Genomic DNA, 55661 nt, shown 5'->3' on the forward strand with positions numbered 1-55661 from the left:
GCCCACCTGGCCGGCGAGATCGAGAAGCGCGGGATCAAGGTCATCCTTGGCTGCCAGCACGAGAAGATCGAAAAGACCGCCACCGGCCTGGTCAACCATCTCGAGAACGGGATGAAGCTGGAGACGGACGTGGTCATGTTCGCCACCGGCCGCATCCCCCACGTCAAGGGCCTGGGCCTGGAGGCGGCCGGGGTCGAGTTGAACGATGAAGGCGCGATCAAGGTCGATCCCTATTCCAAGACTACGGCCGACAATATCTGGGCTATCGGCGACGTCACCGACCGTATGAACCTGACGCCCGTCGCCATCCGCGAGGCCGTCGCCTTCCACCAGACCGTCTATCGCGACAATCCCCAGCATTTCGACTACGAGGCCGTCGCCACCGCCGTCTTCAGCCAGCCGCCCGTGGGCATCGTCGGCTTGACGGAATCCGAGGCGCGTCGGTCGTGTTCCGCCGGGGTCGATGTCTATGTGACCCGTTTCCGGCCGATGAAATACGCCTTTACCGGCTCGGAGGAGCGCGTCCTGATGAAACTGGTGGTCGACGCCGAAAGCCAAAGGGTGGTCGGCGTCCATATCGTCGGCCCGGACAGCCCGGAAATGATTCAGCTCGCCGCTATCGCCGTGAAGGCCGGCCTGACCAAGGCCCAGTGGGACGCCACCTGCGCGGTCCACCCGACCATGGCCGAGGAACTGGTCACGATGAGAGAAAAACAGTCGGGCGCGACCTCGGCGGGGTAAAAGGCGTCTTTAACCTGCTTCGTTCTGCCTAATGCCGCATTTTTACAGTGTCTTGCGTCGGTTTGCTGACAATGTGAGGCCGCTCGCGGAACAGTTCGATCAGGTCCAGGCGCGCGCCGTCTGGAACCGGCGTGGCGCTGGGGCCGTCATTTCGGAACAGCATCAACTGGGTGTCGCCGACCCCGGCCATCGGCCAGTCCGGCCGCCCCACTCCATTGGGGTCGCCGGACCGGGAGAAGGCGGTCCAGTAACCCATCATCGCCGCCGAGGCCGCGACATCAGCCTCGCGGACCGGATAGGGCAGAAGCGGCAAGGTTCCGAACACATAGGGGCGCTCGATGGCGTGGGTCGCTCCGCCGTGCGGTTCGGGATTGTCTGGCGACGAGATGTCGAACCGGTACAGATAGGCCGGGTGTCCCGCCGCCGTGTGCAGCCGCGCCAGCCGCCGCGCCGGCTCCGAGAAGACGGCGTCGGTGATGAAGCCCCGGTCAAAACCCGCCTCCCCGCCATAGGCCGCCGTGATGGTCGCGCGCTCTAGCCAGGTCAGGTCGTCGTCGATCATGCCATAGCCGTTGCGATCCGACGGCTTCATCCACCAGAACTCGGCGCTGTTGGTCCCGATGACCATCGGCACGGGCGCCTGCCGCCCGGCCCGGAACACCGCCTCGACGGTTCCGGTCACGATCCGACCGTCGATCAGGGTCAGGTCGCCATTGGCGAAGACCGGCGCCGGGGTCAGCAGCAGTTCGACCGGGGCGGCGCGCAGATCCGCCGCCGTCACCAGATTGTGGCCATGCGCCCAGACCTCGCCCCGTTCGCGCGCCGACGGCAGGTCATAGGCGCCGCGCCGGTCCAGCGGGGTCTGCAACTCGCGCCCCAGCCCCGACTGCACGATGGCGCGGTCGAACAGGCCCCGCGCGGGCGGTGCGATCATCATCCGCGTGACGATGGCCCCGCCCGCCGACTCGCCGAAGATCGTCACATTGGCCGGATCGCCGCCGAAGGCCGCGATGTTCGCCCTGACCCACTGCAGGGCCGCGATGACGTCCATCAGACCATAGTTGCCCGCCGCATCGTCCGCCGGCCGTTCCGCCGCCAAGGCCGGGTGGTCGAAGAAGCCCAGCCGTCCCAGCCGATAGTTCAGCGTCACCACAACCATGCCCTGCCGGGCCAGGTGGGATCCGTCGTACAGGGCCGCTGTGCCCGATCCATTGACCAGGCCGCCGCCGTGAATCCACACCATGACCGGGGCCGGCGACGCGACGTCGGTCGGCCGCCAGACGTTGAGGTTCAGGCAGTCCTCGCTCATCGGCAAGGGGCCCACGCCGGGGTCGCCCTGCGGCGTGGCCTGGATGCAGATCGGCCCATAGGTCGAGGCGTCGCGCTGCCCTTCCCAGGTCGGCGCCGCGCCGGGCGGTCGCCAGCGCTGTTCCGCCACCGGCGGGGCCGCATAGGGGATGTTCTTGAACGCGGCGACCGTGTCGTCGGCGCGCCCGGCCAGAGCGCCCTGCGCCAACTGGACGACCGGCTGTGCGGCGGGCGGCTGATCTGTCGGTTGAGCCATCATGAGGGAGAGGGTGGCCAAGGCGCCGGCAAATGTCATGTGCCGTCCTTAGCAAATTCTCCCGACACGCCAATGACGATCAGGTGAAAGGCGAATTCTGGGTACGGTGGCGAACTCTTTGCCGCTTCGGGCGTTCGGCACCGGTTGAGCTGGGGTGTAGATTGACAGTACAGATGAAACCGGGCGCTTCCGTAGTCGACTTGGCGACAGCCTTTGAGGCGTCGCCAAATCCCTATCTGCTGCTCACGCCGGATCTGCGTATCGCTGAGGTCAATCAGGCCTATGTCGAGGTCACAGGCGCTCGCCGCGACGACATCCTGGGCCGCCCCTTGTTCACGACCTTCGACGCGGGCCCCGGTGAAGATGCGCCCGAAAACGTGCGTCAGGTCCGGGCGTCCCTGGAGAAGGCGCGCGACACCCGCCAGCGCGATCACCTCGCCGTCGTGCGATACGCCATGCCGCGTAGATTGTCTGACGGCCAGGAGGTGTTCGAGGAACGAATCTGGAGCGCAACCCACACGCCCTTGCTGAATGCTGAAGGCGATGTCGTGCTGCTTCTTCAACACACGATGGACATCACCGATCTGTCGCCGGCCATCCGGCCCGATGAACCGACAACGGCCCTGGACGCCCTGATCGGCGGGTCGGTCCTGCGGCGAGCCCAATCGGTTCAGGAGGACAATCGTCGCCTGGAGAGCGAGCGCAACCGCCTGGTCGAAATGTTCATGCAGGCGCCGGGGTTCGTGGCCATCCTGACCGGTCGCGACCACTGTTTCCAGATGCACAATGACGCCTACAGCCAGTTGATCGGCCATCGCGACATCGCGGGCAAACCGGTGCGCGAGGCCCTGCCGGAATTGGCTGGTCAGGGCTATTACGAGTTTCTGGATACGGTCTTCGAGACGGGCGAACCCTATGAGGGTCGCGAAAGTCTGGCGAAACTACAACGGACCCCCGGGGGAGCGCTGGAAACCCTCTATCTCAACTTCATCTATCAGCCGATCCGTGACGAGGCTGGCGCCGTGGTCGGCATCTTCGTTCAAGGTCATGACGTCACGGACAATGTCTTGGCGACCCAGCGCCAGAAGCTGATGATCGATGAGTTGAACCATAGGGTGAAGAACACCCTCGCCACGGTCCAGTCGATCGCCATCCAGACCGCGCGTTCCCACGTCGACCCCGCCACCTTCGCCGCTACCTTCCAGTCGCGGATTCTGGCCCTGTCCCACACCCACGACCTGTTGACGCGAACCCACTGGGAAGGCGCGGATCTGCGGGCGATCCTGGAACACGAGACCGAAGCCTTTGGTCCGACCCGGATCAATCTCAACGGCCCGGCGACCGCTTTGCCCCCCGCCACAGCCCTGTCCCTGGGCATGATTTTCCACGAGCTTGCGACGAACGCCGCCAAGTACGGCGCCCTCTCCACGCCGGATGGGCGTGTTCTGATCGACTGGAGTTTGGCGGATCAGCGCGACCGCAAGCTGAAGCTGATCTGGCGCGAAATGGATGGGCCGAAAGTTACGCAACCGGACAGAAGAGGCTTCGGTAGCCGATTGATTGAACGAAACATTCGTCACGATCTGGCGGGGGAGATCGATCTGGTCTACGCCAGCGGTGGATTGATTGCGGAACTGACGGTTCCACTCGACAGGACGCCCGCCCCATGACCCAACCCCTTAACGGCCGCCGCGTACTGGTGGTGGAAGACGAATCCCTGGTCGCCATGCTGCTCGAGACCATCCTCGAGGACATGGAGTGTATTCTCGTCGGCCCCGCGTCCAATATCGACGACGGCGAGGCCATGGCCCGCGACACCGTCGATCTCGACGCCGCCCTGCTGGACGTCAATGTCGCCGGGCGTCAGGTCTTTCCGGTCGCCGAGGCGCTGAAGGCGCGCGGCGTGCCCTTCGTCTTCTCCACAGGATACGGCGAAGGCGGATTGCCGGAGGAATGGCGCGGCGCCACCACCATTCAGAAGCCCTTCACCGAGGCCGCCGTTCGAGACGCCTTGATGAAGGTCATGGGCGTCGCTCAGGTTTAGGCGGCCAGGTCGGCAGTAAAGCTCCTCTAGGCCCTTACGCCGTTTTTCCAGCGGCCGTGCAGCATGGGCTTGCCCAACCAATAGGCCAGTTCGGCGGGACGCTGGATATCCCAGGCCGCCAGGTCGGCGGCCTTGCCGACCGCCAGGGTTCCGATCTGATCTTGCAGGCCGAGGGCCCAAGCGGCCTCACGCGTCGCGCCCGCCAGGGCTTCTTCCGGCGTCAGGCGAAACTGAACACAGGCCAGGTTGAGAGCGTCGGTCATCGAGGCGACGGGAGAGGTGCCGGGGTTGCAGTCGGTCGCGACGGCCATGCGAACGCCATGGCCGCGCAACAGAGCGACCGGGGGCGCCTGGGTTTCGCGCAGCATCAGAAAGGCGCCGGGCAGCAGAACCGCCGTCACTCCCGCCCGCGCCATGGCTTTGATCCCGTCTTCCGTCGCGTGCTCTATATGGTCGGCCGACAGGGCGCCGTAACGCGCAGCCAAGGCCGCGCCGCCTCCGTTCGACAACTGATCGGCGTGCAGCTTGACCGGCAGGCCCAGGGCGTGGGCCTTGTCGAACAGACGCGCCACCTCCTCGATCGAGAAGGCGATAGGCTCGCAATAGGCGTCCACGGCGTCCACCAGCCCCTCGGCCTGGGCGGCGGGCAGAATGTGATCGACGGCCAGATCGACATAGGCGGCGCGGTTGGCCCGGTGCTCGGGCGGTACGGCGTGCAGACCCAGATAGCTGGTGCGCACACGAACCCCGCCTTCGCGGCCGATGCGCCGTGCGACCCGCAGCATCTTCAATTCGCTGTCCTGATCCAGCCCATAGCCCGACTTGATCTCGACCGTGGTGACGCCCGTGGCCTTCAGCCCCTCCAGCCGGTCCATGGCGGAGACGAACAGTTCGTCTTCCGACGCCGCGCGCGTGGCCTTGACCGATGAGATGATCCCGCCGCCAGCGCGAGCGATGTCCTCGTATGTGGCTCCGCCCAGCCTCTGTTCGAATTCGCCTGAGCGGTCGCCGCCGAAGACCAGATGCGTGTGGCAATCGATCAGTCCCGGCGTGAGCCAGCGCCCCTCAAGACGCTCGGTCGCGACCGCTTCCACGGAGGGCAAGTCCCCGCGGGGTCCGATCCAGGCGATGCGGCCGTCGGTGATGACCACGGCGGCGTCGCGGATGGCGCCATAGGCGGCCCCGCCCGGGACCATGGTGGCGGCGTGACAGTCGATCAGCAGGCGGTCGGCCTTCATCGGCTCTGGTCCTTGGCATGGGCGGATGAGAACAGGGCCACCAGATCATAGCGATCCCCTGGAAACACCTGACGCACCCGCGTGACGCCCTGGCCGTCGCGCCAGGTCCGTCTTTCGACGGACAGACAGGCTGCGCCGGGCTTGATCTGCAACAGACGCGCCGTCGCGACGTCGGCCTCCATGGCGCCGATCCGGTTCTCGGCCTGGGTCCAGGGTTCATAGTCCAGAAGCCAGGTTCCAGGCGGAGTGGATTGAAAATCCACTCTTATCGCTTGGGGCGCAACGGCCAGGGCGATCAGTCGACGCTCCAGAGCCAGCGGAATTGAATCCGCACTATGCAGGCAGGTCAAGGCCAGCAGCGGACCGCCGGCGGCGAGTTCAAATTCGGCGGCGCCGTCTGGACCACGTTCCACCTGGTCCAGCAGCCTGTAGCCATAGGCCTGGCCCCGCTCCATCACCTCGGCTCGCAGGTCAGGGATGGCCAGAAAGGCGGCATGGGCCTTGGGCTGGGCCACGAAGCTGCCCGCACGCCGCCGCCGCGTGACCAACCCCCTGCCCGCCAGTTCCGACAGCGCCTTCGAGACTGTGGCGCGCGAACAGCCGTACTGGGCGGTCAACTCGTGTTCGAAGGGAATGCGGGCGCCCGGCGAAAGCTCGCCCGAAAGTATGCGGCCTTCGAGATCTACATAGATTTGGCGGTGCAGGGGCTCCGGCGTCATCCCAGCACCCTGTCCAAGGCCTTGCGGTATCGTGCCTGGATGGCGGCGCGCGCCACATGCCGCCCATCGCGCACCACCTGCCGTCCCGCCCGCCAGACCGATGCGACGGCGCCGGCCGGCGCGCCGAAAATCCAGCTATCCAGCAGGGCGTCGCCCGTACGGCCATGGAAGCCGACGCCGCGCGTGTCCAGGCAAACAAGATCAGCCGGGGCGCCGATGACCAGTTCCTGCGGCGCGCCGCCGGCCTGGCGTCCGCCCGTCAGAGCGCGTTCGAACAGGGTGCGGCCAGTGGAGCGCTCCGCATCCGCCATGACCGAACGGCCCTTTAGGGCCAGCCGCTGGCTGTATTCCAGCATCCGCAGTTCCTCGGCCACACCGATCTGCACATTGGAGTCCGTCCCGATGCCGAACCGCCCGCCCGCCCGCGCATAGGCGGCGGCCGGAAAGACGCCGTCGCCCAGATTGGCCTCCGTGATCGGGCACAGGCCGACGACCGCGCCCCGTTCGATCACGCCCCGCCACTCCGCCTCGGTCACATGGGTCGAGTGGATCAGGCACCAGCGCGGATCGACCGTGGCGTTGGCGAGCAGCCATTCCACCGGTCGGGCGCCGGACCAGGCCAGGCAGTCTTCGACCTCCTTGGTCTGTTCGGCCACATGGATATGGATGGGCCCGTCGCCCGCCAGACCCGGCATGGCGGCCAGTTCAACCGGGCTGACAGCCCGCAGACTGTGCGGCGCGACCCCCACCACAGCGTCCGCCATGTCGGCGGTCAGGACGCGGCAGCGGTCGGTCAGATCCGCGAACCCGTCCAGATCGGTAATGAACCGTCTCTGTCCCTGGGACGGCGCCAGGCCGCCAAAGCCGGCGTGGGCGTAGAAGACCGGCAGCAGGGTCAGGGCGATGCCGGTCGTCTGGGCCGCTGCGACGATCCGCGCCGCGATCTCTCCTCTGTCGGCATAGGGCGCGCCGGACGGGGCGTTGTGAAGATAGTGGAACTCGGCCACGCGGGTGAAACCGCCCTCCAGCATTTCGGTGAAGGACAGGGCGGTGATGGCTTCGATCTCATCCGGCCCGCCCCGATCAAGGAAGCGGTACATCAGGTCGCGCCAGGTCCAGAAATCGTCGTCGCCGTGCTGGCCCTGGGGACCCCGCGCCTCGGTCAGACCGGCCATGGCGCGCTGGAAGGCGTGGCTGTGGACATTGACGACGCCGGGCAAGGCCACGCCCTGGCCTTCGTCGGTCGGCGCGCGGGATACGCCGGTTTCGAGGCTTGAAATCCGACCCTTCACCATGCCGATCCGCACATCCCGCGCCCAGCCGTCTGGCAAGAGGGCGGCCTCGAACCAGAGGGTGCGATCCACAGGCTGCGGCTCAAGGCTCACTGGACAGGTCCGTCTTGTTGCGATCAATATGTCTAGACATACCACGACGGATCGATTTGGCGAGGGAGGCCGAGATGACGCGTGACTGGCTGACCGTTAAGGAGGGGACGACGCCCCTGGTGATCGGCCTGCCGCACACGGGGACCGAAATCCCGGACGCTCTGATGGCGCGGTTTCGATCCCCCTGGCTGGCACGCAAGGACGCCGACTGGTGGGTGGATCAACTCTATGATTTCGCCTCTGACTTGGGCGCGACCCTGGTTCGCACCTCAATTTCGCGCAGCGTCATCGACGTGAACCGGGACCCGTCGGGCGTATCCCTCTATCCCGGCATGACCACCACGGGGCTTTGCCCGGTCGAGACCTTCGACGGCGAGCCCCTGTATCGGGCCGGAGAAGCGCCCGATGCGGCCGAGATCGCAGAGCGTTGCGCAACCTGGTTTGATCCCTATCATGCCCAGCTGAAAGCCCAGATCGACCGGCTGCGCCTGCATGGCCCCGTTGTCCTCTATGACGCTCATTCGATCCGTTCTGTCGTCCCGCGGCTGTTCGCCGGCGAGCTGCCGCAGTTCAATATCGGCGACAACGACGGGACCACCTGCGCCCCCGAACTGACCCAGGCCGTCGAGGCCGCCTGCGCGATCAGCGGCTCCAGCCTGATCGTCAACGGCCGGTTCAAGGGCGGCTGGACCACCCGTCACTACGGCCGGCCCGAGGCCGGGGTTCACGCCATCCAGATGGAGTTGGCGGACCGGGGATATATGCGCGATCCGGCGCGCCCTGTGTCGCCTGACAACTGGCCCAGTCCCTATGAGCCGGAGCGGGCCGAGCCGATGCGTCGAAACCTGCACCGCGTCCTGACCGCCTGTATCGCCTTCGCCGAGAGCCAGACATGAACCAGCCGAACGCTCGCATCATCCGAAGCCCGCGCGGCCCGGAAAAGACGGCCAAGACCTGGGCGGCCGAGGCGGCCATGCGGATGTTGATGAACAATCTTGATCCAGAAGTGGCTGAACGCCCTCAGGATCTTGTCGTTTATGGCGGTATCGGCAAGGCGGCGCGCGATTGGGCCGCCTTCGACAAGATCGTGGAGACCCTGAAAACGCTGGAGGCGGATGAGACGCTTCTGGTCCAGTCGGGCAAGCCGGTCGGGGTGTTCAGGACCCATGCCGACGCCCCGCGCGTCCTGATCGCCAACTCCAACCTGGTGCCCAAATGGGCGACCTGGGAGCATTTCTCAGAACTCGATCGCAAGGGCCTGATGATGTACGGCCAGATGACGGCCGGCTCCTGGATCTACATCGGCACCCAGGGCATCGTCCAAGGCACCTATGAGACCTTCATGGAGGCGGGCCGCCAGCATTACGGCGGGGACTGGTCCGGAAAATGGATCCTGACCGCAGGTCTGGGCGGCATGGGCGGCGCTCAGACTCTGGCGGCGACCATGGCGGGCGCGTCCTGCCTGGCTGTGGAATGCCAGCAAAGCCGGATCGAGATGCGGCTGAAGACACGCTACCTCGATGTGATGGTCCAGACGCTGGACGAAGCCCTGGCCCTGATCGAAGACGCCAACCGGACCGGAAAACCCATATCCATCGGCCTGTTAGGAAACGCTGCCGATGTCTTGCCTGAGATGGTCAGGCGCGGCGTTCGGCCGGACTTGGCGACCGACCAGACCAGCGCCCATGATTTGGTCAACGGCTATCTGCCGGCCGGTTGGACCGTCGCCGAGTGGGAAGACAAGCGGGTCAGCAATCCAGCCTCGGTCACGGCGGCCGCCCGATCCTCCATCGCCGCGCATGTCGGCGCCATGCTGGACTTCCAGTCGGCAGGTGTTCCTGTCGTCGACTACGGCAACAATATCCGTCAGGTCGCCTTTGACGAAGGTGTGACGAACGCCTTCAACTTTCCCGGATTCGTGCCCGCCTATATCCGCCCCCTGTTCTGCCGTGGGATCGGACCATTCCGATGGGCGGCCCTGACCGGCGATCCCGACGACATCCGCAAGACCGATGCCGCGATGAAGCGGCTGTTCCCGGACAACGCAGGTCTGCATCGCTGGCTCGACATGGCCGGTGAACGTATCGCTTTCCAAGGACTTCCAGCCAGAATCTGCTGGATCGGATTGGGAGAGCGTCACCGCGCGGGCCTGATGTTCAACGACATGGTGGCGGCCGGGGAACTGTCGGGCCCCATCGTGATCGGCCGGGACCATCTGGACTCCGGCTCGGTCGCCAGTCCGAACCGTGAGACCGAGGCCATGATGGACGGATCGGACGCTATTTCGGACTGGCCCCTTCTCAACGCGCTTCTGAACACAGCCTCGGGCGCCAGCTGGGTGTCGCTGCACCACGGCGGCGGGGTCGGCATGGGTTATTCTCAGCACTCGGGCGTCGTGATCGTCGCCGACGGCACGCCGGAAGCGGCGCAGAGGCTGGAGCGCGTGCTTTGGAATGATCCGGCGACGGGCGTCATGCGCCATGCCGACGCCGGTTACGACATCGCCCGCGCGGCGGCCCGCGAACACGGCCTGAACCTCCCCAGCCTGAAGGCCTGACCTCCATGACGACTCTGACCCTCGGCCGCTCGCCCATGACCCTGGCCCAATTGCGCGGCGTTCTGGACGGCCCCGTGACGGTCGCCGTCGCCCCTGAAGCCTGGACCGATGTGGACAAGGGCGCCGCGACCATCGCCGCCATCGTGGCCGAAGGGCGCACCGTCTATGGGGTCAACACCGGGTTCGGCCTGCTGGCCAACACCTCCATCGCGCCCGCCGACCTGGAGACCTTGCAGCGGAACCTGGTGCTCAGCCATGCTTGCGGGGTCGGCCCCCTGCTGCCGGACAGCGTGACGCGGCTGCTGATGGTGCTGAAGATCGCCTCCCTGTCACGCGGCGCTTCAGGTGTTCGGCGCGAGACGCTCGAAGCCCTGATCGCCCTCGTCAACGCCGATATCCTGCCCTGTATTCCATCCAAGGGCTCGGTCGGGGCCTCGGGCGACCTTGCCCCTCTGGCCCATATGAGCTGCGTTCTGATCGGGGTCGGCGAGGCCCGGCGCAAGGGCGAGACTTTGGAAGCCGGGGCCGCGCTTGAGAGGGCTGGGCTCAAGCCTCTGGTCCTGGGACCGAAAGAGGGGCTGGCGCTGTTGAACGGGACGCAGTGTTCCACCGCCCTGGCCCTGGCGGGTCTGTTCGCGGCCGAAGCGGTCTTCGCCGCCGGCGTGGCGGCGGGCGCACTGTCGGTCGACGCCCTGAAGGGATCGGACGCGCCGTTCGACGCCCGCATCCACGCGCTGCGGGGGCAACCCGGTCAGATCGCCGTGGCCGCACGCCTCAGAGCCCTGATGGCGGGTTCGGCTATCCGCGACAGCCACCGGGACGACTGCGCCAAGGTGCAGGACCCCTATTCGCTGCGCTGTCAGCCTCAGGTCATGGGGGCGGTGCTGGACGTTCTGGCGACGGCGGCCGCGACGCTGGAACGCGAGGCCAACGCCGTAACAGACAATCCCCTGGTCTTCATCGAGGACGGCGATGTCATATCCGGTGGAAACTTCCATGCTGAACCCGTTGCTTTTGCTGCTGATCAGATCGCCATGGCCCTATGCGAAATCGGCAATATCTCCGAACGCCGGACCGCCATCCTGGTCGATCCGAAGATGAGCGAACTGCCGGCCTTCCTGGTCAAGGAAAGCGGCCTGAACTCGGGATTCATGATCGCCCAGGTCACGGCTGCGGCCCTGGTGGCCGAGAACCGTATGGTGGCCCATCCGTGCAGCGTGGACACGGTTCCCACCAGCGCCAATCAGGAAGATCATGTTTCCATGGCCACCCACGGCGCGCGGCGGCTGCTGGACATGGCCGAGAATACGGCGACCGTGGTCGGAATCGAACTGTTGGCGGCGGCCCAGGGGCTGGAATTCCATCGTCCCCTGACCAGTTCGCCCCTGCTGGAACAGGTCTTCGCCGTCGTGCGTGAAGCGGCCGCGCCCTACGCCAGCGACCATTATTTCGCGCCGGATATCGCGAGGGCGACGGACGGGGTGCGAGCTGGACTTTATCGCCGGTTCGCGGAGGACCTGCTGCCCTCCGCCTGACGGGTTCAGAGGGCCAGAATGCCCAGATGCTCCAGCAGGATCATCGTGCCCAGACTGATCAGGGCGACGCCGCCGATCAGTTCCGCCGCCTTGCCGAACTTCAGGCCAACGGCCTTGCCGATCAGCATGCCGATGGTCGTGGAGACGAAGGTGGTGAAGCCGATCGAGGCGGCGATGACCCAGATATTGGCGCCCAGGAAGGCCAGGCCCACGCCCACGGCCGCCGCGTCGATGCTGGTGCCGACGGCGGTGGCGATCAAGGCCCAGGGTCCGGACTTGCGAGGGGTCTCGTTTTCTTCGGCTTCGCGCGGTTTGGCGCCTTCCCAGATCATCTTGCCGCCGACGACCGCCAGCAGGACGAAGGCGATCCAGTGGTCGATCCGCTCCACCAGACCGGCGGCGACCAGACCGAGACTCCAACCGATCAGAGGCGTGATGGCCTCGATGACGCCGAACACCAGGCCTGCCTTCACGGCCTGAGGCACGGAGGGGCGATGCGAGGCGCCACGACCAACGGCGGCCGCGAAGGCGTCCGTGGACATGCTGAGCGACAGAATGGCGATGGTCCCTGGGGTCATGACGAAATCAATCCACCGGACGCAAGACAGCGGCTCCACGCCGGCCGGTGCGGCGGTGGAACGCGCTGGTCTCGCTAGGCGGTGTTTCCGCTGGTCGGACCACGCGTCGAAACGCGAGTGTGTTGACCCGACCCCGGCGAACTGACGCCGGAAGCTACTCCCCAACAGGAAGCGGTCCCGTACACGCCAACGCGGTCGATTGGCAACCGCGTCAGATCGCCGATGACGCGACAACGGATCGCTGGGCGCGCAACGGCGCGACCGGACGATCAGTCGAAAGGTTGAAGCGGTGCGCGACGAAGCTGAGCCAGGTTCGCGGAATTGGTGCAGAAACAGACGGTGCGGAGCTGTCGGATCATGGTCTGAAAATGCTCGACCACGGCGTCGGTGGACACCGTCGCGGCCTTCAGCACTCCGGAGGCCTGTCCGACGATGTCGGCCCCCAATCGAATAGCGCGGGCGACGTCCACCCCATCCCTTACCCCGCCTGATCCGATCACCACAGCGTCCGGGCAGGCGCGGCGCACATCGACGATGGCCTGGGGCGTGGTCACCCCCCAGTCGGCGAAGGCGGCGGCGTGGATCCGGTCTTGTGAATCGGTCGCCCGCTCTCCCTCGATCAGCGCCCAGTTTGATCCGCCCGCGCCGGCGACATCCACGGCGGCGGCGCCCATGTCGATCAGGAGGCGCGCAGTTCGGCCCGACAGGCCGGCCCCGGTTTCCTTGACCACCACCGGCGTCTCGATCTTGCGGATCAGCGCCTCCAAGGCGGCGCCGACGCCCCACCAGTCGCGATCACCTTCGGGCTGGCAGGCTTCCTGAAGCGGGTTCAGGTGCACGACTAGGGCGTCCGCACCGATCATCTCGACCGCCCGCCGCGCCTCGTCCAGACCGAAACCCCGCGTCAATTGCGCCGCGCCGATATTGGACAGGATGGGGGTGTCGGGCGCCCGATGACGCAGGCTCCTATCCAGGCCGCCGCTGGCCCCCTCTTCCAGGGCCGTGCGTTGCGACCCGACCGCCAGGGCGATTCCCAAGTGCTGGGCCGCCTCGGCCAGACGGGCGTTCACGGCCTCGGCCCGCGCCGGGCCGCCGGTCATGGCGCTGATCAGCAGGGGCGCCTTTAGCCGACGGCCCAGGAAATCGGCGCCCAGGTCGATCTTGTCATGATCCAGATCCGGCAGGGCCTCATGCACGAACCGGATCGCGTCGAACCCGGCGTCGCGGGCGTGGCGGCCGCGCCCGGACAGCACCACGTCGAGGTGCTGATCCTTGCGGCCAGGGGCGCCGGGCGAAATAGCGTCGGTCATTCGGCTCGCCTAGGACCGGATCGTGGCCCGGATGGGGCCATCAGGGCTGGCGTTCGACGGTCAGGGCATAGGCCCCCGTCTCATTCGGCCCCAACGACCGGGCGCGGACGACGAACCAGCCGTCTTCCGGCGCGGTCCAGTCCAGCTTGGCATGGGTGTCCGAAAGACTGTCGTCGTCCGTCGCCAAACTGGTGAAGTCCTCGCCATCCTCGCCCAGGTCGATGAAGGCGTCGAAGGCGTTGGAGACCAGGGTGATCCGCAGCTTCTCGTCCTTCTTCGCCTGGAACCGATAGGCGTCGTAATAGGCGCCTTCATCGATCAGGGCGTCGGAAAGGCTCAGGGTTCCGCGCGCCGTCGCGCCGACCAGAATACTGCCGGGCTTGGGCTCGGGGCCGCGATCAATCAATTCCAGCGAATAGAGCCCCTTCTCCTCGTTCGACAGGGGTGAGGCCCGCAGGATGTAGTCGCCGGAAGACGGCAGGGTGAAGTTCAGACGGGAATCCGTGCCCTCGCCCAGTCCGTCGTCATCGCTCGACAGGGCGGAGAACTCCTCTTCAGCGGCGCTGATCTCAAGATAGGCGTCGAAATCGCCGGATCGCAGAACGGCCTGGACGCGCTGGCCCTCCTGGCCGGTGAAGACATAGGCGTCATAGTGTTTGCCTTCGTCGCTCTGGGGCTTTTCGGGCGTGATCTCGCCTTCCACGGTCTGGCCGAAGGTGATCGCAGACGGCGCAGGGGGCGGGGCGACTTCGCTGATCTTGAGGGTGAAACGGCCTTCGCCGTCATCGCTCAGGGCGCGCGCCTCGATCACATAGTCGCCGGCCGTCTCCAGCGTCTGGACGATGCGTGAGTCCGTGCCCGAGCCGGCGCCGTCGTCGTCCTGGTTCAGGACCGAATTGTCCGACGCCTTGCGCAGCGTCAGATAGGTGTCGAAATCCTTCGACGACATCTCGATGGCGACGCGCTGGCCCGCCTCCGCCGTGAACCGATAGAATTCGGCGCGCTGGCCGTCGTCATTCAGTCCCGTCTCGTCGTTCAGGCTTGCATCCAGGCTATCGCCGATGGCGATGGGCTTGGCCGGCGGCGCAGGCGGCGCTTCCGCCAGACCTAGAGTGTAGGCGCCCTCCCCGTCCCTCAGCGCGGTGGCGCGAATCACATAATCCCCAGCGGTCGGCGCGCTGAAGATCAGGCGCGAGTTCAGTCCGTCGTCGGGGCCGTCGTCGTTCTGAGCCAGTTCTACGAAACCGGGCCCGTTCATCCGGCCGACGCGAACCAATGGATCGAAGGCTTCGGATTCCAGGGTGACGATCACCCTCTGACCTGTAGAGGCGCGGAAGCTGTAGGCGTCGTAACGGCCGCCGTCTTCCTGCTCCGGGTCGCGGTCGGTCAGTTCCCCGGCCCGCTCGTCGCCTATACGCACGCCGACAGGACGCGGCGCGCGCGGGGGCGCGGGGCGTTCGCGCAGGGACAGGCTGTAGTCCCCGCCTTCCAGCCCGGCCAGGGTGCGGGCGCGCAGGACATAGGTTCCGCTCGATTCCGGCGTGAAGCGCAGTCGGGCGTCCGTGTCTTGGCCCAGCCCATCATCGTCTTCGGCCAGAGGTTCGTCCCCGCCTTCGGCATAGACGGCCAGATAGGCGTCGAAAGAGTCGGACCGCAGCACGGCCTCCAGCCTCTGGCCCGCGCGCGCCTCGAATCGGTAGGCGTCATAGCGATAGGCGTCGTCGCCGGTCGTCGCCGCATCCGCCTCGGTCAATGCGCCGTCCACCGCCGCCCCGATACGCAGGCCTTGAACGTCCTGAGCCAAGGCGGGCGAGACGGCCCAGACGAGGGCCAGGGCGCTGGCGGCGGCGGCGAGGGACGAACGCTTCATCAAGAACACTCCGGAGTTTGTCGTGGATCATAGACGCCGAACCATGACGGCTGTAAATCGCCGCATCCTCATCCCCCGGAGTCTTCCCCATGTCGGCCGAGCCCACACGCGCGACCCTGATCGACGGCAAGGCCTATTCGGTCGATCTGGTGGACCGCGCCGCCGCCGCCGCCGCCCGCCTGGAAGCCAGCCAGGGCGTCAAGCCGGGCCTGGCCGTCGTCATCGTCGGCGAGGATCCCGCCAGCCAGATCTATGTCCGCAACAAGGGCGAGACGACCCTGCGCGCCGGCATGCGATCCGACACCCACCGCCTGGACGAGACCACGACCCAGGACGAACTTCTGGCCATGATCGCCCGGTTGAACGCCGATGCCGGCATCCACGGCATCCTGGTTCAGCTGCCCCTGCCGAAACACATCGACTCCTCGGTCGTCCTCGACGCCATCGATCCCGACAAGGATGTGGACGGTTTCCACGTCGTCAACGCCGGGCGCCTGGCCGTCGGCCTGCCGGGTCTCGTTCCCTGCACCCCCCTGGGCAGTTTGATGCTGCTGAAGGATCAGCTGGGCGATCTGACAGGCCTGAACGCCGTCATCGTCGGCCGGTCAAACATCGTCGGCAAGCCGATGGCGCAGCTGTTGCTGGGCGAAAGCTGCACCGTCACCATCGCTCATTCCAGGACCCGCGACCTGCCTGCCCTCTGCCGCACCGCCGACATCCTGGTCGCCGCCGTCGGCCGGCCGGAGATGATCAAGGGCGACTGGATCAAGCCGGGCGCGACCGTGATCGACGTCGGCATCAACCGCGTGCCCTCCGCCGATCCGGTCAAGGCGGCCGAGGGCAAGACCCGCGTCGTCGGCGACGTCGCCTTCAAGGAAGCGGTCGATGTGGCCGGGCGGATCACGCCGGTGCCGGGCGGGGTCGGGCCGATGACCATCGCCTGCCTGCTGGCCAACACCTATTCAGCGGCCTGTCGGTCCATCGGCGTGGAACCGGAGCCATTGGACGCTTGAAGCGTTGCGGTCCTGAGACGATAGTCGTCGCACCGGCGCAATCGCCGACAGGGGAAAATCCATGGCTCGTCCAACCGCTCGCGCTCTGGCTCTGACCGCCGCTCTCGTCGTGGCACCCGCCGTCACCGGCTGCGGCTACAACACCATCCCGACCAAGCAGGAACGGGCGGAAGCCGCCTGGGCCGATGTGCAGAGCCAGTATCAAAGGCGCGCCGACCTGGTGCCCAATCTGGTCGCCACCGTCCAGGGCGCGGCGATCCAGGAACGCACAACGCTGACGGACGTGATCAACGCCCGCGCCCGCGCCACCTCGGTCAATGTTTCGGCTGAGGACCTCAGCAATCCGCAAGCCTTCCAGCAATATCAGCAGGCTCAGGGCCAGCTGTCCGGCGCCCTCTCGCGCCTGCTGGTGTCGGTCGAGGCCTACCCTCAACTTCAGGCCAATCAGAACTTCCTGACCCTGCAGTCGCAGTTGGAAGGCACCGAGAACCGGATCACAATCGCCCGCCGCGACTACAATGAGGCCGTGCGCGACTACAACACCACCCTGCGTACCTTCCCGAACGTGATCTGGGCCAAGACGGTGCATAGCGGGTCGCAGCCGATGCAGTTGTTCACCGCCACGGCGGAGGCCCAGTCGGCGCCCCAGGTGAGCTTCAATCTGAACGGCGCTCCGGCCGCCGCTCCGGGCGGAACAGCGGCCCCGGTCGCCCCGGGTTCGACCCCGCCGGCCCAGTGACCGCCCTCCCCGTTCGGACACGGCGTCCAGCGGGCGTCGTGACGGCTCTGTTCGGCCTGATGGCCGTTCTGCTGTTCGCCCTTCCGGCCACGGCGCAGACCAAGCTTGATTTTCCACCCCTGTCCGGGCGGGTGGTTGATCAGGCCGATCTGCTGGACGCCGCGACCGAACAGGCGCTGACGGAGAAGCTTGCGGCGCTCGAAGCCAAATCCAGCGATCAGCTGGTCGTGGTCACGGTCCGCAGCCTGCAAGACCAGGAGATCGAGGACTACGGCTATCAGCTGGGCCGCGCCTGGGGCATCGGGCAGAAGGAGGGCGACAACGGCGCCCTGCTGATCGTCGCCCCGACCGAACGCAAGGTGCGGATCGAAGTCGGGTACGGGCTGGAGCCGATCCTGACCGACGCCTTCTCGTCCATGGTCATCCGCGACGACATCCTGCCGGCCTTCCGCGACGGCGACTATCAGGCTGGAATCGTGAAGGGGGTGGACGCCCTGATCGTTCAGTTGGTGCTCGATCCAGCCGAAGCCCAGGCGCGAGCGGCGGCCGCAGCGACCGAGCCAGAGGGCGGCGCCGCCGCGCCGATCCTGCCGATCATCATCATCGGTTTTATCTTCGTCATCTTTCTGGTCGGCGCCATCGGGTCGGGCGGACGCGGGCGTCGCCATCGTCGCGACGGCGTCACCCCCATCCTGATCTGGGCGGCTTCCGAGGCTTTGAGAAACGCCGGTCGCGGCGGCGGTGGCGGCTTCGGCGGGGGCGGAGGAGGATTTGGGGGCGGCGGCGGAAGCTTCGGCGGTGGCGGGGCTTCGGGAGGATGGTGATGCGATTTACCAAGGACGACCGGGCGCGGGTCGCCGGCGCCATCGCCTCGGCCGAGCGCGGCACCTCGGGCGAAATCTTCTGCGTCGTCGCGCGCGGGGTCTCATCCTATCTGGACGTCAGCCTGGCCTGGGCGGCCGGGGCCGCTCTTTTGGCGCCGACCGCGCTCATCCCTTTGGGCTTCAATCTGTCATGGCCGCTCGGCGACGGTTGGGAGGCCGCCCACGTCTCAGCCCAGGCCGCCGGCGTCGGTCAGGCCCTGGCCTTCTACGCTTTGGTCCAGGCGGTGATCTTCGTCGGGGTCTTCCTGCTGACCCGTATCCCGCCGGTCCTGCGTTGGGTCACGCCGCGCGGTCTGCGTCGGGCCCGTGTGCGCAAGGCGGCCCTGCAACAGTTCCTGGCGCACGGCGTCCACGTCACGCGCGAGCGCACCGGCGTGCTGATCTTCGCCGCTCTGAAGGAGCATCAGGTCGAACTGATCGCCGACGAATTGATCCACCAGAAGGTCGATGAGGGGGTCTGGGCCGACGCCGTCGCCGCCCTGACCCGCGAACTGAAGGCCGGCCGACCGGTCGCCGGTTTCGAGGCGGCCATTGACCAGTGCGGCCGTGTCCTGGCGGCCCATTTCCCGCCGCGCGCCGATAATCCCAATGAGTTGCCGGATCATCTGATCCTGCTTTGATCGTCGTACCGGGGTCGCAATCGACGGCCAAAAGGCTTAGCCGTCCGCAGGTTTCGGACACGTCCTTGGGAAATCATGCCCCGCCTTCTGACCTATAACGTCCATCGCTGCGTCGGGACGGACAAGCGCCTGGACGTGGACCGCATCGTCGCCGTGATCGGCGAGCACGAGGCGGACATCGTCTGTCTTCAGGAACTCGACGTCGGCCGCGCCCGGACGGGCAAGGTCGATCAGGCCGAAGCCATCGCCGAGGGTCTGGCCATGACCTCGCGGTTCCATCCGGCCATGCGGGTCGAGGCCGAACTGTATGGCGACGCCATCCTGACGCCGCACCCGGAGACGCTGATCCGCGCCGACGCCCTGCCGACGGTGCGCGGCATCCCCGGTCTGGAGCCGCGCGGCGCCATCTGGTCCGAGATTCAGATCGGCGGCGTCGGCGTCAATGTGCTGACCACCCATCTGGGCCTAGTCCCGCGCGAACAACGCTTGCAGGCGGCGGCCTTGGCGGGGACCGGCTGGTTGGCCGGTTGCACCGGCCCCACCCTGCTGGCAGGCGATTTCAACGCCACCTCGATCACTCGCCCCTACCAGACGCTGGCGCGCCGATTGGGCGATTGTCAGCGCCTGTTGAACCTGAAGCCCTCGGTCAAGACCTTCCCCTCGGGCTTCCCCGCGATCCGCATCGACCATTGTTTCGTCAGCCCGGAAATCCGCATCACCGGCGTCAAGGCGGACTTCTCGCCCCTGGCTCGGGTCGCCTCGGATCACCTGCCGCTGATCATCGACTTCGAGATCGTTCAGCCGGTCAGCTAGTTAGCCGGGGGCCTGACCGCCTTCGGACGCCGGGCGCGTGCGGTGCGAACGGTTCAGCCGCTTCCACGGCCGCCAGGCGTCCGTCGACGAGGTGGGGTCGCCCAGTTGCCATTCGGCGAAGATCCGCTGGATCTGCGTCGGCGGATCGGATCCCAGCGGCTTCAGCCGGTCGCTGGCGAAGCTGCAAATGGCCGCCCCCGTCGATCCCAAAACCGCCTCCACCGCCGCGAAATCGTCGGCGGGAACCCCGATCCAGTGACCGATGGTGCGGTGACGGTGATGGACGATGACCGCCCGACCGGCGGCATCGGTCGGTTCGACGGCGACGTCGCATTCGGTGTCCAGCCCCATCGACCGGTTGTTCAGATTGGACGAGCCGATCCGCAGCAGCCGATCATCGATGATCGACACCTTGGCGTGGACAATGATCCGGTCGCCCTCCGCCGTGAGGGGCGCGAAAGCGAAGAAGCGATTGTACTTATCGGCCCTTTCCAACCGGTACAGCACCTCGGCGCGGGCCGTGTCCATAGTCATGCTGTCGAACCAGCTAGGGCTCTTGCCTGTCGAAACCAGCACCACTTCCGGACCGTCCACCTCGGCCAGACGCTCGGCCAGGGCGGCGGCGATGATCGGCGAGGTGAAATACTGGTTCTCAAAATAGATCAGGCGCTTCGCCCGCCGGATCGCCTCCAGATACAGGGCCTCGTTCTCACGCACCTCGTGGCGGCCGCTCCATTTGGGTTCGGTGCGGGCGATGCCGACCGGCGCCTCGGTCATCTGCACCGGCACGCCGTCAGGCCAGGGGTCGCTCTTCACCTCGTCCGGCACGGTCCGTTCCCAGGTCGCCTTGAACCAGCGTTCGCGCGCCAGATCGCCCAAGGCGCGAGCGGCCGGCCCATCCATCACGCACATCACCTCATGCCGGGCCTTGCAGATCACGCCGTTCGGCAGGGCGCGACGCGGATCTCCGTCCAGATGCTCGTCGGAATCCCACCGATCCGTCGAGATGTCGCCTCCGCCGCAGAAGGCGACGCGGTCGTCGATGACGATGACCTTCTGGTGGTGGCAGGCGCCGATGGGGCCAGGGGCGTCCATACGGAACTCGACCATCCGCTTGCGGAACCAGCGCTGGGCCCGGTGGGGATAGAAGCCCTGGGACGCTGCGATCAGCAAGGGCGACTTCCAGATCAGCAGCCGGATATCCAGGTCCGGCTTGCGCTTCACCAGCATGCGCAGCTGGTGGCCGATTTCATGCTGTTTTTCGCCGGGCCGGGTCTCGGGGTCCAGGTGGGTGCGGGGATCGAATTGCCAGCCCAGGACGACGATGGATCGTTCCGCCTTCTGAAGGGCGGAGGACAGGGCGTCGAAATAGGTTTCGTTCTCCATCAGGATGGAAAACCTGTGCGCGATTTCGCTGCGCCAGACGCCCGCTCCGGGGGTCAGCAGACTGCCGTCATAGCTGTCGCCGTCTTGGGTCATTCAGCCTGCCTGCCCGATTCGCATGACACCGCGATGCGGACGCCCTCGCCTTCTCCGTTTCATGCACATCACGCTCGGTCAATCTTTACGCAGCGGGATTGTGACGTTCGCCAAAAAGGCGCATAAAACAATCGGCCATGGGGGCTGTGGGAGACGCCTTCTATGCAGGCGCTTGTGGAACTGATCGCAGGCTTCATTGCATTGCTGGCGGCTGCCGTATTGTCGCAGTTCGGCGTTGATATCCATTCACCCCAGCCTGCTGAGCGCGAAGTGCACCGCAGCTCAGACTGCCGTCCGGACAAGGCCGCCGCCTTCACTGCAGAAACCAAGCGCGATTGCTGATCGCGAACAGTCCACGTCTGTTGGATCTGTACGGCTTGGACCTTGGGTTTTGACTCGCTAGGGTCGAATCGGCGCGTTTTCGCGCGCCGCGCGCATGAATCGAGCTCGACGCCTGATGAAATCCCGTAACCGGCCGCCGCTTAAACTGACCAACGAAGAGGCTGTCCCGCCCCTCGAGGCGTCCGATACGCCTGCGTCTGACACCGAAACCGAGATCGAGGTGGAGCCGACGCTGAAGGTTGAGGCCGAGCCGCACGCGGAAATGGAGCCCCTGCCCGCGCGGCCTCCCGAACGGCCCATGTCCGAACGTCGCCGCCGCCGTTTGGCGGAAGAGGCGCGTCAGGCCGAGGAACGCGCCGCAGCCGCTCTGAAACCTAAGCCAGAGCCCCTGCCCGAGGCCAGGCCTGCCCCGCCGCCGGTGGAACCTCTTGACGTCATTCCGACCCTCGCGCCGGAGATCGATCCGGAACCGATGTTCGAATCCTCCGCCGCTGTCGAGATGGCCGTGGCCGCAGGCAAGCCCCCGGCGCCGTTCGAGCTGTCGTCGCCTCAGACCCTGAGATCAAGCGTTTCCGCCCGTGCGGCAGCCACCGCGAGCGGGCGGACCGCCTATCTGATCGCCGTCCTGGCCTCCGCCCTGTGGATCGGCGGCGTGGCTTCATGGGCGGCTTATGAGTTCGGCTCCGGCGCGTCGGAACTGGATCCGTTGCGCTTCGCCATCTACGCCCTGATGGCGCTGGCCCCGGCCGGCCTCGCCATCATGTTGGCCCACGCTGTCCGTCAGGGCGCCGGCCTAGCCGCCGAGACTCGGCGCGCCCGCGATATGGCCGAGGCCCTGGTCGCCCCCACCGCCCTGGCCGCCCAGCAGACCGGCCAGGTGCTGAATTCCCTACGGACCGATATCGACCACGCAGCCCTCGCGGCCGAACGCGCTCGTAACGACATGGTCCTGTTGCGCCAGGCCCTGGCCGAGGAGACGGATCGCCTGAACGCGGCGGCTGAGAACGCCGGCCGTACGGCGCGTCGCCTGACCGAAAACCTGGCGCGCGAGCGTGATCAGATGCAGACACTGGGCGTCCATCTCGACAGCCAGGCCACAGGCGTCATCGATGCGGTCGAGCGTCAGTCGCGCATGGTCGCCGACGCCTCCGACCTGGCCCAGGCCCAACTCCGCGAGGCCGAAGCCGCCCTGGCCGCTCGCGCCGCCGATCTGGCCGCCGCCGCCGGCGAGGCCCAGGACGCCGCCCGCGTCGCCGCCGATGACCTGGCCCGCCAGACCATCCGCCTGGAAAACGCCGGATCCGGCGTGGCCGAACAGATTCAGTCGGTTGAACAGGGGCTGAGCCAGCAGCGCGCCGCTCTGGTCACGGCCGCCTACGCCCTGCGTACCGATCAGGAGGACTTCTCCGCCCAGGTCGAGAGCCAGCGCGCCCAACTCGTCGAAAATCTGTCGGCGACACGCACCGCCGCCGATGAAATGGGCCGGACGTCTCAGACCTCGATCGAGAGCCTGCGCGAGATCCTGGAAGCCGCCGGCGACCAGTTCCGCGCCCTGGTGGACATGTCCCAGCGCGAGGCTGACGGTTTCGACGCCGCCACCAAGGTTTCGCTGGATCGGTTCGAGGCCCTGGCCGCCGACGCCCGCGATACCCTGATGGAGGAAACCCGCCGCGCCCTGGAACAGATGCGCGCCACGGCGGAAGACTCCCGCGCCGCCGCCGCCGACGCCTCCGAACAGGCGCGACTGCGCGCCGACCGGCTGGGCGAGGCCCTGTTCGAGGCGGCCCAAAAGGCCGATCAGGCCGCCGACGCCCGGATCGAGGACGCCCGTCGCATCGTCGGCCAGACCTCCGGCCTGGTCGATGAGGCCGGAGAGCGGATGGTCAAGCGGTTGGAAAGCCTGGTGGATCGCCTCAACTCGGCCCTGTCGGAGATCGACACCGCCGTGGCCGATGTGGACGAACGCGCCGCCCGCCTGCCGGAACAGGCGCGCGCCCGCGTCGACGCCGTGCGGGCCAGCGTAGAGGAAGGCCTGGCCTCGCTCGCCGCCGCCTCGCGCAAGGCCGCCGAGGACACCGAGGCTCTGGATGTCGGCTTCCAGGAACGGGTTCGCCGCAACTATGACATGCTGACCGAGGCCGTGCGTCTGATGGGCGTGGTGTCCGGCGACGCCCCGACCGGCCGGCTTCGCGAGGCTCCGCCCGAGCCGGAACGTCTTCGCCAGCCGCGAAGCGCGACCCCGACAGAGCCGTTGCCGGAAGACAAGGCGGCCGACAGAGGCTTCGGGCTTCGTAATCGTCTGCGTCTCGCTCCGACGGAAACGCCACGCGCCGCGCCGACGCCGGACGCCGGCCTCGACTGGAATGATCTGGTGTCCAACGGGCGCGACGATCAACCGCTGGAACTGGACACCCCGACGGCCAGCCCTGCCGAAACCGCCGCCCTGTCGGAGCGAGTCGCCGCCGCCATCCGCCGCATGGGCGTTGATCCCAATGCGCTCCTGCCCCGTTCACGCGTGGAAGAGGCGGCGCGTCTGCTTGGAAACGGCGACGCCGACGGCGCACGTCGCATCGTCCGTCGCGTGGCTCCGGCGGCCGTCCGCAGCGTCTCGCGCCGCGTGCTCAGCGACCCGGAACTGCGCACCGACGCCGAACGCTATGTGGCCGTGTTTGCACAGGACATTTCGTCCTATGCGCGGGCCGGCGACACCCTGGCCGTGCAGAACCGGCTGGCCTCTGACGGAGGGCGCGCCTTCATGTTGCTGGATGCTGCGGTGGGCGACCTCGGTTGAGGCTTGACGGCGGACCCAAGTTCGAGCCACCTGCCTTGGTCACGAAAACGTCACGCGCTGGGCGGGGTTAGGGTCAAAATGACGGACGAGACCGACCGGCCGGACCGACGCCCCGGTATCGCGATCTGCGCTTATGACGGCGAGAGCGGCTGGGATCTGGTCGAGGATCTGTCGGGCGAAGCTTGGAGCCCCCCAGGCGCCCGTACGATCCGCGTGTCCAAGGGCGACCCGGACGCCCTGGCCGACGCCTTGGGCGCCTATCTGAAGTCCGGCGACTGCCGCGCAGTTCTATTGGTCGGCCGCACCCAGAAGGGCGCCGGCTTCCGCCTCCAGATGCGGGCTGAAAACCGGGCTTTGGATCGAAAGGACCGTCTGTCCGTCACCGGTCCGGGGTTGGCCCGCACGACCGCCCCGGTCGCCGACATCCTGCGCGCCCTTCACGCCTCCGGCCTGCCCGCCGAAGCTTCGTCAGAGGCCGAGGACGACGCCGGCTCTTATCTGCTCTATCGCATTCTGGCCGACCTCGACGATGGGCCGCACACCCCCGCCGTGGGCCTGTTGCGCACGCCGGCGTCCGCCGATGAGACGGCGGTGAAGAAGGCGGTCAAGGCCGCCGCCTCGATCATGGCCGGCCATATGGCCCTGTCCCCGCGAACCTAGGCCCGAGCAACCAGCATCGGTTTCAAAGCCATGACGGCGATCAGGCCCAACCCGGCCAGCCCCGCCATCGCCAGATAACCGCCGGCGCCATAGGCGTCATACAGCGGACCGCTGGCCAGGGTCGCCAAGCCGATCAGAACCCCCGCCGATAAGGTGGAACTCAGGGTCTGGGCCGCCGTCTGGCTGTCGCGGGGCGCCAGCCGCTCGATCAGTTCGATCCCGGCCAGATAGCTGGCCGCAAAACTGAGGGCGTGCAGCGCCTGGAGCGGCCACAAGGCCCACAGCGTGGGAACCGCCGCCATCAGCCCCCAGCGCAGCACAGCCGCCAACGCAGCGAGCGCCAGCAGCGACCAGGCTCCGATCCCGCGCCGCCGACGCCAGGGATCGACAATCCACATGAAGCCGATCTCGGCCGCCACGGCGAAGGCCCACAACAGCCCAGTCAGATGCGATTCGATCCCTTGGCCCCGCCAAACGATGGCGGAGAAACCATAGTAGAAGGCATGGGCCGCCTGCACCGCGCCGATGGCGACCAGGGCCGTCACCAGAACCGGATCTTTCAACAGTCGCCCCATGCCCCGAAACCGATCCCAGCCGGGGATCGGTGGGCCGTCGTGCACCGGCTCGGCAGGCAGCACCCGCCAGGCCACGACCGCTATGCCCAGACAGGCCAGGGTCACGCCGATGATGACCGCCTCGGGTCCCGTCGCCCGAAGGATGAAGCCCACGGCGATATTGGCCACGACAAAGGCGGCTGACCCGAACCCACGCGGCACGGCGAAGCTGAACCCCTCACGACGCGCCAGCCGCAAGGCAAGCACGTCGGTCAGGGGGATGATCGCCGCCGCCCCCGTCGCGCCGATGAACCAGCAGACCGCCCATGCTGCGAATCCCTCGGACAGGCCCGCGGCCCCGTATCCCAGGCCGGCCACGGCGGCGAGAAGCGCGATGGGCGTGCGGCGATAGCGAAAACCATCGGCCCAGACCGCCAGGGCGGGACCCGTGACCAGCCGGCCCAGCATGGGCGCCGCCAGAAGAACACCGATCTCCGCCCCGCTCAGCCCCTGGGCGCGCATCCACAGGCCGGCGTAAGGCAGGCTGACGCCCAATCCGCCGAACATCAGGACGTATTGCAGCGCCGCACGCGATCTGGATCCCAATTCCATCGCCCGCGCATAGCAGACTTCCCGGATTCGTCAGGTTAGGTTCGTTGCATGACACCGAGTCGCAATCTGATCGTCTTCGCCGCGCTCAATGGGGCCCTGGCCGTCGCCCTCGGCGCCTTTGCGGCCCATGGGACGGGGCCTCAGGTCAAGACGCTGCTGTCCACCGGCACCCATTACCAACTGGCCCACGCCGTCTTCGCCCTGGCTTGCGCCCTGTGGACCGGCGGCGGGCGATGGGCGCGGATCGCCGGCTGGCTGGGGGCGGCGGGCGGGCTCGTCTTCTCGCTGGCCCTGGCCATCCTCGCCCTGCTCAGCCTGCCCGTCATGGGCGCCGTCGCCCCGATCGGCGGACTGCTGATGATCGCCGGTTGGCTTTGCCTGGCCTTTGCGGCATTGCGTTCCTAATCCTCAGTAAGGCCGCATACGGGCCCAATAGAAAGACCTCGAAAGCATGGCCTTCCCCACGCCCGTCGAGCCGCGTCGCGAACTCTATCCCGAGATCGAACCCTTCGCCTCCGGCTGGATGACCACCGACGGCGTCCACGAAATCTATTATGAGGAAAGCGGCAATCCGCAGGGCCGGCCGGTCCTGGTGCTGCACGGCGGACCCGGCGGCGCCGTCAATCCCGGCATGCGTCGTTTCTTCGATCCGGCCCAGTATCGGATCATTATGTTCGATCAGCGCGGTTGCGGCCAATCCCGCCCCAACGCCTCGCTGGAAGACAACACCACCTGGACCTTGATCGAGGATATCGAACGGCTGCGCGAGCGCTGCGGCGTCGACAAATGGGTGGTGTTCGGCGGGTCCTGGGGCTCGACCCTTTCCATGGCCTACGCCATCACCCATCCGGAACGGGTCCTGGCCCTGGTTCTGCGCGGCATCTTCCTGCTGACCAAGAAGGAGCTGCACTGGTTCTATCAGGACGGCGCCTCGATGATCTTCCCAGACGCCTGGGAAAGGTTTGTCGCCCCCATACCCGAAGCCGAGCGCGGCGACCTGATGGGCGCCTATTACAAGCGTCTGATCGGCGACGACGTGGCTGACCGCGAGCGCTGCGCGGTCGCCTGGTCCAGTTGGGAAGGCGAGACGGTCAGCGTCGAGGGCCCCAAGGCCAAGCCGGACAAGTTCGCCGAACCTGAATTCGCCGTCGCCTTCGCCCGGATTGAGAACTGGTTCTTCACCAACGCCGGCTTCTTCCCCGAGGACGGCTGGATCGTGAAGAATGTGGACCGGATGCGCCACATCCCCTGCTGGATCGCCCAGGGCCGGTTCGATGTCGTCACCCCCATCGCTAGCGCCTGGTCCCTGCACCGGGCCTGGCCCGAGGCCAGGCTGGATATCGTGGCCGACGCCGGCCACGCGTCTTCGGAACCGGGCATCGTCGACAGTCTGGTCCGCGCCACCGATTGGGCCGCCGGCCTCTAGCCACGAAAAGCCGCCGCTCCGAAGGGAACGGCGGCTTTTGCTATTCAGCCTGATGGCGTCCGGGCCTTGTGCGGCCCGGTTGATCGGATGACCTAGGCTGCGTCCACCAGCACGATTTCAGCGTCCGAGATCGCCGTGACCGTCACGACATCCTCCTGGGCGATGGCGGCGCCGTCACGGGCGTTCAACCGAACGCCATTGACCTCGATCTCGCCCTTGGCCGGCACCAGATAGGCCCGGCGGGTCGCGCCCAGCGCATAGTCGGCGCTGTCGCCGGCCTTCAGCGTGGCCGCCACGATCCGCGCATCAGTGCGGATCGGCAGCGCATCCGCATCGCCTTCAAAGCCCGAGGCCAGGACCACGAACTGGCCCGAACGCTCGCCCTTGGGGAAGGGTTTGGTGCCCCAGCTGGGCGCCTCGCCGCGCTTGGTCGGCTCGATCCAGATCTGGAAGATCCGGGTCAGGTCCGGCTCGGCGTTGTACTCCGAGTGGCGGATACCGGTGCCGGCGCTCATCACCTGGACGTCGCCGGCCACGGTGCGGCCCTTGTTGCCCAGGCTGTCCTCGTGGGTGATGGCCCCGTCGCGGACATAGGTGATGATCTCCATATCGGCGTGGGGGTGGGGCGGGAAGCCGGTGCCGGCGGCGATCTCGTCGTCGTTCCAGACCCGCAGATTGCCCCAGCTCATCCGCTTGGGATCATAATAGTTGGCGAAGGAGAAGTGATGCTTAGCGTTCAGCCAACCGTGGTTGGCGCCGCCCAGCGATTCAAAAGATCTGCGCTCGATCATCGGAGTATCCTCAGGCCGGGCCGTCCCGGCGTCATTGACTTGACGCCAAGATAGAGATCGACGACCGAACAGAAATAGAAACACCTGAAACTCATCGTTTCCCAGCCGAGAGCGCTTCATGTCCCGCCTGCCTGACCTTGAAGCCATGGCCATCTTCGCCAAGGTGGCCGAGAGCCAGTCCTTCTCCGGCGCGGCCGACAGTCTGGGCCTGTCCAAGGCGACTGTGTCCAAGGCTGTGACGCGGCTGGAACAGCAGCTGAAGACCACCCTGCTGCACCGGACCTCGCGCCGCTTTGCCCTGACCGACGCCGGCCGCACGTTGGCGGCGCGAGCGGCTCAGATGCTGGCCGAGGCCGAGGGCGCGGTGTCCGAAGCCTTGGATATGTCTGTGACGCCGCGAGGCCTGGTGCGGCTGGCAGCCCCGATGTCCTTCGGCATGGCCTATGTGGCCCCGGCCCTGCCGGAGTTTCTGGCGCGCCACCCCGATGTCTCCATTGATCTTCACCTGTCGGACGAGGTGATCGACCTGGTCGGAGGCGGATTCGATTGCGCCCTGCGCATCGCCGCCCTGCCCGATTCCTCCCTAACGGCGCGTCGCCTGAGGCCTGTCGAGCGCCGGCTTGTGGCCTCGCCGGACTATCTGGCCCAGCGCGGGCGCCCGACCCATCCGCACGATCTGGAGCGTCACGCCTGTCTCGGCTACGCCTACATGCCCACGCCCGATGTCTGGCGGTTCATCAATGACGCGGGCGAGGAGGTGTCGGTCCGGCCGCGCGGCCCTTTGCGGGCCAACAACTCCGACGCCCTGACCGCCTCGCTGTGCGCGGGCCTAGGCGTGTTTCCCCAGCCGGACTTCATCTACTGGAAGGACGTGGCCGACGGTCATCTGGAGACCGTGATGACCGACTGGCGCCTTGCGCCCATCGCCCTGCATCTGGTCGCACCGGGCGGCGGGCCGCGACCGGCGCGGGTCACGGCCCTGATGGACTATCTGGCCAAACGGTTCAGCGGCCCTCTGTGGCCCGGCGATACGGTCGGGCGCTGACGCTTCAGCCGCACTTGACCTGCTGGATCACGCCCGAGGCGTCGTCATAGACGAAGTTTACCCGGTTCTCGCGATAGTCCATGGTTGCGGCGCAGGTGGCGCACAGAACGCGGAAGCTCTGTCCTAGCGGCGCAGCAGGCACTGCCGAACGGTTGCGACCGACATAGGCCTGATAATCCTCGACCTTGCAGGCCTTGAAGGCGGTCTCGCCACCCGGCGCAGGGGCGGTTGCGGGTGTTTGGGCGCAGGCGGACAACGCAAGTCCGGCGGCCATCAGGGAACTCAGGATGAAGGTGGTCTTCATGGTCGTCTCCGGGATACGTCGCAGCCTAGCCGCAGCGGACCTGCTCGATGATGCCGCTGTCGGTGTTGTAGAAGATGTTCAGACGATAGGCCGAATAGTCCTGGGTCACAGGACAGGTGGTGCAAGTGACGCGGCGGTTCACCACATCCACCGGCACGGGAATCTCGGTCCGGGACTTGCCGACCAGATACTGCATCTCGCCGGCCTTGCAGATGTCGGTCGTCTGTCCGGTCGGCATGCGGCTGCCGACGGGCGGGTTCAACTGGGCGCGTTCGACCGTGCGGGGCGCCGGCTGATCGGCGACAGGCGTCGAACAGGCCGCCAGCAGCCCCAGCCCCACGAAGCCGGCGATCAGGCCGCCTTTTCCCAGCGCCCTTCGTCCGTTTGACGCCAATAGGCCAGATTGGCGCCCTGTTCTTTCAGCGTCTTCCAGCGCCCGCGTGCGTGTTGCAGCGCCGGCTCGTCCCGACCGTCGAAAATAATGAAGCATCGTTCAAACCCTTCCGTCACGCCCAGTTCTGCGTCGTCGACGATGAACAGCGCCTGAGCGCCGTTCAGGTTCTCTCCCGATTCGCTCAGCAGCACAGGCTGGCGATCCGCATGGGGCTGATCGGCCCGGCCATGCGGCAGGAAGCTCTCTTCGTGAAAACTCCACAGACGCTCGTCGATATCGTCCAGCCGATGGGCGTGCGACGACTTGATCATGGCGCGCCAGCTCCGCTCGAGCGTCTTCTCGAGCAGGGTCGGCAACACCTGGTCCAGCGTGGAGCGCTCCAGGTGGTAGAACCAGATTTCGGGCTTGTCGCTCACCCGGCTCTATCTCCGGAACTCAAGCTTCGTAAGTATCGGCCACCATGCGATCCAGGGTGCGCACGGCGAAGCCGACGCCGCCTTCCGGCACGGTGGGGCTGGGGCTCTTGTTGGCCCAGGCGGTCGGGGCGATGTCCAGGTGCGCCCAAGGCACGCCGTTGGTGAAGCGTTGCAGGAACAGGGCGGCGGTGATCGAACCACCGGCGCGGCCGTTGCCGGTGTTCTTCACATCGGCGATCTTCGAATCGATATGCTGTTCGTAGATGTCCGGGATCGGCATCCGCCAGAAATTCTCGCCCACCTTCTTCGACGCCGCCAGGATTGGATCGGCGACCTCGTCGGAGTTCGAGAAGACGCCGGCGTAATCCAGGCCCAGGGCCACGATCATGGCGCCCGTCAGGGTGGCCAGGTCGATCATGAATTTCGGCTTGAAACGCTGCTGCGTGTACCAGAGGGCGTCGGCCAGGACGAGACGGCCCTCGGCGTCGGTGTTGATGACCTCGACCGTCTGGCCCGACATGGACACGACCACGTCGCCCGGACGCTGGGCGTCGCCGTCCGGCATGTTCTCGACCAGACCCAACACGCCGACGGCGTTGACCTTGGCCTTGCGGCCGGCCAGGGCGATCATGGTTCCGGTCACGGCGGCCGCGCCGCCCATGTCCCATTTCATGTCTTCCATGCCGTCGGCCGGCTTGATCGAGATGCCGCCGGTGTCGAAACACACGCCCTTGCCGACGAAGGCGATCGGCTGACCGCCGGCCGCGCCGCCGTTCCACTTGATCACGGCCAGCTGGCTCTCGCGACGGCTGCCCTGGCCGACGGCCAGAAGCGTGCGCATGCCCAGCTTCTCCATCTCGGCCTCGCCGAGGATTTCGACCTCAAGGCCCAGGCTTTCCAACGCCTTGACGCGCTTGGCGAACTCGGCCGGGTACAGGACGTTGGCGGGTTCGGACACCAGGTCGCGGGCGAAGATCACCCCGTCGGCCACGGCCGACAGCGGCTCCAGCGCGGCTTCGGCGGCCCGCAGATCCGACGTAACGACGCGGACAGTGGTGATCGACGGAATCTTGTCGGGCTTCTGGGTGGTGCGATACTTGTCGAAGCGATAGGCCGCCAGACGCGCGGCGAAGCCGACGCGGGCCGCCTGGTCGGGCGTCAGGCCCGAGGCGTCGATGGTCAGGATTTCTGCGCCCGACAATTTCACCGCCGAATAGGCGGCGCCGCCGAAGGCCTCGACCGCCAGATCGTCCAGCTTGTCCGCAGCCCCAGCGCCCACCAGCAGCACGCTGTCGGCGTTCACGCCCGACGGCGCGGCGATGCTCAGGGTCTGTCCGGCCTTGCCGACGAAGCGGCTCTTGGACATCGCCTTGGTCAGGGCGCCATTGGTCTTGGTGTCCAGGTCTGGTCCTGAACCGGCGAGAGCGCGGTCCTCATGAACAGGCACGGCGAGAATTTCAGCGGCGTCGACGGCGGCGACGAACTCGATCTTCATACAGCGACTCCAGCCAGGCCCCACCCGGCGTTACAATGGAAAAAGACAAACGGCGCGTCTGCTTGTCGCGGACGCGCCCTCCTGTGCTACTAGATGCGCCTCATTATCGCCGCCTGCAACCGGGCGAAGTCCATCCGCCCATGACCCTGATTCAAAGATACCTTTTCCGCCAGATCTCGCTGCCCGTGGTTGCGACCTGCGCTTCCTTGGCTGGAATCGGAATTCTGAGCCAAAGCCTCGACCAACTCGAAGTCATTGTCGAACGTGGCCAGAGCGTGTGGGTCATGGTGAAATTGACCCTGCTGGCCCTGCCCCAGCTCCTAGCCGTCATCCTGCCGATCGGTCTGTTCGTCGGCGCCCTCATCGCCCTGACCCGAATGCAGCGCGAGCAGGAACTGACGGCGGCCTTCGCCGGCGGGATGACGCGATGGCAGGTGATCTCGCCCGCAGCGCGTCTGGCGTTCCTGGTGCTGATCCTGAATCTCGTGATGACCCTGTTCGCCCAGCCCTGGGCCCAGCGTGAAGCCCGAAACCAGGCCTTCGCCATTCGCACCGATCTGGCGGCCCTGCTGGTCGAGGAGGGCCAGTTCGTCCAGGGACCGGACGGCTTGACCGTCTATGTCCAGCAGATCGAACAGAACGGTCTTCTGAAGAACCTGTTCGTCTACCTCGACGACGGCAAGTCGACCCAGAACTGGAGCGCCGCCGAGGCGCGTTTCGGCCGTGACGCCGCCAATGAACCGGTTCTCACCATGATCGACGGTTCCTGGCAGAAATATTCGTCGCGTGGCGTGCTCGAGACCCTGTCCTTCGACAGATACGATTTCCCCCTGGGTCAGTTCTCCAACGTGACCGAGCAGATTCGCTACAAGCCGGCCGACCTCTATCTTCGCCAGCTGTTGAACCCCTCGCCCCGCGTGCTGGAGACCGCCGGATCGCGCGGCGAACTGCTGGCCGAGGCTCACGCCCGCATCGCAGCCCCGCTCTACGCGCTTGTCGCCATGGCCATGGCCCTGGCCGCCATCATGGGCGGATCGTTCAGCCGCACCGGATATTCGCTGCGGATCGCCAAGGCGGCGGGCGTCTTCCTGCTGGTGCGGGTGATCGGCTACGGACTGGTGGCCGCCAGCGCCTGGAACCCGTGGATGAATATCCTGCAGTATCTGGCGCCCCTGATCGTCGTCGCGGCGGCCATGCGGGTGCTGTTCCGCGCCCTCAAGCCCCGCAAGCGCCGAAAGCTGCCGGTCATCGACCAGTTGCGCGCGAGATTCGCATGACCCTGGCCCTTCTCTCGCCTTCCCGATTGCGCCTGCCTCGGTTGGGCCGAATCGAACGCTATGTGCTGATCCAGCAGCTTCGTTCCCTGGGCGTGGCTTTGGCCGTGATCTCCGCTCTGGTGATGCTCATCGACTTCGTCGAGGTGTCGCGTGGCGTGGGTTCGGATCAGGACGTGTCCGCCCTGCGTATCCTGGGTCTCGTAGCCCTGAAATCGCCGTCGGTGATCGTTCAGCTTCTGCCCTTCGTCTTCCTGTTCGGGACCTTGGCCGCCTATATCGGCCTGAACCGACGCAGCGAACTGGTGGCCATGAGGGCGGCGGGCGTGTCGGCCTGGCGGTTCGTCCTGCCGGCTGCAGGCATGGCCTTGGTCCTGGGGGTTCTGACCGTGACCGTTCTGGGGCCGCTCGCTTCGGCCGGCGACGGCCTTTGGCAGCGCGAACGGGCGCGCATCTCAGGAACAGCCCCCGGCGCCAGTTCCAACGACGCCATCTGGCTGCGCGAGGGCGACGACCAGAGGCAGATGATCATTCGCGCCGGGCGTCAGGACCGCGCCAACGCCCGACTTCTGGACGTCACCTTCTTCATCTACACGACCGATGCGGAAGGCAACCGGGACTTCTCGGAACGAATCGACGCCCAGTCCGCCGCTCTCAGTGCGGGCCGCTGGCGGTTGACCGATGCAGTCGGCGCCAGCATCGGCCAGCGCGCCGTGACCTATTCCAGCCTCGACCTCCTCTCCAGTCTGGCGGATGAAGAGGCCTTCGAGCGTTTCGCCCGCCCTCAATCGACGCCCTTCTGGTCGTTGCCGAACCAGATCCAGCGAATCGAAAACGCCGGGTTCGCCTCCACCGCCTATCGGTTACGGTTCCAGCAGTTGCTGGTAACGCCCCTGGTCTTCGCAGCCATGTCGATCCTGGCGGCGGCGTTTTCGTTGCGGCTGATGCGTCTGGGCGACCTGGCGAAGATGAGCGTAGCGGCCGTGGTGCTGGGCTTCGCCTTCTTCTTCCTGAACCAGTTTTCGTCCGCCATGGGGTCGGCCGAGGTGGTTCCCCCCTTCGTGGCGGCCTGGTTGCCGCCGATATTGACGGCGCTCGCCGCCTTCACCTTGCTGTTCTATACCGAAGACGGCTAAGCGAGCGCCTCGCTCAAGACAGACGGATGGTTCATGCAGGGTGATCGCGATCAGCGTTCGAAGGCCTTCCGGGCGCGGCTTCTGGCCGGCGCGGCCCTGTTCGTCTGCGTTCCTTTCGCCGGGGTCGCTGCAGCACAGACGACGCCCGCCTCGGACGGCCTGCCCCAAGGCGCGGTCTATGTCGACGCCGGCAGCGCCAGTCGCACCGGCGAAGTGATCACCGCCGAAAGCAACGGCGGCGACCGGGTCTATCTGCGCGCCGACGGCAATGTGCTGCGCGGCGACAACCTCGCCTATGACCTGTCCAGCGGCGCGGCCTCGGCCAGCGGCCGTGTGGAAGCCGTTTCGGCGGATGGAACCATCGTCTACGCCAGCCATCTGGAAACCGATCGCGACCTTAAGGCGGCCATAGCAGTCGATTTCGCGACACGGTTCGAGAACGGCGCCAGTCTGATGGCGGCGACGGCGGTTCGGCGGAGCGAAAACGTCAACGAACTGAACTACGCCATTTTCACCCCCTGCCCGATCTGCGATGCGAACGGCCCCAAACGGCCCAGCATTTCGATCCAGGCTGAAAAGGTCGTCCAGGACGAAGCCCTGCGCGCCGTCATCTATCGCAACGCCATCTTCCGGGTCGGCGGCGTCCCGGTCTTCTACACCCCGTTTTTCGCCCATCCCGATCCGACGGTGGAGCGGGCCTCCGGCTTCCTGGTGCCCATCGTCAACTATGATGAAGGTCGCGGCGTCTCGATCGAGGTTCCCTATCTTCACGTGGTCTCGCCGTCGGAAGACTGGCTGATCAGTCCTCAGATCAACACCAATGTCTCGCCCCTGCTGAACCTGCAATGGCGTCGCCGGTTCGCCAACGGTTCCGTGATGGCGCGCGGCGGCTATACCTACGAGCGGAACTTCGGCGATTTTGATCTGAACGGCGACGGAGATTACGAAAGCAACGTCCGTTTCGGCGACAAGGAACACCGCAGCTATCTGCTGTCGCACGGCGAATACGATCCTGACGGCCCCTGGCGTTTCGGGTTCACGGCCGAGCGCACGTCGGACAAGACACTGTTCGACCGCTACGACGTGCGCGACACCTATCAGGACAACGGACTCTATTACGGCGACCGTCGTCGCCTGATCAGCCAGATCTACGCCGAACGTCAGACCGAACGATCCTATGTGTCGGTCGCCGCCTTCTCCATTCAGAGCCTGCGGCTGGACCCTGCCTACGAGGACAACGACTTCCGCGACGCCTCCGGCTTCAAGGTGTTCGAGGATGACGACGACCTGCCTCTGGTCGCGCCTCTGATCGACGCCCGCTGGGAACCTTCGGGTCCGGTCTTCGGCGGTCGATTGCGGCTGAAGGGATCGGCCGTCTCGCTCTATCGCGACAATTTCGTCGGTGCGCCGATCCTGAACCCTGACATCGTGCCTTCGGTGACGACGGGCTTGTCCGGCGTCGATAGCCGCAGGGTGACCGCGCAGGCGGAGTGGCGTCGAACCTTCATCACGGGCTCAGGTCTGCGGATCGAGCCGTTCATCGACGCGAGAGTTGACCTCTACTCGCTGTCCGATCTGCCGCCGATGATGGGCGTCGAGAGCGACGAGACCCTCAGCCGGACGCGCGCCAGCGCCGGGGTCGATGTCAGCTATCCGCTGATCAGACGCACCCAGCGCGCGGACATCATCCTCGAGCCGGTCGTACAGGTTTCGGTTTCCAACAAGGCGGACATAGATCCTCGCATTCCGAACGAGGATTCGCAGGTCATCGAGCTGGACGAGTCGTCGTTGTTCCGCATGGATCGCTTCTCCGGATATGATCTGGTCGAGGGCGGGCCGCGAGTCACAGCTGGCGGTCGCGCGACGATTCGCTGGTCGGAAGGGCGTAGCGCCAGCCTGTTCGTCGGCCGAAGCTATCGCGCCGATGACGAAGACGCCTTCCGCACTACGGTGCCGGACAGCACGACCGGCGCTCTTTACGATCCGACCGGTCTTGCGTCCTCGGCGTCGGATTGGGTGGTGCAGGGCAGTTTCTCGCCTTCCGATCGAATTCGCAGCTGGGGTCACGCGACCATCGATGGGTCCGGCGACGTTCGTCGCGCCGAGGCGGCGCTGGACGGCCGCTGGGGACGCCGCAATCTCGCGTCCGTCAGCTATATCGTGGATCGCTCCAATCCCTTGACCGGCGATCAGAACCGAAACTACGAATTCGTGCAGCTTTCGGGACAGCAGTTCGTCTATGGCGACTGGGGTGTCGCCGTCACGGGCATCGCCGATCTGGAACGGAACATCATCACTCGTCAGGAGGTCGGCGTCCTGTTCGACGACGACTGTTTGCGCGTCGAGTTCGGATATCGCCGCGACAATACACGCGTGCGAGCCAGCGGCCCCTCGGACGGCGTCTATATACGCCTAAACCTCGCCACTTTCGGAGGTTCAGGTTATGGACAGGGTGAAATGCGTTGAGCATGACGCTTTACGGGGCGCGACCGTCTGCCGGCCTGGCAAACGGACCGCTGTGAGGAATCAGGACGACCAATGGGTTTGATGCGTTATTCGACGGGGGCTGCGCTCGCGGCGGTCCTCCTCGCCGGTTCGGCCTATGGTCAGACGGCGTCCGTTCCGGCCGCTCCGCAGGCGTCCGCCGCCGGCGCGCCCAATCCGGCGGCCGGTGACGGACCCGCAACGGCTCGTCCCGCCCCTCAGTTCGAGATGGCCGACGGCATCGTCGCCACGGTGAACGACAAGATCATCACCGGCTTCGACCTGCGTCAGCAGATGCTGATGTTGATCGCCTCGTCGCAGGTCCAGCCGACCGAGCAGAACCTGCCGGCGATTCAGCAGGCCGCCCTCAACCGGCTGATCGAAGAGCGCCTGAAGGCGCAGGAGATCACCAAGTTCGAAAGCCTGAAGATCACCGACCAGGAGATCGACGAAGAGATCGCCCAGATGGCGCGCCAGGCCGGGGTCGCCCCAGCCGCCTATATGGAGTTCCTTCAGCAGGGCGGCATTCAGCCGAACGCCTTCCGCGAGAGCCTGCGCACCGAGATCGGCTGGGGCCAGCTGGTGCCCGGCCGCTTCAACAGCCGCGCCCGCCCCAGCACGCTTCAGGTCGACCAGGAAGTCCGTCGTCTCAATGATGCGGCCGCCCAGCCCCAGTATCTGATCGGCGAAATCTATATCGAGGCCTCGCGCGTCGGCGGCCAGGAAGCCGCCATGAACGGCGCCCGCCAACTGGTGCAGCAGATCATCCAGGGCGCGCCCTTCCAGGCCGTCGCCCAGCAGTTCTCGTCCGCCCCTTCGGCCTCGGCCCGGGTGCCCGGCGACGCCGGCTGGGTGGTCAAGGGCACGGTCCAGCCCGCGCTCCAGACCATCTTCGACCAACTCCAGCCCGGCCAGCTGTCCAACCCGATCGCCGTCGATGGCGGGGTGTACATCATCTATATGCGCGACAAGCGCGACGGCGCGGCGACCAGCCTGGTCTCGCTGCGGCAACTGATGGTCGAACTGCCCGAGACGGCGTCGGAGGCCGATCTGGCCGCCGCGACCCGCACTCTGGAAGGCCTGCGTCAGGGATTGAACTGCGACAACATCCTGTCCCAGGCGCGCGCGACCCAGGGGGTGATCGGGGCGGACCTCGGCGAATCTGACGTCGCCAACCTGGCGCCCCAGTTCCAGCAGTTCGCCCGCACCGGCGAGATCGGCTCGGTCTCCACGCCGATCCGCACCCCGCTGGGCCTGCACCTGGTCGCCGTCTGCGGTCGCCGGGTCGGCGGCCCCGAGGCCCCGAACCGTCAACAGGTCGAGGGTCGTCTGCGGGCCCAGAACCTGGCCGTGCTCGAACGCCGCTATCTGCGCGACCTGCGCAGCGACGCCCTGATCGAGTTCAAATGACCCGGCCTCTGGTCCTGACGCTGGGCGAACCCGCCGGCGTCGGGCCGGAGATCGTGGCCGCCGCCTGGAACGCCCTGAAGACCGAGCCGCTGGCCTTCGCCGTCATCGGCGACGCGGATCTGCTCCGCGCTCAGGGCGTACTGGTGGTCGAAATCAATACCCCCGCCGATGCGGTCCAGCCTTTCGGGCGCGCCCTGCCGGTGATCCATCGGCCCTTGCCGGTCCCGGTCGAGGTCGGCCGTCCCGATCCGGCCAATGCGCCGGCCGTCGCCGACGGTATCGAAGAGGCCGTCAGTTTCGTCCTGTCCGGCGAGGCGTCCGGCCTTGTGACCGCGCCGATCGCCAAGGCTCCGATGTACGCCTCGGGTTTCCGCTTTCCGGGCCATACCGAATTCATCGCCGAACTGACCGCCGACGCCCCCTATCCCGGCACGCGGGGGCCGGTGATGATGCTGGCGGCCAAGGATCTGCGCGCCTGTCTGGTCACGATCCATGTCGCCCTGGACCAGGTGGCCGAACTGATCACCGCAGATCGCGTGGCCCGCACCGCCCGCGTGGTCCACGAAAGCCTGAAGCGCGACTTCGCCATCGCTCGCCCGCGCCTAGCCATGGCCGCCCTAAACCCCCACGCCGGCGAAGGCGGCGCCCTGGGCCTGGAGGAGATCGAGATCCTGCGCCCGGTCGCCGCGCAACTGCGGGCCGAGGGGATCGACATCACCGACCCCAGGCCCGCCGACACCCTGTTCCACGACGAGGCGCGCGCGACCTATGACGCCGCCATCTGCATGTATCACGATCAGGCCCTGATCCCGGTCAAGACCCTGGACTTCTGGGGCGGGGTGAATGTCTCCCTGGGCCTGCCGATCATCCGCACCTCGCCCGATCACGGCACCGGTTTCGACATCGCCGGCCAGGGGATCGCCCGCGCCGACAGTCTGATCGCCGCCATTCGTCTGGCATCGGAGATGGCGGCGGCCCGCGCCGCGCGCTAACAGGGCGTGTGACCGACCTTCCCTCCCTCCGCGAAACCCTCGACGCCCACGGCCTGCTGGCCAAGAAGAGCTTCGGCCAGCATTTCCTGCTGGACCTCAATGTGACGCGCAAGATCGTCCGCATGGCCGGGCCGTTCGACGGCCGCGCTGTGATCGAGGTCGGCCCCGGCCCTGGCGGCCTGACCCGCGCCCTGCTGGAATCCGACGCCGGTCCCGTGGTCCTGGTGGAAAAGGACCCGCGCTTCATCCCATTGCTGACCGAGTTGGATGACGGCTCCGGCCGCCTGACGATCGTCGAAGCCGACGCCCTGAAGGTGAAGGAGGCGGATTTGGTCTCCGGCCCGACCCATCTGGTCTCCAACCTGCCCTACAACGTCGGCACGCCCCTGCTGATCAAATGGCTGACCGGCCCTTGGCTGCCCCACAGCCTGACCTTGATGTTCCAGAAGGAAGTCGCCGAGCGCGTCGCCGCAGGGCCAGGCGAGGACGCCTACGGCCGTCTGGCGGTCATCTCCCAGGCCGTCTGCACCGCCCGCATCGTCATGCACCTGCCCGCCGCCGCCTTCACCCCGCCGCCCAAGGTGGCCTCGGCCGTGGTCCATCTGGTCCCGCTGGACGAGCGCCCATCGCCTGAACGCCTGAAGAAGCTGGAACGCGTCACCGCCGCCGCCTTCGGCCAACGCCGCAAGATGCTGCGCTCCAGCCTGAAACAGCTGGGCGGCGCCGCCCTATGCGAGGCCGCAGGGATCGAGCCTGACGTGCGGGCGGAAACCGTGGACGTGGCGGGCTTCCTGCGTCTGGCGGATGCGCTGGCTTAAGGCATGGGCAACGTCGTCGATAAGGGACAGGGCAAAATGCCAATACGTCGCCGACATCGCTGGCCCAGGATCATATTCTACATCGTGATGGTTATCGCGCTGCTGGCTCAGTTTGCTCTGGAATCGTTCATCAGAGCTATGGGGCAATCCTGCAACGTCTTGGCGGTCATGAAGGACACCCCGTGGTTCGCAGGCACGTCGAGCATAATCCTCCTCTTGTTCACGATCTATTGGGGAACGGGCGTTGCGCTAACAGCAATAGGTTACGCCTGTGCTCTGCACATCATCAATGCAGGCTTGATCAACATTGTGGTTCACGGCTCTTGGGGGTGCATTCTCAGTGAAAACCCTAATTGGCTTGACGTCCATCCTACGCCGACAGGCTGGATAACGGTCACCATGGGCGTTCTGTGCCTGGGAATAGTCTGGTTTTTGTCCACGCTGGCTCAACGCCTTGAACGTAGGTGATCTGATGACCGTCGAACCCTTCCGCGCCATCACCATCAGCCGCCTGGCGCACCAGCTGAAAGCGGAAGGCCGCTCGATCATCCATATGGAGTTCGGCCAGCCCTCGACCGGCGCGCCCGCCGCGGCCATCGCCCGCGCGCATGAGGTGCTGGACGCCGACGCCATGGGTTATTGGGAAAGCCCCGATCTGCGCGCCCGGATCACTCGCCTGTATGACGACCGCTACGGCGTCACGGTCGATCCCGACCGCATCCTGCTGACCTGCGGCGCCTCCCCCGCCCTCGTCCTGGCGCTCAGCACCCGCTTCAGGCCGGGCGACCGCATCGCCCTGGCCCGCCCCGGCTATGTCGCCTATCGCAACACCCTGCGCGCCCTGCACCTGGAGCCGGTCGAGATCGCCTGCGGACCCGAAACCCGGTTTCAACTGACCGCCACCCAGCTCCAGGCGCTGGATCCGGCCCCCGCCGGCGTCATTATCGCCAGCCCCGCCAATCCGACCGGCACCGTCATCCCCGACGCCGAACTCGCCGCCATCGCCGAGGTCTGTCGCGCGCGCGACATCGCCATCGTCTCCGACGAGATCTACCACGGCCTGTCTTATGTCGGCCCGACCCCGTCGATGCTGCAGTTCGCGCCCGACGCCATGGTGATCAACAGCTTCTCCAAATACTGGAGCATGGCCGGCTGGCGACTGGGTTGGCTGCTGGTTCCCGAGGGCCTGATCGACGCCGCCCGCGCCTATATCGGCAATATGTTCCTGACCCCGCCCAGCCTCAGCCAGCATGCAGGCCGGGTGGCCATGGACGCGGTGGATGAGCTGGAAGCCCATATCGACACCTATCGACGCAATCGCCAGCTGATGCTGGACGCCCTACCCGCCCTGGGTCTGCAGAAGATCGCGCCGCCAGACGGCGCCTTCTACATCTGGGCCGACATCGGCCATCTGACCGACGACAGCGTGGCCTTCTGCGAAGATCTGTTGCGCGACACCGGGGTGGCCACGGCGCCCGGCGTCGATTTTGACCCCGTCGACGGCCACCGTTTCATTCGGTTCAGCTTCGCCGTCTCGACGCCCGAGATCGAAACAGCCCTGGCGCGGTTGATTCCCTGGTTCGCGAATCGCGCACACGGCACCATGCCGGAATAGGCGCGCCTCCGTAGGCAATCTTCCCTACAGGCGAGTTCACCCTCTGGAAGCCGTGACCCCGCTAAGGTCTGAACAGTGGCGTAGAAGACGGCATCGCGACGGGTTGTTCCCCCCCGACCTTCGCGGTGCCGTTCTTAAGTCAGACGGCTTCGCGCAGCAGGGCCGCCTTGTAGTCGTCCACCCACAGATTGCGGAACCGGCACGACCGTTCGGCATGATAGATGTGGGCCAGTTCGGCGTACGACCGGTCGAAATCCTCGTTCACGATCACATAGTCGAAGGCGTCGCAGTGTTCGATCTCACCCTTGGCGTTGGCCACGCGGCGTTCGATCACGTCATCGGCGTCCTGCGACCGCGTCACCAGCCGGCGGCGCAGCTCTTCCAGGCTGGGCGGCAGGATGAAGACACGCACGGCGTCCTCCGGGCATTTCTCGGCCACGTCGCGGGCGCCCTGCCAGTCGATGTCGAACAGCACGTCCCGTCCCTCGGCCAGGGCCCGGTCCACCGGCGCGCGCGGGCTGCCGTAGCGATTGCCGTGGACATCGGCCCATTCCAGGAAGGCGTCGGCGTCGATCAGTTTCTGGAACCGCGCGTGATCGACGAAATGATAGTCGCGACCATCGACCTCGCCCGGACGAATGTCCCGCGTCGTCATGGAGACCGACAGCTCCAGCCCGCCGTGGTCCGCCATCAACCGGCGGCACAGCGACGTCTTGCCCGCGCCCGAAGGGCTGGCGACGATCAGGAGGACGCCCCGGCGGGGCGTGCGTTCATTCGACATTCTGGACCTGTTCACGCAACTGTTCGATGACGGCCTTCAGTTCGAGGCCGATTCCGGTGAGCGCGGTCGTAGCCGATTTCGAGCAGAGCGTGTTGGCCTCACGCATGAATTCCTGCATCAGAAAGTCGAGTTTTCGCCCCGCGGGCACTGAGACCAGCAGCTGGCGGGCCGCGTCGATATGGGCCGCCAGACGATCAAGCTCCTCACGCACATCCGCCTTGGTCGCCAGGGCCGCCGCTTCGAGGAAGATTCGGTCTTCCAGGCCCAGCGCATCCGGGGCCAGTTCGGACATGCGGCGGCTGAACCGATCGCGGATGGCGACGACCTGTGCCGTGGCCTCGCTTTCTGCCTGGACCACCAGAGCCTCGATTCGGCGGATGAACTCTTCCAGCACCGGCGTCAGCTGCGCGCCTTCGCCCTCGCGCGAGGCCTTCAGAGCGTCCAGGGCCGCTTCGACCGTTCCGGCCATGGCGGCTTCCAGGACGGCGCGGGCTTCGGGGTCGTCCACCTCTTCCGGCGCCTCGATCACCCCACGCAGGGCCAGAAGGCCGTCAGCGGACGGCGGGGTCGCCCCGTCCTCGGCCAGCTCATTGGCGAGGGTCAGATAGCGGGCCAGGACCGCCGCATTGATGGTGACCGCAGCCTCGCCGGCCTCGGTTCTTTTGGCCTGGACGCCGATCGTGACCTGCCCGCGGGCCAGACGCGCCTGGGCCGCCGCCTTGGCGGCCCGTTCCAGACCATCAAAACCATTGGGGCCGCGGAACCGGACCTCCAGATTGCGGCCGTTGACCGAGCGGGCCTCAACCGACCAGGTCCAGCCCTCGCCCGCCCCATCCGCCCGGCCGAAGCCGGTCATGCCGGACAGGCGGGTCATTGCACGCCTCGCGTGGCGCCGGCGGGCAGGGTCAGGGTCGCCTGTCCGGGCGTCTGAGGCGTCGGCTCGGCCGGGTCCGCCATCGGGGCGGCGCTTGTTCCCGGCGCGACCGGGGCCGCCGCCTCGGGCGGCAATCCCGCCTTCTGACGCTCGATCTGACGCCAGCGGGCGACATTGCGCAGATGCTCTTCATAGGTGGCGGCGAAGGCGTGACCACCCGATCCGTCGGCGACGAAGAACAAGGCTTGTTCGGCGGGCGGGTTCAGCACGGCCTGCAGCGCCTCCTTGCCCGGATTGGCGATGGGCGTCGGCGGCAGGCCGTCGATCTGATAAGTGTTCCAAGGCGTCCGACGGTCCAGTTCCGACCGGCGGATGCCGCGCCCCAGGGGAAGACCCTGGGTAATGCCGTAGACGATGGTCGGATCGCTCTCCAGCCGCATCCCTTGACGCAGCCGATTGGAGAAGACGGCCGCCACACGCGGGCGTTCGGCCGCCAGACCGGTCTCCTTTTCGACGATGGAGGCCAGGATCACCGCCTCTTCGGGGTTTCGCACAACCGTTCCCGGTCCTCGCTGGGCCCACAGGAGACGAAGATTTTCGCTGGCGGCCCGCTGCATCCGGTCGATCACCGACTGGCGCGTATCGCCCCGCGCGATCTCATAGGTGTCAGGCCACAGGCTGCCTTCTTCCGGCAGGACCTCGACCGTGCCGGTCAGCACCGGCTCCTTACGCAGAATGTCCAGCGCCTGGGCCGACGACCAGCCCTCGGGCAGGGTCACGAAATGGCGCACGACCCGGCCGTCGACCAGCAGTTTCAACACGCCGCCAAGCGAGGTCCCGGACGGAACCTCATATTCCCCGGCGCGCAGCCTGCGGTCCGCGCCGGTGAAAGTCGCCGCCGCCTTGAACAGGTCGGTCGAGCGGATCACCCCCGCCGCCTTTAGCTGAGCGGCTATGGCCGAGACGCCAGACCCGCTGGCCAGGGTCACGACCGTGCGGTCTCCCTGACGGGCGCCGGGGCCGGGGCCGTAGTAGACGCCCCAGACTATGGCCAGGGCGGCGATCAGGAACAGGCTGAACGTCGCCGAGGCGGTCAGCAAGGTCACCGTCAGACCCGAACGCTTTTCCACCCGCCCCCGTCCGAACATGTCAGTCGACCTTCTTGAAGATCACCGAGGCGTTGGTGCCCCCGAAGCCGAAACTGTTGGACATGGCGACGTCGATCTTCATCGGCTTGGCCTTGTTCGGGACCAGGTCGATCGGCGTCTCCATCTCCGGATCGTCCAGATTGATCGTCGGCGGCGCCACCTGATCCCGGATCGCCAGGACGCAGAAGGCCGCTTCGATGGCCCCGGCGGCGCCCAACAGGTGGCCGGTCATCGACTTGGTCGAGCTGACGGCCAGGTTCTGAGCGTGATCCCCGACCAGACCCTCGATCCCCTTCAGCTCGATCCAGTCCGCCATGGTCGAGGTGCCGTGGGCGTTGACATAGTCGAGGTCCGACGGCTGCATGCCCGCCCGTTTCAGCGCCATCTTCATGGCCCGCACCCCGCCTTCGCCGTCCTCGGATGGGGCGGTGATATGGTGGGCGTCGCCGCTCATGCCGTAGCCCACGACCTCGGCGTAGATCTTGGCCCCCCGCGCCTTGGCGTGTTCGTATTCCTCCAGCACCAGGATCCCGGCGCCCTCGCCCATGATGAAGCCGGCGTGGCCACGGTCATAGGGACGAGACGCCTTGTCCGGCGTGTCGTTATAGGCGGTGCACAGGGCCTTGCAGGCCAGGAAGCCGGCGATGCCCAGCGGCACGACCGAGCTTTCCGCCCCGCCCGCCACCATCACATCGGCGTCGTCCAGGGCGATCATCCGGGCCGCATCGCCGATGGCGTGGGCGCCGGTGGCGCAGGCGGTGACGACCGCATGGTTTGGCCCCTTCAGGCCATGGCGGATCGAGATCTGACCGCCGGCCAGATTGATCAGGGCGCTGGGGATGAAGAAGGGGCTGACGCGGCGCACCCCCTGTTCCTTCAGCACGATGGCCGTCTCGGCGATGGCGCCCAGGCCGCCGATGCCGGAGCCGACCATGACGCCGGTCCGTTCCTTGTCTTCGTCGGTCTCGGGCTTCCAGTTCGCGTCGGCCAGGGCCTCGTCCGCCGCCGCGATGGCGTACAGGATGAAGTCGTCGACGCGCTTGCGGTCCTTGACCGACATGATCTTCTCAGGGTCGAAGTCGCCTTCGCCGCCGCCGCCGCGCCCATCGACGCTCGGCACTTCGCCGGCGATAGTGCAGCCATAGCCCGTGGTGTCGAAGGCGGTGATCGGGCGGATGCCCGACCGTCCCTCGACGATGCCCTTCCAGCTCTTCTCGACACCCCAACCCAGGGGGGTCAGCAGACCGATGCCCGTAACGACGACGCGGCGCATGGTGCGTGCTCCTAAAATTCTCCAGTCCGAACCCGGAGAATCACTTCGGATTCGCATGGGTCAGAAACAGTAAAGGCCGCCGGGCGACTCCGCTAGGAGCGCCGGGCGGCCCTGTGAACCGTCGGCCCTATCGGGCCGCCAGTCGGGGGCTGAAATCAGCCGGCCGACTTTTCGTCGATGAACTTGACCGCATCGCCGACCGTCTGGATGTGCTCGGCGGCGTCATCCGGGATCTCGATGTCGAATTCTTCTTCGAAGGCCATCACCAGCTCGACGTTGTCGAGCGAGTCGGCGCCCAGGTCGTCGATGAAGCTGGCCTTTTCCGTGACCTTGTCCGGATCGGCGTCCAGATGGTCGATGACGATCTTGCGAACGCGCTCGAGGGTGTCGGACATGAGTGTCTCTCTGCCTGTTTAAAATCGCCGTAGAGGCGGGGTAACTTCGAAATCGCCGTCTCACGGCAGCGAAGGCGACGCAAGCCCGAAAGCCCGAACCGCCGTTGCATCCAGCCCTTTAGCACAGGCTTTCGGGCAAGAAATAGTCTGTTGAATTTCGTGATCGCGATCAGATCATCGCCATGCCGCCGTTCACATGCAGGGTCTGGCCCGTCACATAGGCCGCTTCGTTCGACGACAGATAGACGGCGGCGGCCGCGATCTCGTCCCCCGTGCCCAGCCGACCAGCCGGAATCCGGCCCAGAATGGTCTCGCGCTGCTGCTCGTTCAGCACATCGGTCATCGGCGAGGCGATGAAGCCCGGCGCGATACAGTTGACGGTGATGCCGCGCGATCCGACCTCCTGCGCCAGCGACTTGGAGAAGCCGATCATCCCGGCCTTGGACGCCGAATAATTGGTCTGACCCGGATTGCCGGTCACGCCGACGACCGAGGTAACGCCGATGATTCGCCCCGAACGCCGCTTCATCATCCCCTTCACCGCCGCGCGAGTCAGGCGGAAATAGCTCTCCAGATTGATCTGGATGACCGACTGGAAGTCCTCGTCCTTCATCCGCATCAGCAGGCCGTCCTTGGTGATGCCCGCATTGGCCACCAGGATGTCCAGCGGCGCGCCCGCCGCCGCCTCTGCCGCCGCGACCAGATTGTCGACCGACTCGGGGTCCGACAGGTTCGCCGTCGCAAAATGCGCCCGCTCCCCCAGGTCCTTGGCCAGATCCGCCAGCACCGCCTCGCGCGTGCCCGACAGCACCACGGTCGCGCCCTGGGCGTGCAGCGCCCGCGCCACCGCCCCGCCGATCCCGCCCGTCGCGCCGGTCACCAGCGCGGTCTTGCCTGCAAGATTGAACATCATGTCCTCCGAAGCACCGCCCCATCAGGCCGATGTCTGTCCAACAATAGAAAAACGCCGCCAACGATCAAACCGATAGCGAAAGGTACGATATGTCCCGGCTTTACGCCCTCATGGCCGCTCACAAACAGGTCCAGCGCCACGCTGACCGCGACGCCCACGACCGCAGACCACCAGCCGACGCTCTTGCGGCCCAGCACCACCAGCGCTGTCGCACACAGCGTCAGATAGGCTTGGGACGCGCCAGACACATAGGCGTCAGGCTGCACCAGCGCCGACGCCAATTGCCCGAAAGCGCCGCCGATCAGACCTAATGCAAGAACAAGCGGCCAACTCAACCGCCGCGTTAACGCAGACCCGACCAAGCCGATGATGACGGCGTTGAGCACCATGTGCGGAAACTTGACGTGCAGCCATTGCGAGGCCAGCAGCTTCCACCCGTTTTCCAGCGTCAAGGTTCGGCCTTCGAACGTCCCATAGGCCGTCAGATCGATCGAATGCTGACGCATCCACAGCGGTTGCCCCAGATGAACGGCGACGGCGATCCAGACGAGGATGAGGCTCGCCGCCCAGACCCACAGGATCGCTTCGCCCCGGCTCATATGGTCAGGCTTGTGACTTCGCGAAGGCTTCCAGCTCTTCCGGCGTATTCAGCGGCAGACACTCGGCCTCCGGCGCGATCCGCTTGGCCATGCCGGTCAGCACCTTGCCTGAGCCGATCTCGACAAAGCGGGTGGCCCCACCTTCGGTCGCCATCCACTCCATGCTCTCGCGCCAGCGCACCCGGCCGGTCACCTGTTCCACCAGCAGACGGCGAATGACTTCCGGATCGCTCTCCGGCCGCGCCAGCACATTGGCCACCACGGGCACGGCCGGCGCCAGGATGGTCGCCGACGCCAGGGCCGCCGCCATCTCGTCCGCCGCCGGCTGCATCAGCGGGCAGTGGAAGGGCGCCGAGACGTTCAGCGGGATCGCCCGCGCGCCCAGTTCCTTGGCCTTCTCGATGGCCCGGTCCACGGCGGCCTTCTCGCCCGAGATGACGATATTGCCGTTGTTGTTGTCGTTGGCGACCACGCAGACGCCGATTTCCGAACCGGCCGCCGCCGCCGCTTCCGCCAGGGCCAGATCCGTCTTGGGGCCGATCAGCGAGGCCATCGCCCCCTGCCCCACCGGAACCGCCCGCTGCATGGCCTGGCCGCGCAGCTTCAGCAGCCGCGCCGTATCCGACAGCGAGATCGCCCCCGCCGCCGCCAGGGCCGAATATTCGCCCAGCGAGTGACCGGCGACATAGGCCGCCGTCGTGACATCGAACCCGAACTCGACCTTCAGCGCCCGCATCGCCGCCATGGACACCGCCATCAGGGCGGGCTGGGCGTTCTCGGTCAGGGTCAGCTGGTCCTCGGGGCCTTCGCGCATCAGAACCGACAGTTTCTGGCCCAGGGCCTCGTCCACCTCGGCGAAGACCTCGCGGGCGGAGGCGAAGGCGTCGGCCAGTTGCGCGCCCATGCCGACGGCCTGGCTGCCCTGCCCCGGAAACAGAAGTGCGAGGGTCATCGACCGCTCCCTGAATCATTGATCAAGAGCGCGGACCCCTAAGGCCTGACTTCCCTCAGGGCAAGCGGCGGCGCATGCGTCGCCTCAGCCTGCGCGTCGCGCCGAGACCTTGATCTGGACACCGATCATCTTCGACACCCAGTCGCCGGTGGCGTCGGACTCCAGTCCGAGGTTCAGCGCCGTCCGATCCAGTTCCAGCCGTCCCTCCACGGTGGCGACGCCGGCGCTCTCGCGGTAGGTGAAGGGCAGGACCACAGCCAGGCTCGTCGCTTTGATCCGCAGCCGGCCGGTCGCCTGATAGCGATTTCCGCCCAGGGCGCGGAAGCCGGTCGTTTCGAACCGGGCGGTCGGATACTGGCCGGTATCAAACCATTCGACGCCCTTCAGAGACCCTTCCTGCGTCGCGTCGCCGGTCCGGGCCGAGGCCGTCTGCACCGTGATCACCGCCTTGGACCCGGCCAAGTCCTCCGGATCGAACCGGATCTGGCCCTCCCACTGTTCGAATCGGCCCTTGAAGGCCGCACCCGACTGGGTTCCGGCGAAGGCAATGCTGGAGGCGGCGGGGTCGATGGTCCAAGCGCCGGCTTTTACAGGCTGAGGCGTCGCATCCGCCGCGACCGGCTCAGGCTCGGGCGCAGGCCCGGGCGCAGGGCCAGCCTCGGATTCCGCTTCCGGCGCAGGCGTCGAGGCTGGAACGGACGCTTCCGGCCGGATCGCCTCCAGCTCAGGTCTGGCGTAGGGCCGCGCCGCCACGGCGCCGGCCATGGCCACGACCGCGATCAGGGCCACGCCGACGCCCCGCTCGACCCAGGGCGAAGACGGCGCGGAAACCGCAGCCTCGTGCCCCGCTTTCAGAAATGGAACCATGTGCGCCAGCACTCCGTCGCGATCGACGAACTGGTGCTTCAGCGCCGCCCCGACGTGCAGGGCGATCAGGACGACCGCGCCCCAGGCCATCGCCGCATGCGCCCCCACGGCCTGGAAGGCCAGGGTCCGCTTCACGCTCGCCGCCAGTTCGCCCACGCCCGGCAGGTGCGGGATCGGGAACAGGCCGAACCAGCTGGTCGCCACCTCCAGCGCCCGATCCTGCGCCACGGCCCAGCCGGCCGAGACATACAGCCACCCCGTCAGCGGCAGGGCCAGCATCAGGGCGTAGAAGGCCACATGGGTCGTATTGGCGGCGAAGGCCTCCCACCGCTTCATCCCGCCCGGCAGGGCCGGCGGCCGATGCGTCAGCCGCCAGACGATCCGCACCACGGTCAGGGCCAGGATCAGGAAACCGATCGACTTGTGGATCTGGAACACCCGATAGGCCAGGGCCTGGCTTTCGGGCTGTTCGATGGCGGCGGTCATCCACAATCCCATCGGGATCATCGACAGGATGCAGACGGCGATCCCCCAGTGCAGGGCGATGGCGACGGCGGAATAGCGACGGGCGGCCATCGAGGCTCTCCGGATCAGTGATGCAACCAGCCCCCGCCGCCTTGCTTGTTCGGCGCGCGGGGGAAACGAGACGCCCCTCTACACCCGCCACGCTTCATTTCGCAACACTAACTGTATCATTTGAACGGCTCGACGCATGAGCCTTTGCGCCGGACTAATGAGAACAAATGTTCTTGCTATGTTCCATTTTCTGATCCACCTTCCCTTTCATGCAAACCGCCAAGGGAAGAGGCGCGCGTTCGAATGCCACAGGCCGTTACGAGCCCGAGCAGCATGAATCGTTCGACGACGGCTGGACGAACGACGACGCCGAGGCCGCGCCGCTGCGCACCACCCTCACGCCCGAACACGCCCGCACCATCATCGCCCGGAACGACAGTCCGGACATCGGCTTCGACCGCTCCATCAACCCGTACAAAGGTTGCGAACATGGCTGGCATTGCTATACGGTTCTACATTGGGCACAGCTTGGCCCATGAACGCGCCAGTCAACTGCATTTTGTATATTCGCTTCAGCACGAAGCGGCAGGAAACCGGGGCGTCCCGAGAACGCCAGCTTGAGGATTGCCACGCCTATGCGGCCCGGCAGGGCTGGAATGTCACCCGACTGGTTGAAGACCTCGGGCGGTCAGCTTGGTCAGGCGACCACCTGAACTCGGGGAACCTCGGAACACTGGCCAACGAGGTCCGCGCCGGGGAGATTCCGGCTGGCACGATCATCCTGACCGAAAAGCTGGATCGCTTGAGCCGGATGGAAAGCCGGATCACCCGCAGGTGGATGGAAGACATGACCGACGCCGGGGTGCTGTTCGCCACCGTGTCGCCGGGCAAGCTGTATGACCGCGACACCTTCGGTGGATCGAGGCTGACGGACTTCCTCGAAATCCTGTTGGGGGCCAAGGCCGCACACGACTATTCGGAGAACCTGTCTGACAAGGTGACGGACGGTTGGGAAAAGAAAATCAGCCGGGAGAAATACGACCTGATCACCCGTAAGGTGCCGGGCTGGATCACGGTCACCAAAGAAGGCCAACGGGTCTGCAATCACCACGCCGCGTCGGTGGTGAAGATTTACCAGTTGGCCGCCGATGGCCTCGGTGTGCGGATGATCGCCAAGCGACTGAATGACGACAAGGTGCCGACGTGGGGTCGAACCTCGACATGGGATCAGTCGAACGTCCGCTTTATCCTGACCTCCCCTGCTGCTGAAGGCGACTACCTGTCAGGCGGGGCCAACCCCGGCCGGGTGAAGAACGCCGGGGTCTTCCATCCCGGCTATTATGAACGGGCCGTGCCCGCCGATCTGGTCGCCAAGGCGCGGGAGAAGATGGCCGGGCGCAAGCTGACCGGCGGTCGGGAATCAGGCAAGGCCGTCAACCTGTTCTCGGGCCTGATCCTCTGCGATCACTGCGGCTCTCGCATGTATCTGCGGACCCTGCCCAACAAGAGCCGGGTCTACCAGTGTTCAGATGCCAACCAGCGTCGGGGGTGCTCCCACAACGAGACGTTCCGGTATGACGCCTTCGAAGCCGCCGCGCTCGATGTGGTCCTGACCCGCGCCCTCGATGACCGGCACTTCAAACGTCCTGACGACAGCCTGTCGCTGGTCCATCAGGTGGCCGCACAGAAGAAGGCCATAGCCGATGCCGAAACGCTCGCCGGGTCCGCCTACGCCATCTATCTGAAGCACCCCGACAACCCGATGGCCGAAGCCCGGTTCGAAGAGTTGAGCGCGGCCCTGAAGACGGCGAAGGCCAGCCTTGGACCTCTTGAGGAAGCCTTGGCCAAGGCCCGTGGTTGGGTCAGTCCGGCCGAACATGCCCGGCGCGTGATGGAAATCCGCGACGCCATCGCCAGCCCGGACAAGGTGACGCGCGAGGCGGCCCGTCTGAAGGTCATGGACGCCCTTAAGGGGGTCGTGGCTGAAGTCCGGTGCAACGCCGTGGACACGCAGCGAGGCGAGCCTGAACGGACGTTCTCGTTGACGCTGGTCGGCGGGATGATCGGGGCCAAGTTCGACAACGCGGGCAACGTCATCGCCGAATACGATCTGACGGAAAACCTGACGACGGTCACCCTGCCCGATGGCACTGCGGTCGATATGGCTGCGCCGATCCGGGCCGGGATGCTCGGGGGCGATCCGAAGCTTGAAGCGACCTTGGATGCGGTCCTGCGCCGTCAGGAAGCCGCTGCGTCTTCCTCTTCCTTGACCGGGGCCAAGGCATAACCCCCGGTCTTGGTCTTGACCTGCATGAACCGGCGGAAGGCGTAGTTCCCAATTCCGAGGGACATGCCGGATAGAGCCACCACCATGTCGGCGTTGCCGGGGGTCAGGATAGCCACGACCGTCAGGGGCAACATCAGCCACATGTAGACCTTCGACAGGGACAGCATGGGGGCGCAGTCCTTCACCGGCGGTTCCAGCACGTTCAGGAACCAGAGGACGGCGAGGATCGCGGACCAGATCGCTGCAAGGACGCGCCGGATCATGCGCCCACCTGAAGCATTCCCGCCACCTTCGAAGGTCGGAAGCGGTTCATGATGTGGCCGTTGTAGAAGGCGCGAGAGCCGTCAGGAAGCCGGGCATAGAGGACGTTCCGGGCGAACATCTCCCGCGTCTCTTCGTAGTTCATCAACGGCCGGGTCTTGCAGAGCGTCAGGATTTCCCGGCGGAAGTTGTCCGGGCCGAGCGCGGCCACGTCCTTCTTCAATTCGGTGCATGATCCGAAGTAGCGGCGCCACAGATCGAGGCGGACCTTGCCGTGCTTCTTTTCCTTCAGAACCTTTTGGCCGACGTAGGCGCGGCCCGTGGTCAGGTTCGTGATCAGGTATGTGAAGCCAGCGAACTTCGTCAGTTCGGCTTCGTCTACGTCGGGCGGGATGATCCAGTCTGTCATCCGATATTTAGCGGAATGCAAAGGGAGGCCGGGGTTCGCCCCGGCCTCCCCACACAACACAATCGGAGAATACCGGGAACCAATGACCCCTCCCGGCACAACTATTTAGTCAGTTTGGGCAATCGGTGGGCGGCTTCGACCACCCCGGCCTTCCACGTCTCGACCCTATGGTTGATGTGCGCCGCGCCGATCCAGATGATGGCGATGCACGCGATGACGATGGCGGTCCAGCCAGCCAGCTTCGAATAGATCGGGCTGGCTGCGATTGCGTCTATGAAAGGGATCATTTCGGCAGCATCGCGACGACGGGCGCCTGAACTTGCTGGACCTGCGCCGCCCGTTCGGTCTTGGCCGTGTTGCTGTTGGAGTTGAAGACCAGCGCGGTGACGCCGCCGCCGAACGCGACCAGCACCAGCAGACACGCGCCGATGATGAAGGTGCGAATCTCCTTGAATGATTCGTTCGGGGCCTTCGTCGCCATGTCCCGTTCAAGGTTGGTCAGACGATGGTTGGTCATGGCCTCATCAGCCTTGGTGTTCACCACCTGCATAATGTTGTTTTTCGAGTGGGCGACCTCGGTGGCGATCTTGTCCGCCATCTTGTCCCCGAGTTCATCGAACTTCCCGGTCAGTTTCTCGACAGCGGTCGTCATGCCCTTCACCTCGGTTTCAAGGCTGGCAATACGCTCGCCAATTCTGTTGTCTGAAGCCGTCGTCATCAGACGCTCTGCATCGTGACAACGAAGCTTTCGAGGCCATTTCCCCGGCTACCGCCGGTGTAGCCACCGCCGGTCGAACCACCCGCCGTCACCGGCGCAGTCGTGTTGTAGGTGGTATTGATCGCGGCCGGGGTTCCCCCAACTGCGCCTTGGCTCGGGAAGGTGATTTCAACGAAGCCGTTGGCCCCTTGCCCACCGAACCAATATCCACCGCCGTCATAGCGATCTTTGCAGCCGCCACCGCCGCCGCCCGATCCATGGCCGACCCCGGCCTTCCCAGCCGATGCGCCGGTCACGCGGTCACCACCACCACCAGCAAGGCCACCGGCGCCGCCGAAGCTTCCCTGTGTCGGACCCGGCGCCCCACCGCCCCCAAAGGTCGATGCGCGGTCGTTAGTCCCACCGGGGCCAAGCTGACCCGTCAGGCCGCTCGGAAGACCACCAGTGCCGCCTTGTGATACTTGGGCCGCCTGATTGGTGTTCCTCGACGTGATGCCGCCTTCGCCGCCGGTGGCGGTGAAGATCACGGCGCCGTTCTGCGTGACAGTCGTCTGGCCTCCCAATGATCCGTCGCGGACTGGAAGGTTGTTGCTTGGTTTGCCGTTGACGGTCGGGGTAGCAGCACCAATGCCACCTGCCCCAATGGTGAAGACGAACTTGTCGCCCGGCTTGCAGGGGACTTCGATGTAGCGGCCAAAGCCACCCGATCCGCCGCCGCCGCCGCCGCCGCCATTGCCGTATTCGGTTCCTGCCCCGCCACCGCCGCCACCGGCGACGATCCAGTTGAACATCACGGAATTCACACCGCTCGGGGCAGTCCATGACGTTGTGCGGTCGAAGCCAAGGGTTTGGGCGTCGGGGATCGCATCACCCGGCATCGGCCAAGCCTGAAGCGTGATCGGAAGGCCGAGGGTAAGGCTGGCGCGGTTCGGACCTGCCCACGGACGCCCTGCGGCATCACAGGCGGCTTTCACCTTGTCATACATGCTGGTCCAGTCGGCGTCGTCGATCACGGCGCCGGGCGTCACCATCGAAATGTTGGTGCCGAGAAGCGAGTTGTATGAGGTCGCCAAGGCGTTCCGGTCTGCTGCGGAAATGACGGCCATTAGATTCGAGCCTTCACCACGGCCATGACCAGCGACACGCCTTCGGAAGCCTTGTCTTCAAGAGCGCGGCCGAACACGTCGGTCGAAACAGCATCCTTCGCGGCATAGGCAACTCCGGGGATCGAAGACATCACCAGCAGATCAAATTTCTCGACGGGGCCGAGAACCTTGACCGGGACACGGCCTTGCCATGCGACCGCCGGGTGGGATTTGTCGTCGCCAGCTTCGGCGTTTGCCAGATAGGCCGGTGCCGTCGAGACGACGCCGAAGACCGAGCCAGACCAACCGGCTTTACAGATTTCCTTGTCACCACCGAAGGACACCACGTCGCCCGGTTCAAGGTCTTCAGATGCTTCGAAGCGTTCGGCGAAGTCGGCGTAGGCCGCAGAGGTCGCACGACCGTTGAAGACGTTGGCGTTCACATTGCCGCCCGCGTCGCGCACGACCACGGTGTCAGCCGCCGTGGCGACCGAGGCGTTCTTGTTGTCGAGTTTCGCAGCGTTTGCGGCTTGAGTAGCGGAGCCAGCCGTGGTGGCCGAACCCGCCGTGTTGGCGGTGTTAGCGTTCTGGGCATTCTGTGCGTTCACCGCGTGGGTTGCGTTGTCCGCGTTCTGGGCAGTCTGTGCATTGACGGCGTTCTGGGCATTCGTCGCGTTGTTCGCGGTGTCCGCTGTGCCAGCCGAAGTCGCCTTGCCGATGAACGACGTGGCGACCAGTGCGCCCGCGCCGTTGCGCTTTGCGATGGTGTTGGGATCAGCAGCAACCGATACGCCAGCACCCGACAGGATCGCATCGACGTAAGCCTTGGTGGCGATGCCGTCCGCAGTCGTAGGCGTCGGAGCCTTGGGCGTGCCGACGAACGTGGGGCTGTCGATCTTGGCGAACAGGTCCGTCAGCTTCGAGGTCCACGGAGC

General features: G+C 66.3%; 56 protein-coding genes and 1 riboswitch (1 of these 57 running past the window's edge). Of the genes, 27 read left to right on the forward strand and 29 right to left on the reverse strand.

Annotated elements, in window-relative coordinates; all coding sequences use genetic code 11:
* A partial coding sequence (locus Q7J26_RS02190; RefSeq protein ID WP_304934877.1) for an FAD-dependent oxidoreductase occupies positions 1 to 741 on the forward strand: 741 nt, incomplete at its 5' end.
* A 28-nt stretch (positions 742 to 769) separates the two neighbouring features.
* On the opposite strand, the gene Q7J26_RS02195 is transcribed toward Q7J26_RS02190, so the two are convergent.
* Positions 770 to 2344 (reverse strand): carboxylesterase/lipase family protein, encoded by a 1575-nt coding sequence (locus Q7J26_RS02195; RefSeq protein WP_304934878.1) that lies wholly within the window; start codon positions 2342 to 2344, stop codon positions 770 to 772.
* A gap of 134 nt (positions 2345 to 2478) precedes the next feature.
* Here Q7J26_RS02195 and Q7J26_RS02200 point away from each other — a divergent pair, with 134 nt between their 5' ends.
* Both Q7J26_RS02200 and Q7J26_RS02205 read left to right on the forward strand, forming a co-directional pair.
* Complete coding sequence (locus tag Q7J26_RS02200) at positions 2479 to 3975, forward strand: sensor histidine kinase (protein WP_304934879.1); 1497 nt, start codon at positions 2479 to 2481, stop codon at positions 3973 to 3975.
* Positions 3972 to 4349 carry a response regulator gene (locus Q7J26_RS02205; RefSeq protein ID WP_304934880.1) on the forward strand — a complete coding sequence of 126 codons (378 nt, stop codon included), beginning with the start codon at positions 3972 to 3974 and terminating at the stop codon, positions 4347 to 4349. Before Q7J26_RS02200 ends, Q7J26_RS02205 begins: the two co-directional genes overlap by 4 nt.
* 26 nt (positions 4350 to 4375) lie before the next feature.
* On the opposite strand, the gene hutI is transcribed toward Q7J26_RS02205, so the two are convergent.
* The 3 genes from hutI to Q7J26_RS02220 are packed head-to-tail and all read right to left on the reverse strand — an operon-like array spanning position 4376 to position 7691.
* A complete protein-coding gene (hutI, locus tag Q7J26_RS02210) occupies positions 4376 to 5587 on the reverse strand; it encodes an imidazolonepropionase (RefSeq protein WP_304934881.1) in 1212 nt (403 codons plus the stop codon).
* Positions 5584 to 6306 carry a histidine utilization repressor gene (gene hutC / locus Q7J26_RS02215; protein ID WP_304934882.1) on the reverse strand — a complete coding sequence of 241 codons (723 nt, stop codon included), beginning with the start codon at positions 6304 to 6306 and terminating at the stop codon, positions 5584 to 5586. The genes hutI and hutC overlap by 4 nt, the downstream gene beginning before the upstream one ends.
* Complete coding sequence (locus tag Q7J26_RS02220; RefSeq protein ID WP_304934883.1) at positions 6303 to 7691, reverse strand: formimidoylglutamate deiminase; 1389 nt, start codon at positions 7689 to 7691, stop codon at positions 6303 to 6305. The genes hutC and Q7J26_RS02220 overlap by 4 nt, the downstream gene beginning before the upstream one ends.
* Before the next feature lie 74 nt (positions 7692 to 7765).
* On the opposite strand from Q7J26_RS02220, the gene hutG reads away from it, so the two are divergent.
* From hutG to hutH, 3 genes are read left to right on the forward strand one after another with little or no spacing between them, the layout of a single operon-like run.
* Positions 7766 to 8587 carry an N-formylglutamate deformylase gene (hutG, locus tag Q7J26_RS02225; RefSeq protein WP_304934884.1) on the forward strand — a complete coding sequence of 274 codons (822 nt, stop codon included), beginning with the start codon at positions 7766 to 7768 and terminating at the stop codon, positions 8585 to 8587.
* Positions 8584 to 10248 (forward strand): urocanate hydratase, encoded by a 1665-nt coding sequence (gene hutU / locus Q7J26_RS02230; protein ID WP_304934885.1) that lies wholly within the window; start codon positions 8584 to 8586, stop codon positions 10246 to 10248. The genes hutG and hutU overlap by 4 nt, the downstream gene beginning before the upstream one ends.
* Positions 10249 to 10253: 5 nt before the next feature.
* Positions 10254 to 11783, forward strand: coding sequence for a histidine ammonia-lyase (gene hutH / locus Q7J26_RS02235; protein WP_304934886.1), 1530 nt, complete (start codon positions 10254 to 10256; stop codon positions 11781 to 11783).
* A gap of 5 nt (positions 11784 to 11788) precedes the next feature.
* On the opposite strand, the gene Q7J26_RS02240 is transcribed toward hutH, so the two are convergent.
* The 3 genes from Q7J26_RS02240 to Q7J26_RS02250 all read right to left on the reverse strand — a co-directional run bounded on the left by Q7J26_RS02240 (position 11789) and on the right by Q7J26_RS02250 (position 15541).
* Complete coding sequence (locus tag Q7J26_RS02240) at positions 11789 to 12361, reverse strand: manganese efflux pump MntP family protein (protein ID WP_304934887.1); 573 nt, start codon at positions 12359 to 12361, stop codon at positions 11789 to 11791.
* A gap of 9 nt (positions 12362 to 12370) precedes the next feature.
* Positions 12371 to 12533, reverse strand: a riboswitch (yybP-ykoY riboswitch).
* Between the two features lie 97 nt (positions 12534 to 12630).
* Positions 12631 to 13671 carry a type 2 isopentenyl-diphosphate Delta-isomerase gene (gene fni / locus Q7J26_RS02245; protein ID WP_304934888.1) on the reverse strand — a complete coding sequence of 347 codons (1041 nt, stop codon included), beginning with the start codon at positions 13669 to 13671 and terminating at the stop codon, positions 12631 to 12633.
* A gap of 40 nt (positions 13672 to 13711) precedes the next feature.
* Positions 13712 to 15541 carry a PPC domain-containing protein gene (locus tag Q7J26_RS02250; protein ID WP_304934889.1) on the reverse strand — a complete coding sequence of 610 codons (1830 nt, stop codon included), beginning with the start codon at positions 15539 to 15541 and terminating at the stop codon, positions 13712 to 13714.
* 89 nt (positions 15542 to 15630) lie between these two features.
* Here Q7J26_RS02250 and Q7J26_RS02255 point away from each other — a divergent pair, with 89 nt between their 5' ends.
* The 5 genes from Q7J26_RS02255 (at position 15631) to Q7J26_RS02275 (ending at position 19610) form a co-directional block, all read left to right on the forward strand.
* Entirely contained in the window at positions 15631 to 16554 is a 924-nt protein-coding gene (locus Q7J26_RS02255; protein ID WP_304934890.1) for a bifunctional methylenetetrahydrofolate dehydrogenase/methenyltetrahydrofolate cyclohydrolase, read from the forward strand.
* Positions 16555 to 16615: 61 nt separating this feature from the next.
* Positions 16616 to 17293: a LemA family protein gene (locus Q7J26_RS02260; protein ID WP_304934891.1), complete on the forward strand. Its 678-nt coding sequence runs from the start codon at positions 16616 to 16618 to the stop codon at positions 17291 to 17293.
* Positions 17294 to 17331: 38 nt separating this feature from the next.
* Positions 17332 to 18117 (forward strand): YgcG family protein, encoded by a 786-nt coding sequence (locus Q7J26_RS02265; protein WP_304934892.1) that lies wholly within the window; start codon positions 17332 to 17334, stop codon positions 18115 to 18117.
* Entirely contained in the window at positions 18117 to 18797 is a 681-nt protein-coding gene (locus Q7J26_RS02270) for a TPM domain-containing protein (RefSeq protein ID WP_304934893.1), read from the forward strand. The genes Q7J26_RS02265 and Q7J26_RS02270 overlap by 1 nt, the downstream gene beginning before the upstream one ends.
* A gap of 75 nt (positions 18798 to 18872) precedes the next feature.
* Entirely contained in the window at positions 18873 to 19610 is a 738-nt protein-coding gene (locus Q7J26_RS02275) for an endonuclease/exonuclease/phosphatase family protein (RefSeq protein WP_304934894.1), read from the forward strand.
* Here the strand turns inward: Q7J26_RS02275 and Q7J26_RS02280 are convergent, their stop codons facing one another.
* Complete coding sequence (locus Q7J26_RS02280) at positions 19611 to 21089, reverse strand: phospholipase D-like domain-containing protein (protein WP_304934895.1); 1479 nt, start codon at positions 21087 to 21089, stop codon at positions 19611 to 19613. It lies immediately after the preceding gene.
* Between the two features lie 162 nt (positions 21090 to 21251).
* Here Q7J26_RS02280 and Q7J26_RS02285 point away from each other — a divergent pair, with 162 nt between their 5' ends.
* The 3 genes from Q7J26_RS02285 to Q7J26_RS02295 all read left to right on the forward strand — a co-directional run bounded on the left by Q7J26_RS02285 (position 21252) and on the right by Q7J26_RS02295 (position 24882).
* Positions 21252 to 21431, forward strand: a complete 180-nt coding sequence (locus Q7J26_RS02285; RefSeq protein ID WP_304934896.1) for a hypothetical protein — start codon at positions 21252 to 21254, stop codon at positions 21429 to 21431.
* Positions 21432 to 21546: 115 nt separating this feature from the next.
* Positions 21547 to 24222, forward strand: a complete 2676-nt coding sequence (locus tag Q7J26_RS02290) for a tipN (RefSeq protein WP_304934897.1) — start codon at positions 21547 to 21549, stop codon at positions 24220 to 24222.
* Between the two features lie 78 nt (positions 24223 to 24300).
* On the forward strand, positions 24301 to 24882 hold the full coding sequence (locus Q7J26_RS02295) for a hypothetical protein (protein WP_304934898.1): 582 nt from the start codon (positions 24301 to 24303) through the stop codon (positions 24880 to 24882).
* On the opposite strand, the gene Q7J26_RS02300 is transcribed toward Q7J26_RS02295, so the two are convergent.
* Positions 24879 to 26048, reverse strand: a complete 1170-nt coding sequence (locus Q7J26_RS02300) for an MFS transporter (RefSeq protein WP_370651895.1) — start codon at positions 26046 to 26048, stop codon at positions 24879 to 24881. The genes Q7J26_RS02295 and Q7J26_RS02300 overlap by 4 nt on opposite strands.
* A 48-nt stretch (positions 26049 to 26096) precedes the next feature.
* On the opposite strand from Q7J26_RS02300, the gene Q7J26_RS02305 reads away from it, so the two are divergent.
* Both Q7J26_RS02305 and pip read left to right on the forward strand, forming a co-directional pair.
* Positions 26097 to 26453, forward strand: coding sequence for a DUF423 domain-containing protein (locus Q7J26_RS02305; RefSeq protein WP_304934899.1), 357 nt, complete (start codon positions 26097 to 26099; stop codon positions 26451 to 26453).
* Positions 26454 to 26499: 46 nt separating this feature from the next.
* The gene (gene pip, locus Q7J26_RS02310; RefSeq protein ID WP_304934900.1) at positions 26500 to 27474 is read left to right on the forward strand and encodes a prolyl aminopeptidase; all 975 of its coding nucleotides are present in this window, start codon (positions 26500 to 26502) and stop codon (positions 27472 to 27474) included.
* A 92-nt stretch (positions 27475 to 27566) separates the two neighbouring features.
* On the opposite strand, the gene Q7J26_RS02315 is transcribed toward pip, so the two are convergent.
* Entirely contained in the window at positions 27567 to 28265 is a 699-nt protein-coding gene (locus Q7J26_RS02315) for a pirin family protein (protein ID WP_304934901.1), read from the reverse strand.
* A 118-nt stretch (positions 28266 to 28383) separates the two neighbouring features.
* Between Q7J26_RS02315 and Q7J26_RS02320 the strand changes: the two genes are divergently transcribed.
* The gene (locus Q7J26_RS02320) at positions 28384 to 29310 is read left to right on the forward strand and encodes a LysR family transcriptional regulator (protein ID WP_304934902.1); all 927 of its coding nucleotides are present in this window, start codon (positions 28384 to 28386) and stop codon (positions 29308 to 29310) included.
* Positions 29311 to 29314: 4 nt separating this feature from the next.
* Here Q7J26_RS02320 and Q7J26_RS02325 read toward each other — a convergent pair whose 3' ends face one another.
* Genes Q7J26_RS02325 through Q7J26_RS02340 form a run of 4 tightly spaced genes read right to left on the reverse strand, consistent with a single transcriptional unit; the run spans position 29315 to position 31919 of the window.
* Positions 29315 to 29614, reverse strand: a complete 300-nt coding sequence (locus Q7J26_RS02325) for a hemolysin (protein ID WP_304934903.1) — start codon at positions 29612 to 29614, stop codon at positions 29315 to 29317.
* Positions 29615 to 29639: 25 nt separating this feature from the next.
* A complete protein-coding gene (locus Q7J26_RS02330; RefSeq protein ID WP_304934904.1) occupies positions 29640 to 29954 on the reverse strand; it encodes a hypothetical protein in 315 nt (104 codons plus the stop codon).
* Between the two features lie 11 nt (positions 29955 to 29965).
* Positions 29966 to 30424 carry a DNA polymerase III subunit chi gene (locus Q7J26_RS02335; protein WP_304934905.1) on the reverse strand — a complete coding sequence of 153 codons (459 nt, stop codon included), beginning with the start codon at positions 30422 to 30424 and terminating at the stop codon, positions 29966 to 29968.
* Positions 30425 to 30443: 19 nt separating this feature from the next.
* Positions 30444 to 31919, reverse strand: coding sequence for a leucyl aminopeptidase (locus Q7J26_RS02340; RefSeq protein WP_304934906.1), 1476 nt, complete (start codon positions 31917 to 31919; stop codon positions 30444 to 30446).
* A gap of 140 nt (positions 31920 to 32059) precedes the next feature.
* Between Q7J26_RS02340 and Q7J26_RS02345 the strand changes: the two genes are divergently transcribed.
* The 8 genes from Q7J26_RS02345 (at position 32060) to Q7J26_RS02380 (ending at position 41648) form a co-directional block, all read left to right on the forward strand.
* Positions 32060 to 33196: an LptF/LptG family permease gene (locus Q7J26_RS02345; RefSeq protein WP_304934907.1), complete on the forward strand. Its 1137-nt coding sequence runs from the start codon at positions 32060 to 32062 to the stop codon at positions 33194 to 33196.
* Complete coding sequence (gene lptG, locus Q7J26_RS02350; RefSeq protein ID WP_304934908.1) at positions 33193 to 34329, forward strand: LPS export ABC transporter permease LptG; 1137 nt, start codon at positions 33193 to 33195, stop codon at positions 34327 to 34329. Before Q7J26_RS02345 ends, lptG begins: the two co-directional genes overlap by 4 nt.
* Positions 34330 to 34362: 33 nt before the next feature.
* Positions 34363 to 36795, forward strand: a complete 2433-nt coding sequence (locus Q7J26_RS02355; protein ID WP_304934909.1) for an LPS-assembly protein LptD — start codon at positions 34363 to 34365, stop codon at positions 36793 to 36795.
* A 72-nt stretch (positions 36796 to 36867) separates the two neighbouring features.
* Positions 36868 to 38223 (forward strand): peptidylprolyl isomerase, encoded by a 1356-nt coding sequence (locus Q7J26_RS02360; RefSeq protein ID WP_304934910.1) that lies wholly within the window; start codon positions 36868 to 36870, stop codon positions 38221 to 38223.
* A complete protein-coding gene (gene pdxA / locus Q7J26_RS02365) occupies positions 38220 to 39215 on the forward strand; it encodes a 4-hydroxythreonine-4-phosphate dehydrogenase PdxA (protein WP_304934911.1) in 996 nt (331 codons plus the stop codon). Before Q7J26_RS02360 ends, pdxA begins: the two co-directional genes overlap by 4 nt.
* A gap of 8 nt (positions 39216 to 39223) precedes the next feature.
* A complete protein-coding gene (gene rsmA, locus Q7J26_RS02370) occupies positions 39224 to 40033 on the forward strand; it encodes a 16S rRNA (adenine(1518)-N(6)/adenine(1519)-N(6))-dimethyltransferase RsmA (RefSeq protein WP_304934912.1) in 810 nt (269 codons plus the stop codon).
* Between the two features lie 3 nt (positions 40034 to 40036).
* Positions 40037 to 40501: a hypothetical protein gene (locus Q7J26_RS02375; protein ID WP_304934913.1), complete on the forward strand. Its 465-nt coding sequence runs from the start codon at positions 40037 to 40039 to the stop codon at positions 40499 to 40501.
* A gap of 4 nt (positions 40502 to 40505) precedes the next feature.
* The gene (locus Q7J26_RS02380; protein WP_304934914.1) at positions 40506 to 41648 is read left to right on the forward strand and encodes a pyridoxal phosphate-dependent aminotransferase; all 1143 of its coding nucleotides are present in this window, start codon (positions 40506 to 40508) and stop codon (positions 41646 to 41648) included.
* 139 nt (positions 41649 to 41787) lie between these two features.
* Here the strand turns inward: Q7J26_RS02380 and gmk are convergent, their stop codons facing one another.
* The 9 genes from gmk to Q7J26_RS02425 all read right to left on the reverse strand — a co-directional run bounded on the left by gmk (position 41788) and on the right by Q7J26_RS02425 (position 50026).
* On the reverse strand, positions 41788 to 42429 hold the full coding sequence (gmk, locus tag Q7J26_RS02385) for a guanylate kinase (protein WP_304934915.1): 642 nt from the start codon (positions 42427 to 42429) through the stop codon (positions 41788 to 41790).
* Positions 42419 to 43303 carry a YicC/YloC family endoribonuclease gene (locus Q7J26_RS02390; RefSeq protein ID WP_304934916.1) on the reverse strand — a complete coding sequence of 295 codons (885 nt, stop codon included), beginning with the start codon at positions 43301 to 43303 and terminating at the stop codon, positions 42419 to 42421. The genes gmk and Q7J26_RS02390 overlap by 11 nt, the downstream gene beginning before the upstream one ends.
* Positions 43300 to 44451, reverse strand: a complete 1152-nt coding sequence (mltG, locus tag Q7J26_RS02395; protein ID WP_304934917.1) for an endolytic transglycosylase MltG — start codon at positions 44449 to 44451, stop codon at positions 43300 to 43302. Before mltG ends, Q7J26_RS02390 begins: the two co-directional genes overlap by 4 nt.
* Before the next feature lies 1 nt (position 44452).
* Positions 44453 to 45724, reverse strand: a complete 1272-nt coding sequence (fabF, locus tag Q7J26_RS02400) for a beta-ketoacyl-ACP synthase II (protein ID WP_304934918.1) — start codon at positions 45722 to 45724, stop codon at positions 44453 to 44455.
* 155 nt (positions 45725 to 45879) lie between these two features.
* On the reverse strand, positions 45880 to 46119 hold the full coding sequence (locus tag Q7J26_RS02405) for an acyl carrier protein (RefSeq protein WP_008264317.1): 240 nt from the start codon (positions 46117 to 46119) through the stop codon (positions 45880 to 45882).
* Positions 46120 to 46288: 169 nt separating this feature from the next.
* A complete protein-coding gene (fabG, locus tag Q7J26_RS02410; protein ID WP_304934976.1) occupies positions 46289 to 47029 on the reverse strand; it encodes a 3-oxoacyl-[acyl-carrier-protein] reductase in 741 nt (246 codons plus the stop codon).
* Positions 47029 to 47631, reverse strand: a complete 603-nt coding sequence (locus Q7J26_RS02415) for a rhomboid family intramembrane serine protease (RefSeq protein ID WP_304934919.1) — start codon at positions 47629 to 47631, stop codon at positions 47029 to 47031. The genes fabG and Q7J26_RS02415 overlap by 1 nt, the downstream gene beginning before the upstream one ends.
* A 4-nt stretch (positions 47632 to 47635) precedes the next feature.
* A complete protein-coding gene (fabD, locus tag Q7J26_RS02420) occupies positions 47636 to 48583 on the reverse strand; it encodes an ACP S-malonyltransferase (RefSeq protein ID WP_304934920.1) in 948 nt (315 codons plus the stop codon).
* Between the two features lie 84 nt (positions 48584 to 48667).
* Positions 48668 to 50026, reverse strand: a complete 1359-nt coding sequence (locus tag Q7J26_RS02425; RefSeq protein WP_304934921.1) for a cytochrome b/b6 domain-containing protein — start codon at positions 50024 to 50026, stop codon at positions 48668 to 48670.
* 209 nt (positions 50027 to 50235) lie between these two features.
* Here Q7J26_RS02425 and Q7J26_RS02430 point away from each other — a divergent pair, with 209 nt between their 5' ends.
* A complete protein-coding gene (locus Q7J26_RS02430; protein ID WP_370651896.1) occupies positions 50236 to 50505 on the forward strand; it encodes a hypothetical protein in 270 nt (89 codons plus the stop codon).
* Positions 50502 to 52253, forward strand: coding sequence for a recombinase family protein (locus Q7J26_RS02435; RefSeq protein WP_304934922.1), 1752 nt, complete (start codon positions 50502 to 50504; stop codon positions 52251 to 52253). The genes Q7J26_RS02430 and Q7J26_RS02435 overlap by 4 nt, the downstream gene beginning before the upstream one ends.
* Here the strand turns inward: Q7J26_RS02435 and Q7J26_RS02440 are convergent.
* From Q7J26_RS02440 to Q7J26_RS02465, 6 genes are all read right to left on the reverse strand, one after another.
* The gene (locus Q7J26_RS02440; RefSeq protein ID WP_304934923.1) at positions 52205 to 52516 is read right to left on the reverse strand and encodes a hypothetical protein; all 312 of its coding nucleotides are present in this window, start codon (positions 52514 to 52516) and stop codon (positions 52205 to 52207) included. The two genes, Q7J26_RS02435 and Q7J26_RS02440, sit on opposite strands and share 49 nt — an antisense overlap.
* Positions 52513 to 52923, reverse strand: coding sequence for a hypothetical protein (locus Q7J26_RS02445; protein WP_304934924.1), 411 nt, complete (start codon positions 52921 to 52923; stop codon positions 52513 to 52515). Before Q7J26_RS02445 ends, Q7J26_RS02440 begins: the two co-directional genes overlap by 4 nt.
* Positions 52924 to 53024: 101 nt before the next feature.
* A complete protein-coding gene (locus tag Q7J26_RS02450) occupies positions 53025 to 53210 on the reverse strand; it encodes a hypothetical protein (protein ID WP_304934925.1) in 186 nt (61 codons plus the stop codon).
* Positions 53207 to 53641, reverse strand: coding sequence for a hypothetical protein (locus tag Q7J26_RS02455; RefSeq protein WP_304934926.1), 435 nt, complete (start codon positions 53639 to 53641; stop codon positions 53207 to 53209). Before Q7J26_RS02455 ends, Q7J26_RS02450 begins: the two co-directional genes overlap by 4 nt.
* Complete coding sequence (locus Q7J26_RS02460; protein ID WP_304934927.1) at positions 53641 to 54747, reverse strand: hypothetical protein; 1107 nt, start codon at positions 54745 to 54747, stop codon at positions 53641 to 53643. Before Q7J26_RS02460 ends, Q7J26_RS02455 begins: the two co-directional genes overlap by 1 nt.
* Positions 54747 to 55661, reverse strand: partial view of a hypothetical protein gene (locus Q7J26_RS02465; protein ID WP_304934928.1) — the 3' portion only. It continues 618 nt past the right edge of the window; 915 of the gene's 1533 nt are visible here — the last part of the coding sequence; its start codon lies off the right edge, out of view — the gene reads right to left on this strand; its stop codon occupies positions 54747 to 54749. The genes Q7J26_RS02460 and Q7J26_RS02465 overlap by 1 nt, the downstream gene beginning before the upstream one ends.

It is taken from the genome of Brevundimonas sp. (genome assembly GCF_030656255.1).
GTDB lineage: Bacteria > Pseudomonadota > Alphaproteobacteria > Caulobacterales > Caulobacteraceae > Brevundimonas.

Bases quoted from the DNA above. Each gene is read 5' to 3' on its own strand.
- gmk (WP_304934915.1), bottom strand. From the start codon at position 42,429: ATGTCGAATGAACGCACGCCCCGCCGGGGCGTCCTCCTGATCGTCGCC.
- Q7J26_RS02425 (WP_304934921.1), bottom strand. From the start codon at position 50,026: ATGGCCGCCCGTCGCTATTCCGCCGTCGCCATCGCCCTGCACTGGGGG.
- mltG (WP_304934917.1), bottom strand. From the start codon at position 44,451: ATGTTCGGACGGGGGCGGGTGGAAAAGCGTTCGGGTCTGACGGTGACC.
- Q7J26_RS02270 (WP_304934893.1), top strand. From the start codon at position 18,117: ATGCGATTTACCAAGGACGACCGGGCGCGGGTCGCCGGCGCCATCGCC.
- Q7J26_RS02305 (WP_304934899.1), top strand. From the start codon at position 26,097: ATGACACCGAGTCGCAATCTGATCGTCTTCGCCGCGCTCAATGGGGCC.
- Q7J26_RS02260 (WP_304934891.1), top strand. From the start codon at position 16,616: ATGGCTCGTCCAACCGCTCGCGCTCTGGCTCTGACCGCCGCTCTCGTC.
- fabD (WP_304934920.1), bottom strand. From the start codon at position 48,583: ATGACCCTCGCACTTCTGTTTCCGGGGCAGGGCAGCCAGGCCGTCGGC.
- Q7J26_RS02380 (WP_304934914.1), top strand. From the start codon at position 40,506: ATGACCGTCGAACCCTTCCGCGCCATCACCATCAGCCGCCTGGCGCAC.
- Q7J26_RS02355 (WP_304934909.1), top strand. From the start codon at position 34,363: ATGCAGGGTGATCGCGATCAGCGTTCGAAGGCCTTCCGGGCGCGGCTT.
- fni (WP_304934888.1), bottom strand. From the start codon at position 13,671: ATGACCGACGCTATTTCGCCCGGCGCCCCTGGCCGCAAGGATCAGCAC.
- hutG (WP_304934884.1), top strand. From the start codon at position 7,766: ATGACGCGTGACTGGCTGACCGTTAAGGAGGGGACGACGCCCCTGGTG.
- Q7J26_RS02375 (WP_304934913.1), top strand. From the start codon at position 40,037: ATGGGCAACGTCGTCGATAAGGGACAGGGCAAAATGCCAATACGTCGC.
- Q7J26_RS02415 (WP_304934919.1), bottom strand. From the start codon at position 47,631: ATGAGCCGGGGCGAAGCGATCCTGTGGGTCTGGGCGGCGAGCCTCATC.
- Q7J26_RS02360 (WP_304934910.1), top strand. From the start codon at position 36,868: ATGGGTTTGATGCGTTATTCGACGGGGGCTGCGCTCGCGGCGGTCCTC.
- Q7J26_RS02285 (WP_304934896.1), top strand. From the start codon at position 21,252: ATGCAGGCGCTTGTGGAACTGATCGCAGGCTTCATTGCATTGCTGGCG.
- Q7J26_RS02460 (WP_304934927.1), bottom strand. From the start codon at position 54,747: ATGGCCGTCATTTCCGCAGCAGACCGGAACGCCTTGGCGACCTCATAC.
- hutC (WP_304934882.1), bottom strand. From the start codon at position 6,306: ATGACGCCGGAGCCCCTGCACCGCCAAATCTATGTAGATCTCGAAGGC.
- lptG (WP_304934908.1), top strand. From the start codon at position 33,193: ATGACCCTGGCCCTTCTCTCGCCTTCCCGATTGCGCCTGCCTCGGTTG.
- Q7J26_RS02450 (WP_304934925.1), bottom strand. From the start codon at position 53,210: ATGATCCCTTTCATAGACGCAATCGCAGCCAGCCCGATCTATTCGAAG.
- fabF (WP_304934918.1), bottom strand. From the start codon at position 45,724: ATGCGCCGCGTCGTCGTTACGGGCATCGGTCTGCTGACCCCCCTGGGT.
- hutH (WP_304934886.1), top strand. From the start codon at position 10,254: ATGACGACTCTGACCCTCGGCCGCTCGCCCATGACCCTGGCCCAATTG.
- Q7J26_RS02205 (WP_304934880.1), top strand. From the start codon at position 3,972: ATGACCCAACCCCTTAACGGCCGCCGCGTACTGGTGGTGGAAGACGAA.
- Q7J26_RS02325 (WP_304934903.1), bottom strand. From the start codon at position 29,614: ATGAAGACCACCTTCATCCTGAGTTCCCTGATGGCCGCCGGACTTGCG.
- fabG (WP_304934976.1), bottom strand. From the start codon at position 47,029: ATGTTCAATCTTGCAGGCAAGACCGCGCTGGTGACCGGCGCGACGGGC.
- Q7J26_RS02315 (WP_304934901.1), bottom strand. From the start codon at position 28,265: ATGATCGAGCGCAGATCTTTTGAATCGCTGGGCGGCGCCAACCACGGT.
- Q7J26_RS02430 (WP_370651896.1), top strand. From the start codon at position 50,236: ATGCAAACCGCCAAGGGAAGAGGCGCGCGTTCGAATGCCACAGGCCGT.
- Q7J26_RS02320 (WP_304934902.1), top strand. From the start codon at position 28,384: ATGTCCCGCCTGCCTGACCTTGAAGCCATGGCCATCTTCGCCAAGGTG.
- pdxA (WP_304934911.1), top strand. From the start codon at position 38,220: ATGACCCGGCCTCTGGTCCTGACGCTGGGCGAACCCGCCGGCGTCGGG.
- Q7J26_RS02275 (WP_304934894.1), top strand. From the start codon at position 18,873: ATGCCCCGCCTTCTGACCTATAACGTCCATCGCTGCGTCGGGACGGAC.
- Q7J26_RS02345 (WP_304934907.1), top strand. From the start codon at position 32,060: ATGACCCTGATTCAAAGATACCTTTTCCGCCAGATCTCGCTGCCCGTG.
- Q7J26_RS02435 (WP_304934922.1), top strand. From the start codon at position 50,502: ATGAACGCGCCAGTCAACTGCATTTTGTATATTCGCTTCAGCACGAAG.
- Q7J26_RS02440 (WP_304934923.1), bottom strand. From the start codon at position 52,516: ATGATCCGGCGCGTCCTTGCAGCGATCTGGTCCGCGATCCTCGCCGTC.
- Q7J26_RS02280 (WP_304934895.1), bottom strand. From the start codon at position 21,089: ATGACCCAAGACGGCGACAGCTATGACGGCAGTCTGCTGACCCCCGGA.
- Q7J26_RS02250 (WP_304934889.1), bottom strand. From the start codon at position 15,541: ATGAAGCGTTCGTCCCTCGCCGCCGCCGCCAGCGCCCTGGCCCTCGTC.
- Q7J26_RS02455 (WP_304934926.1), bottom strand. From the start codon at position 53,641: ATGACGACGGCTTCAGACAACAGAATTGGCGAGCGTATTGCCAGCCTT.
- hutI (WP_304934881.1), bottom strand. From the start codon at position 5,587: ATGAAGGCCGACCGCCTGCTGATCGACTGTCACGCCGCCACCATGGTC.
- Q7J26_RS02390 (WP_304934916.1), bottom strand. From the start codon at position 43,303: ATGACCCGCCTGTCCGGCATGACCGGCTTCGGCCGGGCGGATGGGGCG.
- Q7J26_RS02240 (WP_304934887.1), bottom strand. From the start codon at position 12,361: ATGACCCCAGGGACCATCGCCATTCTGTCGCTCAGCATGTCCACGGAC.
- Q7J26_RS02195 (WP_304934878.1), bottom strand. From the start codon at position 2,344: ATGACATTTGCCGGCGCCTTGGCCACCCTCTCCCTCATGATGGCTCAA.
- pip (WP_304934900.1), top strand. From the start codon at position 26,500: ATGGCCTTCCCCACGCCCGTCGAGCCGCGTCGCGAACTCTATCCCGAG.
- Q7J26_RS02445 (WP_304934924.1), bottom strand. From the start codon at position 52,923: ATGACAGACTGGATCATCCCGCCCGACGTAGACGAAGCCGAACTGACG.
- Q7J26_RS02290 (WP_304934897.1), top strand. From the start codon at position 21,547: ATGAAATCCCGTAACCGGCCGCCGCTTAAACTGACCAACGAAGAGGCT.
- Q7J26_RS02255 (WP_304934890.1), top strand. From the start codon at position 15,631: ATGTCGGCCGAGCCCACACGCGCGACCCTGATCGACGGCAAGGCCTAT.
- hutU (WP_304934885.1), top strand. From the start codon at position 8,584: ATGAACCAGCCGAACGCTCGCATCATCCGAAGCCCGCGCGGCCCGGAA.
- Q7J26_RS02200 (WP_304934879.1), top strand. From the start codon at position 2,479: ATGAAACCGGGCGCTTCCGTAGTCGACTTGGCGACAGCCTTTGAGGCG.
- Q7J26_RS02340 (WP_304934906.1), bottom strand. From the start codon at position 31,919: ATGAAGATCGAGTTCGTCGCCGCCGTCGACGCCGCTGAAATTCTCGCC.
- Q7J26_RS02405 (WP_008264317.1), bottom strand. From the start codon at position 46,119: ATGTCCGACACCCTCGAGCGCGTTCGCAAGATCGTCATCGACCATCTG.
- Q7J26_RS02295 (WP_304934898.1), top strand. From the start codon at position 24,301: ATGACGGACGAGACCGACCGGCCGGACCGACGCCCCGGTATCGCGATC.
- Q7J26_RS02300 (WP_370651895.1), bottom strand. From the start codon at position 26,048: ATGGAATTGGGATCCAGATCGCGTGCGGCGCTGCAATACGTCCTGATG.